Genomic DNA, 57,671 nt, shown 5'->3' with positions numbered 1-57,671 from the left:
AAAGTGCCTTGCGCGTACCCACCCGCATCGCTCGCCAACACCTTCGGCGAGTGGATGGCGAAGAACGATAAAACCCAGCTGCGTATCTCCGAAACCGAGAAGTATGCGCACGTGACCTTCTTCTTCAACGGTGGTATAGAAGAGCCGTTCAAAGGCGAAGATCGCATTCTGATCAACTCCCCGAAAGTGGCGACCTACGATCTGCAGCCGGAAATGAGCTCCGCTGAGCTGACCGAGAAACTGGTCGCGGCGATCAAGAGCGGTAAATACGACACCATCATCTGTAACTACCCGAACGGCGACATGGTTGGTCATACCGGCGTGATGGAAGCCGCAGTGAAAGCGATTGAAGCTCTGGATAACTGCGTTGACGAAGTCGCTAAAGCGGTGGAATCCGTCGGCGGCCAGCTGCTGATTACGGCTGACCACGGCAACGCAGAGCAGATGCGCGATCCGTCTACCGGTCAGGCTCATACAGCACACACCAACCTGCCAGTTCCGCTGATCTACGTGGGTGAGAAATCTCTGAAACCAGTAGAGGGCGGTAAGCTTTCCGACATCGCGCCGACCATGTTGACGCTGATGGGCATGGAAATCCCGCAAGAGATGACTGGCAAGCCGCTGTTCATCGTGGAATAATCCCTCCCCATGAGGGGAAAGGCGATTTTTTCAATCACATGGGTCGTGAAACCGTTACGGTTATCAGTCAGGCCTCTGCTTTACGCCAGCGCACTCAGCGCTGGCGTATTGCTGTGCGCCGCATCCGCCCACGCTGACGATCGCGATCAGCTCAAATCGATTCAGGCCGATATCGCCGCCAAAGAGCGCGCGGTACGCCAACAGCAACAACAACGCTCCTCTCTGCTCGCACAATTAAAGCAGCAGGAAGAAGCCATCTCCGCCGCTGCGCGTAAACTGCGCGAAACCCAGAACACCCTTTCTGTGCTGAATAAGCAAATCGACGAGATGAATGCGTCGATTGCCAAACTGGAAAAGCAGCGAGATGCCCAGGAGCGTAATCTTGCGGCACAGCTCGACGCCGCGTTTCGCCAGGGCGAACACACCGGCATTCAGCTGATCCTCAGCGGAGAAGAGAGCCAGCGCGGCCAGCGCCTGCAGGCTTATTTTGGCTATCTGAACCAGGCGCGTCAGGAAACTATCGCGCAGCTCAAACAGACGCGCGAAGAGGTCACCTCGCAAAAAGCCGAGCTGGAAGAGAAACAGAGCCAGCAGCAAACTCTGCTTTACGATCAGCAGGCGCAGCAGGCGAAGCTGGAACAGGCGCGGAACGAGCGTAAGAAAACCCTTTCCGGGCTGGAGTCTTCGATTCAGGAAGGCCAGACGCAGCTGGGTGAAATGCGCGCCAACGAATCCAAACTGCGCAACAGCATTGCCCGCGCTGAAGCGGCTGCCAAAGCGCGCGCCGAAAAAGAGGCGCGCGACGCGCAGGCCGTGAAAGATCGCCAGCAGGAAGCGTCTCGCAAAGGCTCAACCTACAAACCGACGGAAAGCGAGCGTTCGCTCATTTCACGTACCGGCGGACTGGGTGCACCACGCGGACAAGCTTTCTGGCCGGTTCGCGGTTCTATTCTGCATCGCTATGGCGAACAACTGCAGGGTGAGCTACGTTGGAAGGGTATCGTCATTGGCGCATCGGAAGGCAGCGAAGTCAAAGCCATCGCCGATGGCCGCGTGATCCTCGCCGACTGGCTACAGGGTTACGGACTGGTGGTAGTGGTTGAGCATGGGAAAGGCGACATGAGTCTTTACGGCTACAACCAAAGCGCGCTGGTCAGCGTCGGTACACAGGTCCGCGCAGGACAACCTATCGCCCTTGTGGGCAGTAGTGGCGGTCAGGGCCGCCCGTCACTCTATTTCGAAATTCGTCGCCAGGGTCAGGCGGTCAATCCACAGCCGTGGTTGGGAAGATAAGTTTTGCTTCAATTTCGTCGTATTGTTCTCTCCGTCGTCAGTGCACTGGCGCTGGCTTCACCGGTTTACGCAGGCAAATTAGCCATCGTCATTGACGATTTTGGCTACCGTCCGCACAATGAGAATCAGGTGCTGGCGATGCCGTCGGCCATTTCCGTTGCCGTTTTACCCAATGCACCCCACGCCCGTGAAATGGCGACTAAAGCCCACAACAGCGGGCATGAGGTCCTCATCCACCTGCCGATGGCACCGCTCAGCAAACAGCCGCTGGAAAAAGACACCCTGCGCCCGGACATGAGCAGCGACGAGATCGAGCGCATTATCCGTGACGCCTATGGCAAAGTGCCGTTTGCGGTTGGGTTGAACAACCATATGGGCAGCGCGATGACCTCCAGCCTGTTCGGGATGCAGAAAGTGATGCAGGCGCTGGAGCGCTACAATCTCTATTTTCTCGACAGCATGACCATCGGTAATAGCCAGTCGATGCGCGCCGCCCAGGGTACGGGCGTGAAGGTGATTAAGCGCAAAGTGTTCCTCGATGACACGCAGAATGAAGCTGATATTCGTTTCCAGTTCAATCGCGCCGTGAAACTTGCTCAGCGCACCGGCTCGGCGATCGCCATTGGGCATCCGCATCCATCGACGGTGCGCGTGTTGCAGCAAATGCTGCCGACACTCCCTTCGGACATCACACTGGTGCGCCCGAGCGATCTGCTCAACGAACCGCAGGTGGATACCTCACGGCCTGATAACTCCACGCCACCAGGTAACAACCCGCGCACAGAGCCGAAAAACCCGTTCCGCGGCGTGAAGATTTGCAAACCGAAACAGCCGCCTGAACCGGTCTACGCCACCCGATTCTTCACGGTGATTGGTGAGAGCGTCAGCCAAAGTTCGCTGGTGACTTACTTCCAGCACCAGTGGCAAGGCTGGGGTAAGAAAGCGTAAGGGTTATTCTGTGAGATGAGAGTCCGCTGGCTTTTTCGCCACGGACTCTTTTTCATCCTGATGCTGATACCAGGCTTTGAAATACTTCAGGAAGCTATACGAAGCCGCGTACAGGCCCGTCACGATCCCCACTTTCCCCTGCCGCCAGGCACCGCTGAACAGATACCATTTGAAGAACGCACCGATACCGCTAACCACGCCACGACCAATAGAAGGCCGCACGTTCTGGTATTTAACCAGTCGCGAGGTGTAACTGTTCAGCTTATTAAAGACTTCATGAAGATTATAAAAGGTGTCGTGGCGAACTCGTCCTGGCATTTTGATTGCCTGAAGTGTGCCTTCCACTTTGTCATCCACCGGGCGGTGATTGAAACGGGCTTGAGCGCGATTAAACAGACGCACCGGAAAATCCGGCGATGAGACGGGATAAATTGTCCGGACTTCTTCCCCCAAAACATGCCAGTAGCGCGGGATGCGCCAGGCCTGGTTTACGGCAGGTTCGTCGCCCGCTTTGAGCGCCAGAATAAAATCGACCAGTTCGCCATCGAGGATCTCATCGCTGTCCATGCACAGCACCCAATCGTTGCTGGCTAAATCAATCGCATGATTCATCTGCGCGCCGTGCATCGCATAGGGGTGATAGTGAGTGGAAAGCCCGTATTCACGACAGATATCCAGTGTGGCATCCGTACTCCCGGAATCCACCACGACAAATTCATCCGCTACGGTGAGCAGCGGTGGCAGGACTTCACGCAGCAGACGCGCTGAGTTACAGGTCAATAAACAAACGGTAAGCTTGAACATAGGCGCTGTAAAAGTAAACGAAACTTAAACAAACTTTATAAGCGTGTGGGTAAAAAAGCGAAGTAAAAATCGAAATAATCCGATTGCGTATGCGAGAAGTGTGAAAGGGTCGAAAAAAAAGCGCCCGCAGGCGCTTTCAAAATTAATCCCAGCTCAGAATCACTTTTCCGGACTGGCCCGAGCGCATGGCGTCGAAGCCTTTCTGGAAATCATCAATACCGAAGTGGTGAGTGATGATCGGCGTCAGGTCCAGACCAGACTGGATCAGCGCTGCCATTTTGTACCAGGTTTCAAACATCTCACGGCCATAAATGCCTTTGATGAACAAGCCCTTAAAGATGACTTTGTTCCAGTCGATGGACATATCAGACGGCGGAATACCCAGCATGGCGATACGGCCACCGTGGTTCATGGTGTCGAGCATGGTACGAAACGCTGGCGGCGCGCCGGACATCTCCAGGCCCACATCGAAGCCTTCGGTCATGCCGAGTTCGGTCATCACGTCGCTCAGGTTCTCTTTCGAGACGTCCACCGCCCGGGTCACGCCCATTTTGCGCGCCAGAGACAAACGGTATTCGTTCACATCGGTAATTACCACGTTACGCGCACCGACGTGTTTCGCCACCGCTGCCGCCATGATGCCAATTGGGCCCGCGCCGGATACCAGCACGTCTTCGCCAACCAGGTCGAACGACAACGCCGTATGAACCGCGTTGCCAAACGGGTCGAAGATAGACGCCAGATCGTCGGAGATATTATCCGGGATTTTGAACGCGTTGAACGCCGGGATCACCAGATACTCGGCGAAACAGCCCGGACGGTTTACGCCCACGCCCACGGTGTTGCGACACAGATGCGTGCGACCACCGCGACAGTTACGGCAGTGACCGCAGGTGATATGCCCTTCACCGGAGACGCGATCGCCGATTTTAAAGCCTTTCACTTCCTGGCCGATACCGACCACTTCGCCGACGTATTCGTGTCCCACAACCATCGGAACCGGAATGGTTTTTTGCGACCACTGATCCCAGTTGTAGATGTGAACGTCCGTGCCGCAAATCGCGGTTTTACGGATTTTGATCAGCAGATCGTTATGACCGACTTCCGGCTCCGGCACGTCGGTCATCCAAATCCCTTCTTCCGCTTTCAGTTTGGATAACGCTTTCATCACACGTCCTCAGGCAATCACGCCCAGTTGTTTGCCGATGCGGGTAAAGGCTGCCACCGCACGCTCAATTTGTTCAGGCGAATGCGCCGCAGACATCTGGGTGCGGATACGCGCCTGACCTTTTGGCACCACCGGGAAGAAGAACCCGGTGACATAAATCCCCTCTTTTTGCAGCGCGCGGGCAAAGTTTTGCGCCACCACCGCGTCGCCCAGCATCACCGGGATAATCGCGTGATCGGCACCGGCCAGCGTAAAGCCTGCAGCAGTCATTTGTTCGCGAAACAGACGGGCGTTGGACCACAGGCGATCGCGCAGCTCAGCGCCGGACTCCACCATCTCCAGCACTTTAATGGAGGCAGAGACAATCGCCGGGGCCAGAGAGTTAGAGAACAGATACGGACGGGAGCGCTGGCGCAGCCATTCGACCACTTCCTTGCGCGCCGCGGTATAGCCGCCGGATGCGCCGCCGAGCGCTTTGCCCAGCGTGCCGGTGATGATGTCCACGCGGCCCATCACGTCGCAATATTCGTGGGAACCGCGACCGTTCTCACCGACAAAACCGACTGCGTGAGAGTCATCGACCATCACCAGCGCATCGTATTTGTCTGCCAGATCGCACACGCCCTTCAGGTTGGCGATCACGCCGTCCATCGAGAACACGCCGTCGGTGGCGATTAAGACGTGGCGAGCACCGGCTTCACGCGCCTCTTTTAGGCGCGCTTCCAGCTCCTGCATGTCGTTGTTGGCGTAGCGGAAACGCTTCGCTTTACACAGACGCACGCCGTCGATGATCGAGGCATGGTTGAGGGCGTCAGAGATAATTGCGTCTTCCGCGCCCAGCAAGGTCTCGAACAGGCCGCCGTTGGCGTCGAAGCAGGAAGAGTAGAGAATCGCATCTTCCATCCCGAGGAACGCCGCCAGCTTGCTCTCAAGCTGTTTGTGGCTGTCCTGGGTGCCGCAGATAAAACGCACGGAGGCCATACCAAAACCGTGGGTGTCCATGCCGTTTTTGGCAGCGGCAATCAGCTCAGGGTGATTCGCAAGACCTAAGTAGTTGTTCGCGCAAAAGTTAATCACTTTGCTGCCGTCAGCGACGGTGATGTCCGCCTGCTGTGCAGATGTGATAATACGTTCTTCTTTGAACAACCCTTCCGCGCGTGCGGTCTCGAGGTCGTTGTTTAACTGTTTGTAAAAATCACCACGCATTGCAATTCTCCAGACTCGGCAAATTTCGGCACATATTACCCAAACCTATACGTCGATACGAGATGACGCATCATCAGTTATCGTTTTTGCAGCATAAATCACGTGTACCCCTGCTGCATATCGGTGAATGGCTGAAGGGTCGCCATACTAATGATATGATATGAGTATTAGTGTTCGGGATTGCCCCGAACTCCACACTACAAAGGTTACCGTTATGATCATCGTTACCGGCGGCGCGGGCTTTATCGGCAGCAATATTATCAAAGCCCTGAATGACAAAGGCATCACCGACATTCTGGTTGTCGACAACCTGAAAGACGGCACCAAGTTTGTGAACCTGGTCGATCTGAACATTGCTGACTACATGGATAAAGAAGACTTCCTTATCCAGATTATGGCAGGTGAAGAGTTCGGCGAGATCGAAGCTATCTTCCACGAAGGCGCCTGCTCTTCCACCACCGAGTGGGACGGCAAGTACATGATGGATAACAACTATCAGTACTCTAAAGAGGTTCTGCACTACTGCCTGGAGCGTGACATTCCGTTCCTGTACGCCTCTTCTGCCGCAACCTACGGCGGCCGTACCTCTGACTTTATTGAATCGCGCGAATACGAGCAGCCGCTGAACGTGTACGGTTACTCCAAATTCCTGTTCGACGAATACGTACGTCAGGTTCTGCCAGAAGCGAATTCCCAGATCGTCGGCTTCCGCTACTTCAACGTCTACGGACCGCGCGAAGGCCACAAAGGCAGCATGGCGAGCGTAGCATTCCACCTGAACACCCAGTTGAACAACGGCGAAAGCCCGAAATTGTTTGAAGGTAGCGATGGCTTCAAACGCGATTTCGTCTACGTGGGCGACGTGGCGGCAGTGAACCTGTGGTTCTGGGAAAACGGTGTCTCCGGCATCTTCAATCTGGGCACTGGTCGCGCGGAATCTTTCCAGGCCGTGGCCGACGCGGCGCTGGCTTACCATCAAAAAGGCAGCCTCGAATACATTCCGTTCCCGGAAAAACTGAAAGGTCGCTACCAGGCGTTCACCCAGGCGGATCTGACTAACCTGCGTGCTGCGGGCTACGACAAGCCGTTCAAGACCGTTGCCGAAGGCGTGACGGAATATATGGCCTGGCTGAACCGCGATTCATAATCATGAGAATTCTGGTGATTGGCCCGTCCTGGGTGGGCGACATGATGATGTCGCAAAGTCTCTATCGCACGCTCAAGGCGCGCTATCCCCAGGCGATAATCGACGTGATGGCACCCGCGTGGTGCCGTCCGCTATTGTCGCGCATGCCGGAAGTCAACGAAGCGATCCCAATGCCGCTTGGCCACGGGGCGCTGGAAATTGGCGAACGCCGCAAGCTCGGGCATAGCCTGCGCGAGAAACGCTATGATCGCGCGTATGTCCTGCCGAACTCCTTTAAATCTGCCTTAGTGCCGTTCTTTGCTGGCGTGCCGCACCGCACCGGTTGGCGTGGCGAGATGCGCTACGGTCTGCTCAACGATGCGCGCGTGCTGGATAAAGCCGCCTGGCCGTTAATGGTCGAGCGTTACGTGGCACTGGCGTACGACAAAGGCGTGATGCTCTCGGCGAAAGATCTGCCGCAGCCGCTGCTGTGGCCGCAGCTGCAGGTGCATGACGGCGAAAAATCGCAGACCTGTAATGCATTTGGCCTGTCGGCAGAGCGCCCGATGATCGGCTTCTGCCCTGGTGCAGAATTCGGTCCGGCAAAGCGCTGGCCGCACTATCACTACGCCGAGCTGGCAAAACAGCTGATCGACGAAGGCTATCAGGTTGTACTGTTCGGTTCGGCGAAAGACCACGAAGCGGGCAACGAAATTCTCGCCACGCTGAGCAACGAACAGCAGGCCTGGTGCCGCAATCTGGCGGGCGAAACCCAGCTGGAACAGGCGGTTATTTTGTTGGCGGCTTGTAAAGCGGTCGTCACTAACGATTCCGGCCTGATGCACGTCGCCGCTGCGCTGAACCGCCCGCTGGTCGCGCTCTATGGCCCAAGCAGCCCGGACTTCACGCCGCCGCTGTCACATAAAGCGCGGGTGATTCGTTTGATCACCGGCTATCACAAAGTGCGCAAAGGCGATGCGGCAGAAGGTTATCACCAGAGTCTGATCGACATTACGCCGCAGCGTGTCCTCGATGAACTCAACGATCTGCTGTTGAACGATGAAGGATAACGAATGCGGGTCTTGATCGTAAAAACCTCTTCGATGGGCGATGTCCTGCACACGTTGCCGTCCCTGACGGATGCGATGCGCGCCATCCCCGGCATTCGTTTTGACTGGGTGGTGGAAGAGGGCTTCGCGCAAATCCCCACCTGGCATGAATCGGTAGACCGCGTGATCCCGGTGGCGATTCGCCGCTGGCGTAAAGCGTGGTTTTCCGCGCCGATTAAAGCCGAGCGCACAGCCTTTCGCGAAGCAATCCAGGCTCAGCACTACGATGCGATTATTGACGCCCAGGGGCTGGTCAAAAGCGCCGCGCTGGTCACACGCCTGGCGCACGGCGTCAAGCACGGTATGGACTGGCATAGCGCCCGCGAACCGCTGGCGAGCCTGTTCTATAACCGTCGTCACGCCATTGCTAAACAGCAGCACGCTGTTGAGCGCACCCGCGAGCTGTTTGCGAAAAGCCTCGGTTACGCGAAACCTGAAACGCAGGGCGATTACGCCATATCACAGCATTTCTTGCATGAAACGTCACCTGATGCCCAGCCGTACCTGATCTTCCTGCATGCCACGACGCGCGACGACAAGCACTGGCCAGAATCTCACTGGCGGGAATTGATCGAGATGCTTCGCAACTCAGGCCTGCGGATAAAACTCCCGTGGGGCGCACCGCACGAAGAGGCGCGAGCCAAACGTCTGGCCGAAGGATTTGATCACGTCGAGGTTCTGCCTCGCATGAAGCTCGATGGCGTTGCACAGCAACTGGCAGGTGCTACCGCCGTGGTTTCCGTCGATACGGGACTGAGCCACCTGACGGCAGCCCTCGATCGACCTAATATTACGCTTTACGGCCCAACCGATCCGGGCCTTATCGGCGGCTACGGAAAAAATCAAATTATCTGCCGCCCGAAAGATTCATCGCAGCTCAGCGACCTCAACGCCGCTGCGGTTTTTGCGCAATTAGAGCCTTTGCTGGCAGCAGAGAGAGCCTATGTCTGATTTTTTCTCAGCGGAGCGTCCGCCAAAACGCGTGCTGATCATCAAGCTGCGTCACCACGGTGACGTCCTGCTGACCTCGCCGGTCTTTACCGTGTTGAAAAAAAACTGGCCGGACGTGGAAGTTGACGTCCTGGTGTATGACGACACCCAGGCAATGCTCACCAGCCACCCGCACATTGACCAGGTGCATACCATTGGCCGCAACTGGCGTAAGCAAGGCTGGTTTGCTCAACTCCGCTTGTATCGCGCCCTGCTCAATACGCTGAAAGCGCGTCATTACGACGTGCTGATTAATTTGACCGAACACTGGCACGGCGCGCGTCTGGCGCGTCGTCTGAAACCGCGCGTGTCCGTGGGCTTTAAGCCGGACAAACGCGGCGGCCTGGCGCGGCGTCGCTGGGTGAAGTCTTTCACCACGCTGTACCCAGCCATTCAGGATAACAGCCGCCATATGGTGGAAGTGAACCTCGACGCCCTGCGCCGGATCGGGATTCATCCGCAAACCGAAGAAGATAAACATACGTTGTTTGTACCCGGCGACGCGGCCGAAGCCTCGATCGCAGAGAAACTGGCCGGATTCGGTGTTGCCAGCAAATCCTACATTCTGGTGCACCCAACCTCACGCTGGATGTTCAAAGCCTGGGACATCAAAAAGCTCGCGGCGACCATCGACAACCTCGCCTCGCGCGGGCTACCGATTATCCTTTCCGCTGCACCGTCGAAAGAAGAGACGGCGTATATGGACGAGCTGCGCGCTGCGCTCAGGCAGCCGGTATTTGATTTAAGCGGTCAACTCAACCTGAAAGAGCTGGGTGCGCTGATGAAACACGCACGGATCTACTTCGGCGTAGACTCCATGCCGATGCACCTCGCCAGCGCCGTCGGAACGCCAACCGTGGCCATCTTCGGCCCGACGGGTGCCATCAAATGGGCGCCGTGGGGCGTGAACTATCGCGTCATCACCGCAGGATTCACCTGTCAGCCGTGCGGCAAAGCGGGCTGCGGCGATGGTGGCGTGTCGGACTGCATCACGGCGATTACGCCTCAGCAGGTCCTGAGCGCCATTGATACGCTGCTGCTGGAATATCCTGCATGAAGCTGGCGATCGTCCGACAAACCTATAATCCCAACGGCGGCGCGGAGCGCTTTGTCTCGCGCGCGCTGAACGTGCTGGCGCAGGATACCGCGCTGGATGTGACGCTGATTGCCCGCCAGTGGGAAGATGCTTCAGGCTGGCAGACGCTGACTGTGAATCCGCCGTTTCGTAACCGCCTGAGCCGCGAATCGGGCTTCGCCGAAGCCGCCGCTGCACAGTTTGACCAATTCGACATTGTTCAGAGCCACGAACGGATTCCGGGTGCGACCATTTTTCGGGCAGGTGATGGTGTTCATGCCACCTGGCTTGAACAGTACAATCGCATTTTGTCGCCGCTGGCGCGCTGGGCGCAGTCCCTCAGCCGCTACCATCGCTATATTTTGCAGGCCGAAGCGCAGATGTTTACCCATCCACAGCTGCGCAAAGTGATCTGCAATTCGCGGATGGTGCGCGACGACATCGCTCGCCGGTTTGCCCTGCCGGACGATAAATTGACGGTGATTTATAACGGCGTTGATACCCAACATTTCAGCCCTGACGTGCATGCACTGTCGCAGCGCGACGCGTGGGGAATCCCGCTCAATGCGCCGGTGCTGGCGTATGTCGGTTCCGGTTTTAGCCGCAAAGGGGTGGCGACGGCGCTGCGTGCGATTGTGCCGCATCCGGATGTCTGGCTACTGATCGCCGGGCGTGATAAACACGCACGCAAATTCGAAAAACTGGCTCAGACGCTCGGCGTGGCGTCTCGCGTACGTTTCCTTGGGCCGGTCGCCGATGTGCGCCAGGTGTATGGCAGTGCCGATGCGCTGGTCCTGCCTACGCTTTACGATCCCTTCCCGAATGTCTGCGTCGAAGCGCTGGCCTGCGGTCTGCCGCTGCTGACCAGCCACGGCTGCGGTGCGGCGGAGTGGATCGAAGAAGGCGTTAACGGCTGGGTGCGCGATGCGCTGGACAGCAACGGCTACCAGCAGGTGGTCGGCGAATGGCTTAAAGGCCGGGAACTGGGTCGGGATTATTCAGCAGCGGCACGCGCCACTGCTGAACCTTATACCCTGGAGAGAATGGCGAAAGAGTTACAGTCGCTCTATCAGGATCTGCTGCGCTGAGCGGCGTTAGAGAAAACCTTCTCCATCGCATCGAGCATACATTCGCGGGTGAAATGGGCGCACAGGTAGTCGTATCCCTGCTGCGCCAACGTCTCGCGAAGATTTGCATCGTCATACAGTTTCACAATCGCTTCTTCCAGCGCAGATTCATCGCGCTGCGCAATCAATAACCCGGTTTTACCGTCGATCACCGCATCCGCTGTTCCACCGGCATCGGTAGCAATGGTTGCAATGCGCGAAGCCAGCGACTGTAAGACGCCCTGAGGCACGCCTTCCATATCGTGCGAAGGGCTGAGGGCAATATCAAACGCCGGGAACCAACGCTCCGGATCGCTGCGATGCCCGGCCAACAGCACCCGCTGCTGTAAACCTAAACCGGTGATTTCCTGTTCCAGCGTCGCTTTATGCGGCCCTTCGCCGACAATGGCCAGCTTAATGCGTGGGTTGTCGATCTTTGCCAACGCACGCAGCAGCACGCTGTGGCCTTTGTTTGGGCGCAGATGCGATACCACGCCGAGCCAGAAATCATCCTGCGTTAATCCGCAATGCTCACGGGCCTGTTGTTTATCGGCGGGATGAAAACGTTGCGTGTCCACGCCGCTTGGGACTGAGGTGCTTTGCGCCATTGGCACACCGATATCCGCAACCTGATGGCGCAGCGCTTCGCCCGTAGTTACGATATGGGCGCAGGCGGTGCGAAACAGCCAGCGGGTTGTCCAGTTTTTGCGCGGCACGCCTGAGGCATGGCGAGTACGCACCAGCGGCACCGGATTTGAGAGCGTCAGATTGGCGAGTGCCACCAGCCAGGTATCAGCAGAATTGTGACTATTGATGACATCAATAGAATGCCGATTGTTTTTTAACCAGGTGCGCAGCAATTGCAGGTTTTTAAGGTTTTTGCGCTTTAGCGGCATCGTCACCACCGTTAGTCCCGCTTCACGGGCTAAAGCGTGCAGCGGCGCGGTATCCGGGCAAAGAATCGTCACCTGATGACCACGCTGAATCAGCCCTAACGATTCGTTAATAATGCGCAGAGGCTGCCCGCCTTTGCCACCGTCTGCTTCAGTGTGAACAATATGCATACATTTCCTGTCAATGGGCTGTAACCGGCTTATTCTGGGCATTATATACATTGCAGGCACTGGAATGCACAAAGTCAATATTCAGCACGAAGTCGCAGATTATTCTTGCTTACAAACATTGTCCTTCTGTCGTTAAAGCTTCTGTGGTACTTTTCTCTCGCTTTTATTCCCATCGGGAATCCGTGGAATTATCGTATCGCATTGTTAACTAACCGGTATAAAAGCCTAAATTCTTAACCAGTACCATAAATATGACAAATATTCGCAACATCCTGACGGGCCTTTTAGTACCGGCTGTACTGGCTTTATGTTTTATCTGGCCAATTCCGAATGACCAGCTACCTTTCCACCGCAATGGCCTGATCTATCCCATCATCGCAGTGGCATTGGGTCTCTTTTTTAGCTCAGCCTCAGCCAAAAAAAATCTTGAGTTCAAAAAAATCAAGTTCGTTCTTATTACGGTATGGGTTTTAACTTTCTATATCCTGATAAACGGCTTTTTTGTTGCACCTGATATTAAAGAGATGGTCTCTACCTGGGACGGCCAATGGTTGCGCCCGGTGCTGCTTTTCTGCGCAGGCCTGGTGTTATTACCTGCCATTCAACGCCAGTATCCTTCTATTTCAGCCGCCCGATATTTCACGCTGATTGTCCTCTTTTTCTGGGGCGTCGTGTGCATCCATTTGCTGGATACAGTCTGGCTCTACTGGCGCGATGGCGTGATTCACTGGGGCGAAACGCGGATTGTTTATAACCGCACGCGCATGAGCTTCCAGGTGAACATGATCACCGGATTCCTGATAGCGGAACTCCTCGCTCGCGGCTTGATGCACCAGCGTTTTTTACGTCTGAAAACGCCGTTCCTGGCCTTCATGCTGCTCTGTAACCTGATTTGTACTGCCTTAGTGGATACTCGTTGGGGCACCATCGGCCTGGTCGGAAGCTTATTCTCGACGTTTATTCTGTTAAGCCTGCACAGCATGAGACGCAGCCGGGTCATTTTCACAGCTGGGATGTTATTCATCATTCTCATCGCCTCAGCATTACTCGGTTATGCATCCTGGAAAACCGATCCCCGCTGGCAGAGTCTGGAAAGCGATGCGGTGACTGGCTGGAATGCGCCTTTCACCAGTTTTTGCTATAACAAAACCAATGGGACCTTACCGCGTAACGACGAAGGTCGCCCAATGAACCATTCCAATGGCTGCCGCGCCAGCTACTTCCATCAGGGCTGGAAACTGGTCGCTGAACATCCTGCTGGCATGGGCCCACGCAAAGAAGCGTTTCGTTACGTACTGCGCCGCGATACTCAGGATAACCGGATCAATATTCCCCACAGCCACTATGGCTTAATTGAGTTTGGTATTCAGAACGGGTTTGCCGGCATTGCTGGCTGGCTGATTCTGCTGGCGGGCTGCTGGTACGTTGGCTGGCGTGAGTTCCGCCATGGCAATACCATGTTGGGGATGTTCTTGCTGCTGTTCACGATTGGTTTCTTCTCCAGAACCATGGTCGACCACAACCTGAAAGACCACTATCTGGAGCAATATATGCTTTTGACCGGGCTACTGATCGGGATGTGCGCACTGCGTACTGAAAAAACAAAAGAACCGAATTCCTGAGCATAATTTCCTTGCGCCGATGCTAATGGCATCGGCGCACTCATTTCCATCCGAACTCTTTAGCCAGCCGGCTGTCGAAATGCCATCGCACGCTACGGTTGAACACGTTGATCGCGGCTATACTGCGGAATAATACGGAGCAAGCATGTCTGGAACGCCTCAATTAAGCCTCATCGTCGCTGTTTATAACGGCGAACCCTTCCTGAGTGCTTTTTTTGACAGCATTAAGAAACAGAACCTGGAAAGCCTCGAACTGATCGTGGTGAATGACGGTTCCACTGATGGTTCTGCGGAAATTATCGCGCGCTACGCCAGTGAATTCAGCGACTTTCAGGTGATTGACCAGCCCAACGGCGGTGTTTCTGCTGCGCGTAATACGGGTCTGGCAGTCGCGAAAGGGGAATATGTCGCGTTCCCTGACATCGACGATGTTATCTATCCGGGAATGTATCCGCGTTTGCTGGAGATCGCCTATGCGGGCGATCTGGACGTCGCCACCTGCAACGGAACCTATATATACGATGACGGTCGTCCGTCGAAAAAGATTTTTCCGTCTGACAAGCTGGCGTCCACGGGTGTTCTGGATGGCCCAACGTGGCTGCAAATGGCGCTGGAATCACGCAAGTTCCTGCATGTGACCTGGCTGAATATTTATCGCCATGCCTTTATCAAAGAGCAGGGTTTTACCTTCGAACACGGTCTACGCCACCAGGATATCCCGTGGACGACAGAGGTACTGCTGACCGCCAAACGCGTGCAGTATGTGGATGAAGTTTTTTATGATTATCTGATCCACTCGGCCTCGGTTTCCCATACACCGGGTACTGACGATACGCGGATGCGCTCATCTCGCCACTATATGAAAATACTGGAAATGCTGGAGGCCATTAATCAGCGCCATCCGGAACAGGTGAAGCGCGTCCCAGCCTGCCACTGGCAAATTGCCAAAGAGGGCCTCGGCATCCTGCACAGCATCAACAATATCGAAGACATCGCGAAAAAGCGTGAAATCACGCAAGAGCTTTTTGATCGCGGTATCTGGACGATGATCTGGCAAAATGCACGCGGGCTACGTCAACGCTGGCGTCTGGGACGTCGCTATTTTCGTCTTAAAAAAATTCTCGGCTAACGGATATTATGAGCAAACTCAAACTACACGCAGTTTCACGCGCCGATTTTATTGCTAAAAACTACGCAGATTTTCAAACGTTGCTGGATAACCGCGTAAACCCGGACAGCATTCCTGAGCGTTTTTACTGCGGTGGCCGTGGTGGATGGACTTTCCAGACCACGCTGGCACTGAAGCATTATTATGGCGATGACATTGAGTGTTCATTCGGCTCAGAGTGCCGGGCTGATGCCATCAATCTGATGCACAACGATGACTTTGGCTCACGCGTTAAGCCGTGGCGTGGAGTGACCGTAGTCGCTCGCGCTGACCGTCCACCTGTCGTTGGCGCAGATGTCGTGGTCGATCAAAACCCAGAAGTCGACGGCCACAGCAACCGAATTTTTGTGCCTTACTGGCCGCAGCCCGGCGTTAAGCCGCGCGAGCGTACCGATGAAACCGTGAAAACCGTCGCTTTCTTTGGTCGCGTCGACAGTTTCCCGTCAGAGTATCGTGAAGGTAATTTCAAGCAACGCCTGGCAGAGCAGGGCATTGAACTGCGAATTTCGTTCGATAACTGGACGAACTATCAGGACGTCGATGTGTGTATCAGCTTCCGTAAATCGCACGACCACAAACTCGCCCGTAAACCTGCCAGCAAGCTGATTAATAGCTGGCTGGGAAAAACGGTGATGGTCTGTGACGACGAACCCTCTTACCGCGCCATTCGCGAAAGCGAGCTGGATTACCTGATTGCCAAAAACCCTGACGAAGCGTTTGAGGCGATTATGCGCTTAAAAAATTCTCCTGAGCTGTATCGTCAGATGCGTGAGCAGGGTGATAAACGTCTGCAGGTCTATTCCCGTGAAGCGGTTGCCGCACGCTGGTATGCCCTGTTTGAGGATATCTGGCGTAAAGGATTGCACAATCGCCCCACACTGGTTCGCGCACTGCGCTTCGGATTGGGTAAAGCCATTCGTCCGCTGACTAAAAAGTTCTGAGTTGGATTGAGTCTGAACATGTTCAAAACATCTACATCATCATCACTCACACCGCGCCGCAATGTGATGCGCACGCTGGTGTTGACGCTGGCTTTCCTGGTGCTGTTTTCGCTTTCCGAAATCATCATTTTATTAAAAGACCACGTTTACCAACCGAAGGCTGGAGACATCTCGCTTTATCTGATCATTTCGCTGTTAGCGGCCGTGAGCGCACGTTTCTTCCTCACGCGGCTTCTGCTGGCAGTCACATTTATTGTGCAGATCTCAGAAGCGGTCTATTACCAGTTTTACGGTCAATTCTACGGCCCGAGCGAAGTCTGGCTGGCTTTTGTTGAAACCAAAGACATCGCCAGTGGGATCACCGACAGCCTCGGTTCGCTGGGCATCTACTTTGCGATCATGATCGTTGCAGTGGTATTTGCACTGGTCTTTACCCGCCGAATGGCCCCGCAGTGGCACAAATGGCTCGCGATGCCGTGTCTACTGGCTATTATGGTCATGTTCGCGGGTCAGTTTTACAAAGCGGTCGACGGGCAGATGTATAAATTCAACCCCGATCTGCGTCATTCTCTGCTGCGTAACGGTTTGTCTGCGATGAGCTTTAGCGCCATGCGCCTGATCCCGGAAGCCCTTTCTGGCGAAAACCAGAGCGTCACGCATTACGAACCTTATCAGGTCACGCCAGTAGAAGGCACGCACGCAGGAAAGTACTCAATAATCCTGGCGATTGGCGAAAGTCTGAACCCGCATCACGTCAGTGCTCTGGGCTACGAGCGTGATACCACGCCTGAACTGAAAGCGCTGATGCAACAGTATCAGGGCACCGGTCGCCTGATTGTCTCTAACGCCGTGTCAACGCGCGTTGCCATTCCGATGCTGGTGAATAACCTGCGCGAACCGGATAACTACGGCGCGTATAAATCGAAATCGACCAATATCTTTGCCAATGCGAAAAAACAGGGCTATCAGACCGCATTCATCTCGGCGCAAGGTCTGGAAGGGCTGAGTAACTGGATTGGCATACACGATATTGATCTGTGGGAGGATACGCAGATTCGCCCGGCTCCAGATGTCGGTGCAGATGTGGTCCTGACGCCTTCCGTCGAAAAAGCCACGCTGGACTGGGACAAGCCGTTCCTGATGGTGCTCAACAGCCGCGCACCGCATATCCCTTACGAGCGCAACATTCCGCAGGGCTTTGCGAAATTCTCCACGCCACGCCTGAGCGATGACGTCGCACAGAAGAAAAATGAGTACGACGATGCCGTTCGCCTTTACGACAAAGAGTTAGCCTCCGCCATCCGTACGACGATGGCTAAGTCCAAATTGCCGGTACTGGTCTTTATCACCTCAGATCACGGCGAACGTGTGGGTGACGGTGGGCTGTTCGGCCACTCCGTTGTCGAAATGCCGATTGCGCAGGTGCCATTCCTCTATTTCAGTAACGATCCGGCGTATTCGATGAATGCGATTAGCCCGCAAATGCCGTTAAACCACTTCCAGGTGGCGACGCTTATCAACAAAATGCTGGGCTATTCGGTCAACAACCCGAATCAAAAAGACGACAGCTTCTTCATCACCGGCGGTGATATTCGCGGCCTGTCGGAGCGTGTGACCTATCATCTGAATGCGCTTCCTGAAGCGGAGCGTTAATCCGCAAGAGATAAAACGGGCAAGCAATTGCCCGTTTTTTTTGCCCTAAATGAACGTAACACAGTCAACCGGGCGAGCAAAAACGCCAAAGAGATAGCTTTAACCCGCCTAAATGCTTAGAATTTGCCCGCCGAAACTAAAAAACGGATAATCGCTTGGAATTGTTGTATACCGCCCTGCTCTACATTATTCAGCCACTGGTGTGGCTGCGACTGCTGCTTCGTAGCCGTAAAGCGCCTGCGTATCGAAAACGCTGGGCTGAACGCTATGGCTACTGCCGCAATAAAGTCGCCCCGGACGGTATTTTGCTGCATTCCGTTTCTGTCGGCGAAACGCTGGCGGCGATCCCACTGGTCCGCGCATTGCGCCACCGCTATCCTTCATTGCCGATTACCGTCACAACAATGACCCCAACCGGCTCAGAACGTGCCATGTCGGCCTTCGGTAAAGACGTGCATCACGTCTACCTGCCCTACGATTTACCCTGCGCCATGAACCGTTTCCTTAACACCGTGCGCCCGAAGCTGGTGATCGTGATGGAAACCGAACTGTGGCCGAATATGATTTCCGCTCTGCATGCCCGTAAAATTCCGCTGGTTGTCGCCAACGCGCGCCTGTCGGAACGTTCGGCTAAAGGGTATGGCAAGCTGGGCAGTTTTATGCGTCGCTTGTTGTCTAAAATTACGTTGATTGCCGCCCAGAACGAAGAAGACGGCGCGCGATTCATCTCGCTGGGACTGAAGCGCAACCAGCTCGCCGTCACCGGCAGTCTGAAATTTGATATTTCCGTCACGCCAGAACTCGCTGCCCGCGCCGTCACGCTGCGCCGCCAGTGGGCTCCACGCCGCCAGGTCTGGATTGCCACCAGTACTCACGACGGCGAAGAAGAGATTATCCTGCAGGCGCATCGTAAGCTGCTGGAGAAATTCCCCGATTTGCTGCTGATTCTGGTTCCTCGCCATCCGGAGCGCTTCAAAGACGCGCGTGAAATGGTGCAGAAAGCCGGTTTTAGCTTCATCCTGCGCAGCAGCGGTGAGATCCCGACCGGCAGCACTCAGGTGGTGATTGGCGATACGATGGGCGAACTGATGCTGTTGTACGGAATTGCCGATCTGGCCTTCGTGGGTGGAAGCCTGGTTGAGCGCGGTGGTCACAACCCGCTGGAGCCGGCCGCACACGCCATTCCAGTGCTGATGGGGCCACACACATTTAACTTCAAAGATATCTGCGCTAAATTGCAGCAAGCCGATGGCTTAATTACCGTAACTGACGCGGATTCGGTGGTGAAAGAAGTGTCGACTCTGCTCACCGACGAAGATTACCGCCTGTGGTACGGCCGCCATGCCGTCGAAGTACTGCATCAGAATCAGGGCGCACTGACCCGTCTGCTGCAACTTCTGCAACCTTATCTGCCTCAGCGGAGCCATTAATGTCAAAGCGTCTGTCGGTCGTGATGATCGCCAAAAACGCCGCTGACCTGCTTCCGGAGTGCCTGGCCTCTGTTGCCTGGGCCGACGAAATCGTCCTCCTCGATTCAGGAAGCCGCGACCACACCGTTGACGTCGCACGCACCGCAGGTGCAAAGGTTTTTGTCGATACGGACTGGCAAGGCTATGGCATTCAGCGCCAGCGCGCGCAATCTTTTGCCACCGGTGACTATGTGCTGATGATCGATACCGACGAGCGCGTGACACCGGAATTACAGCAATCCCTTCAGTCCGTTCTGACGTCACCACAGCCCGGAGCGGTTTACAGCATCGCTCGTCGTAACTATTTCCTCGGGCGCTTTATGCGCCACAGCGGCTGGTATCCCGATCGGGTAATGCGTCTTTATGAGCGTGAACGTTATCAGTACAACAGCAATCTGGTGCATGAATCGCTGGACTGCGCGCACGCCGAGGTGATTAACCTGCAAGGCGATTTGCGCCACCTCACCTGCCGGGACTTTGCCAGCTTCCAGCGCAAACAGCTCAGCTATGCAACCGCATGGGCACAAGAACGCCACCAGCGCGGCAAGAAGGCGTCGCTGGCAGGAATCTTCGCTCACACACTGGGGGCATTTCTGAAGACGCTGGTACTGCGCGCAGGCATTCTGGATGGCAAACAGGGCTGGTTACTGGCGGTGGTGAATGCACAGTATACTTTCAATAAATACACCGAGCTGTGGGCATTGAACCGCGGCTACTCAGAGAAAGCGTGAGCCATGAGCACAAAAGCGATTTATCCGGGTACCTTCGATCCGATTACCAATGGTCATCTTGATATCGTCACCCGCGCGGCCAGTATGTTCGACCGGGTGATTCTGGCCATTGCCGCCAGCCCAAGTAAAAAACCGATGTTTGATTTGGATGAACGCGTCGCGCTGGCAACCGCTGCCATTGCACATCTGCCGAATGTAGAAGTGATGGGATTTAGCGATCTGATGGCCAACTTCGCCCGCGCACAGCAGGCCAATATCTTGATTCGCGGGCTGCGTGCCGTCGCTGATTTTGAATATGAAATGCAGCTGGCGCACATGAACCGTCATCTGATGCCGGAACTCGAAAGTGTGTTCCTGATGCCGTCGAAAGAGTGGTCGTTTATTTCATCGTCACTGGTGAAAGAGGTGGCGCGCCACGAGGGGGATGTGACGCACTTCCTGCCTGCAAACGTCCATCAGGCGTTGATGGATAAGCTCAAGTAACTTACTTCTGGCACTGGCGGCAGTAAAATGTCGCCCGCTGCGCATGTTTCGACGCCACAATCGGCGTACCACACACCCGGCACGGCTCCCCTTTTCGACCATACACCTGCAATTCCTGGGCAAAATAGCCCGGTTTCCCGTCGCTTTGCAGGAAATCCTTCAGCGTGGTTCCCCCTTGCTCAATTGAGCGCAACAGGACCGCTTTAATCACTTTTACCAGCAGCTCACACTCGATGTCAGAGAGCGAAGAGGCAAGCCTGTCAGGGTGGATCCCGGCGGCAAAAAGTGATTCGCTGGCATAAATGTTACCGACGCCCACCACCAGTTTGTTATCCATCAGCCAGGGCTTGATTGGCGTTTTCTTCTTAGCGCACTTCGCCTTAAGGTATTCAGCGTTAAACGCCGGACTGAGCGGCTCAGGACCCAGATGAGCCAGAACGCTGTGCCCTTCGAGTTCTTTAGTCCACAGCCATGCGCCAAAGCGTCGCGGATCGGTGTAACGCAACACTTTACCGTTGCTCATCACCAAATCGACGTGGTCGTGTTTCTCAGCGGGTAGCTCTTGCGTGAGGATACGCAGGCTTCCGGACATTCCCAGGTGGATGATAATCCAGCCGTCGGGCAATTCCAGCAGCAGGTACTTGGCGCGACGCTGCACGCTGAGCACAGGCTTATCACTGAGAGCGTGGATCTCATCGGAAACAGGCCAGCGCAGGCGACCATTGCGAACGATAGCATGAAGAATGGTTGCGCCTACCAGATGCGGCTCTATCCCGCGACGGCTGGTTTCTACCTCAGGTAATTCAGGCATGTTTCCTCCATTGAGATACACAGAATGCAAAAAACCCCGCGATTGCGGGGTTTTTCTTCAAAGAACTCTAAAATTATTTAATTTTAGCTTCTTTGTACAGTACGTGCTGACGGACAACTGGATCGAACTTTTTCAGTTCCAGTTTTTCCGGTTTAGTACGCTTGTTCTTCGTGGTGGTGTAGAAGTGACCTGTACCAGCAGAAGAAACCAGCTTGATTTTCTCACGAATACCTTTAGCCATGATTTATTTCCTCGTTAAGTACTTAGTACTTTTCGCCACGGGCACGCAGTTCGGACAGAACTGTATCGATGCCTTTCTTATCAATAACACGCATACCTTTAGCAGATACACGCAGGGTGACAAAACGCTTCTCGCTCTCAACCCAGAAACGGTGAGAGTGCAGGTTCGGCAGGAAACGGCGTTTAGTCGCGTTCAGTGCGTGGGAACGGTTGTTACCGGTCACCGGACGCTTGCCAGTAACTTGGCAGACTCGGGACATGTCTATTCTCCAAAAATCAAATTAGCTCGAGCTTCGTATGGGGTATCGGCGCCTCGTCAGGCTTTACAGCCCGGTCATCGCGGTTCTAAGCGAACTCTCGATTGCCAGGCCCAAATGCCAAACCCGAGATTCTCAAAGGTGGCGTAGTATACGCTGACTCGACGATGTGCTCAAGTCCCGAACAGACAAAGATCCCGATGGATCGCGCGAAATGGTTTAAATCCAACCATGTTCGGCAAAAGAAACATACTCTCCACGACCGATAACTAAATGGTCAAGCACACGAATGTCCATGAATTGACAGCATTTGATGATACGTTCAGTGATCTCTTTGTCAGCTTGACTCGGTTTAGCGCAACCCGAGGGGTGATTATGCGCGAGGATCACGGCGGCTGCATTCACTTTTATCGCTTCACGCACAATTTCTCGCGGATGAACCTCTACGTGACTCAATGTGCCGGAAAACAGACGGCTGTGTTTTAGCACCCGATTTTGGTTATCAAGAAAGATCACCATAAAGATCTCACGCTCCGCATCAGAGAGCTGGCTTTGCAAGAAATCCCTCGTCATTTCAGGGCTTAACAGGGGATTATCATCCAGCATACGCACGCTGTGGTAGCGCCTTGCCAGCTCGGCTATCCCTTTAAGCTGAGCATACTTGGCGACACCAATTCCTTCGACATGCTTAAATTCTGGCAGTTCGGCAGTCAGCAAACCGTACAGCGAGCCAAAATGCTGCAAAAGCTCTTGTGACAATACAAACACACTTTTCCCAGGCGTACCGGTACGTAGAAAAAGCGCCAGCAGTTCGGCATCGGTCAGTGATGTAATGCCGTATTGCAGCATTTTTTCTCGCGGTAGTAATAGCGGCAACGTGAAATCCATATCCCTTCTCCCTGCTTTTCGATCATGCTGACACAGGAATCCTTGTCGTTCGACAGGCACCTTTCGTTCTTGCGTAACGCCTCGCAAAGTGAAGCACGCACAAAATCACGCCACTTTTTGGATTGTGATAAAATGCCCGCTCTCTGGTGAAACCCAACAGGAAAGAATCATGATGAGCCTGGCCGGTAAAAAAATCGTCCTCGGCGTGAGCGGCGGCATTGCTGCCTACAAAGCGCCGGATCTGGTGCGCCGTTTGCGCGAACGCGGGGCCGACGTGCGGGTCGCAATAACCGAAGGCGGCAAAGCCTTTATCACGCCACTGAGCCTGCAGGCCGTTTCGGGATATCCGGTATCTGACAGCCTGCTTGACCCTGCTGCCGAAGCCGCGATGGGCCATATTGAGTTAGGGAAATGGGCCGACCTGGTTATCCTTGCCCCCGCAACGGCGGATTTAATCGCGCGCGTCGCGGCTGGAATGGCGAACGACCTGGTCTCCACCATTTGCCTGGCTACACCTGCCCCGGTCGCGGTTGTCCCGGCGATGAATCAGCAGATGTACCGCAACGCAGCTACTCAGCATAATCTTGAGATTCTTTCCTCTCGCGGTCTGCTGATCTGGGGCCCGGATAGCGGCAGCCAGGCCTGTGGCGACATTGGCCCCGGCCGTATGCTGGACCCCCTTGCCATCGTCGATATGGCCGCCGCCCATTTCGCCCCTGTCAACGACCTGCAACATCTCAACATCATGATTACGGCGGGGCCAACGCGCGAACCGCTGGATCCCGTGCGTTACATCACCAACCACAGCTCCGGTAAAATGGGCTTTGCCATTGCTGCGGCAGCGGCGAAACGCGGGGCAACGGTCACGCTGGTAAGCGGGCCGGTCTCGTTACCGACACCAGCGTTGGTGCAGCGTATTGATGTGACGACGGCGCTGGAAATGGAAGCCGCTGTTCAGGCTCACGCTCAGAAACAGCAAATATTTATCGGCTGTGCGGCCGTTGCTGATTACCGTGCAGAAACCATTGCCGATGCGAAAATCAAAAAGCAAGGCGATGAATTAACAATAAAAATGGTGAAAAACCCCGATGTTGTTGCCGGTGTTGCCTCACTAAAAAGCCATCGACCTTACGTCGTTGGATTTGCCGCTGAAACGAATAATGTGGAAGAATACGCCCGTCAAAAACGCATCAGCAAAAATCTCGATTTGATTTGCGCGAACGATGTTTCGCTGGCGACGCAAGGATTTAACAGCGACAGCAATGCTCTGCACCTTTTCTGGCAGGATGGAGATAAAGTCTTACCGCTTGAGCGCAAGGAACTCCTGGGCCAACAATTACTGGACGAGATCGTTACCCGTTATGATGAAAAAAATCGACGTTAAGATTCTGGACCCGCGTGTTGGTCAGCAATTCCCGCTACCAACTTATGCCACAACCGGTTCTGCGGGTCTTGACCTGCGCGCCTGTCTCGACGATGCCGTAGAATTGGCTCCTGGCGCTACCACGCTTATCCCGACTGGTCTTGCGATTCACATTGCCGACTCGTCACTGGCCGCTGTCATCCTGCCGCGCTCAGGTCTGGGCCATAAGCATGGCGTGGTGCTGGGAAATTTGGTTGGACTTATCGATTCTGATTACCAGGGCCAACTGATGGTTTCTGTCTGGAACCGTGGTCAAGATAGCTTCACCATTGAGCCAGGCGAACGTATCGCACAGATGGTCTTTGTGCCGGTAGTTCAGGCTGAATTTAATCTGGTGGAAGATTTTGACGCCACCGATCGCGGCGAAGGCGGCTTCGGCCATTCAGGGCGCAAATAAGCCCACGATACGCATCTCACAGCGTCATAACGCGATAACATACCGCAAACGACAGTTTGCGGTCGCTGCGTGGATGCCAGCCGTAAAGCGCTTATTTTCAGGGGTATTTTGTAACATGGCAGAAAAACAAACCGCGAAAAGGAATCGTCGCGAAGAAATACTTCAGTCTCTGGCTCTGATGCTTGAATCCAGTGATGGTAGTCAACGCATCACCACCGCAAAACTGGCGGCCTCTGTGGGCGTGTCAGAAGCGGCGCTGTATCGTCATTTCCCCAGCAAAACGCGGATGTTTGATAGCCTGATCGAATTTATCGAAGACAGTCTGATCACCCGTATCAATCTGATTTTAAAAGACGAGAAAGACACCACCTCGCGCTTACGTCTGATTGTGCTGTTGATTCTGGGCTTTGGTGAGCGTAATCCGGGTTTGACCCGCATTTTGACGGGTCACGCGCTGATGTTTGAGCAGGACAAGCTTCAGGGGCGCATCAATCAGCTTTTTGAACGCATCGAAGCCCAGCTGCGCCAGGTTCTGCGTGAAAAGAAAATGCGTGAAGGCGAAGGATATGTCACTGACGAAACCTTACTGGCCGGGCAGCTTCTGGCTTTTTGCGAAGGTATGCTCTCGCGCTTTGTACGCAGCGAGTTTAAATATCGCCCAACGGATGATTTTGACACCCGCTGGCCGTTAGTTGCCGCTCAGTTACAGTAATATTTTTGCCGGATGGCGGCGACGCCTTATCCGGCCTACGTGAATCGTAGGCCCGGTAAGCGCAGCGCCACCGGGCAATTCAGTCAAACGCCAAACTCTTCCCGATACGCCCGCACTGACGCCAGGTGATCCGCCATCTCAGGTTTTTCTTCCAGATAAGCAATCAAGTCTTTCAGGGTGATAATCGATGTCACTGTGCAGCTGTAATCACGTTCAACTTCCTGAATCGCTGAAATTTCGCCGCGACCACGTTCCTGACGGTCCAGAGAGATTAATACTCCCGCAAGCGTCGCGCCATTAGCCTGAATAATCTCCATGGATTCACGGATTGCGGTTCCGGCGGTGATCACATCGTCCACCAGCATTACTCGCCCTTGCAGCTCGCTACCAACCAGATTGCCACCTTCGCCGTGCGTTTTAGCTTCTTTGCGGTTAAAGCAGTACGGCACATCGCGATCGTGGTGCTCAGCTAACGCTACCGCAGTGGTTGTCGCAATCGGAATACCCTTGTAAGCCGGGCCAAACAACAAATCGAAATCAATCCCGGAATCCACCAACGCTTCGGCGTAGAAGCGGCCTAACAAGGCCAGATCGCGCCCGGTATTAAACAGGCCGGCATTGAAGAAATAGGGGCTTTTGCGCCCGGATTTCAGCGTAAATTCGCCGAACTTAAGTACCTGCTTGTTAAGCGCAAACTCAATAAACTGGCGCTGATAGGGTTTCATGGATTTGCTCCTCATTAACTTTTCTACGGACAAAAAAAAGGGCGACAACGTCGCCCTTAAATCAATTTTCTAACGCCGCTTTCTGCGCCGCGACAATGGATTCGATTCCCCCTCGGGCTAACGCCAGCAAGGTAAGAAGTTCTTCGTGGGTGAACGGCTCGCCTTCTGCCGTGCCCTGCACTTCAATAATACGACCGTCTTCGGTCATCACCACGTTCATGTCGGTTTCTGCTGCTGAGTCTTCAACGTACTCGAGATCGCAAAGGGCTTCACCCTTCACAATCCCAACGGAGACTGCGGCAACCATCCCTTTCATTGGGTTGGTTTTGAGCTTTCCTGCGGCAACCAGTTTGTTCAACGCATCGGCTAACGCCACACACGCGCCGGTAATAGACGCGGTACGCGTACCGCCATCGGCCTGAATCACGTCGCAGTCCAGTGTAATGGTAAATTCGCCAAGAGTTTTGAGGTCAACGGCTGCGCGCAGTGCGCGAGCAATCAGACGCTGAATTTCCATCGTACGACCACCCTGTTTCCCTTTTGCCGCTTCGCGAGCGTTACGGGTGTGGGTTGCACGAGGAAGCATGCCATATTCAGCAGTGATCCAGCCTTGCCCCTGGCCTTTCAGAAAACGCGGAACGCCTTCGTCGATAGAGGCGGTGCACAGCACTTTGGTGTCACCGAATTCAACAAGTACGGAGCCTTCAGCGTGAATTGTATAGTTACGGGTCAGGGTGACGGGGCGCACCTGATTGGCGCTACGGCCTGCTGGACGCATGATGATATCTCCGGCTTGAAACGAATGTGGCTGCGCATTATACGGATTAAACGCGCTTATTCCTATCCTGACAAAGCCCCGAAAGCTATAATCCCCCCATCTCACCTCCAAAAACGGACATGTCTATGATACGCAGTATGACCGCCTACGCCCGGCGTGAAATCAAGGGTAGCTGGGGTAGCGCTACCTGGGAAATGCGCTCGGTAAACCAGCGCTATCTGGAAACCTATTTCCGTATGCCGGAGCAATTCCGTAGCCTTGAGCCGGTCGTCCGCGAACGCATTCGTGCTCGCCTGACGCGCGGTAAAGTGGAATGTAACCTGCGTTTTGAACCCGATGCGAGCGCGCAAGGGGAGCTGATCCTCAATGAAAAACTGGCTAAGCAGCTGGTAAATGCCGCGAACTGGGTCAAGATGCAGAGTGACGAAGGTGAAGTTAACCCTGTTGATATCCTGCGCTGGCCGGGTGTGATGGCTGCGGGAGAGCAAGATCTGGATGCCATCACCACAGAAATTATGGGTGCGCTGGATGGCGCTCTGGATGACTTCATTATCGCCCGTGAAACTGAAGGTCAGGCGCTTAAAGCGATGATTGAACAGCGTCTTGAAGGCGTTAGCGCAGAAGTCCTGAAAGTCCGTGCTCATATGCCTGAAGTTCTGCAGTGGCAGCGCGAACGCCTGCTCGCCAGACTGGAAGACGCCGAAGTCCAGCTTGAAAATACCCGCCTGGAGCAAGAACTGGTCCTGATGGCGCAGCGCGTTGACGTGGCTGAAGAGCTGGACCGTCTGGAAGCTCACGTGAAAGAGACCTACAACATTCTGAAGAAAAAAGAAGCTGTGGGCCGTCGCCTCGATTTTATGATGCAGGAATTTAACCGCGAATCGAACACGCTGGCCTCTAAATCAATCAATGCTGAAGTCACGACTTCCGCGATTGAACTGAAAGTGCTGATTGAGCAGATGCGCGAGCAGATTCAGAATATCGAGTAATCGTATGGGTAGCTCGCCGCGAGCTACCCATTATTTTTTCTCATGGATGAAAACCACCTTCACTCATAACAATCCTTATTTAGTGCAACAAAAACCCAATCAATAAATTAGTTTAACTAAGCCAAATAGCTTCGCCTTAGAAAATCTCAATCGTGATCTCCCCCACAAAAGGCTACTCTGCCGCCAGTTTTTCTGGAGGCGATAATGCTGTTACATATTCTTTATCTGGTTGGTATCACAGCCGAGGCGATGACTGGCGCCCTGGCTGCCGGACGTCGACGTATGGACACTTTCGGAGTGATCATTATCGCAACCGCAACGGCACTGGGCGGCGGATCTGTTCGCGATATCTTATTGGGGCACTACCCACTCGGCTGGGTCAAACATCCTGAATATGTGGTGATCGTTGCCGTCGCTGCTGTGCTGACCACCGTTGCAGCCCCTGTCATGCCTCATCTACGACGTCTGTTTCTGGTACTGGACGCATTAGGTCTAATTGTGTTTTCCATTATTGGCGCACAAATCGCGCTGGATATGGGAGAAGGTCCAATCATCGCCACCATCGCCGCTGTCGTAACGGGCGTATTTGGCGGCGTGTTGCGCGATATGTTCTGTAAACGCATTCCACTGGTGTTCCAGAAAGAGCTTTATGCCGGGATTTCCTTCGCATCAGCAGTGTTGTATATCGCCTTGCAGCATTATGTTTCAAGCCATGATGTCGTTGTCATCGCGACATTGCTTTTCGGTTTTACCGCGCGACTGTTGGCGCTGCGTTTAAAACTCGGGCTGCCTGTTTTTCACTACATCCACGACTCGCACTGAGTTCTTAACGTAAGGACAACGGGCAGAAAAAAAGCACTTTTCGTGGGCTTATAATATATCTAAAAACGAATACAATACCGCTCTGTAACCGCCCTGGAAATTTGCGTTAAGAACCAATGTCATTTGCCAAAGCCTCTGTTCTCACCATAGATAAAAAGCTCAGCAGCCATTTTTTAATCCTGCTGCTAATCTCCGTGCTCATACAAATATGGCCAGTGTACTTTACGCAACCTGCACGTTTTGTGGTACGCATTGCGATTTGTAATAGCCTTCTGTTGCTCGGCGCTTCGGCTATCTATCGCTACCTTCCAGGTAAAATTATTGCCTTCATTCTTACCGCCCTGCTGACGCTCAATTTTGGGATTGCATTCAGTACCTGGAACGTTTACCAGAGCGAGTTCAACACTGTTTTTGCCATGAGCATTCTGGCAACTCACGTTGCTGAAGCAAAAAGTATGTCAGGCTTATATCTCAGTAGCCTTCCGGTGATCGTTGCCTATTTTATTATCACCTTCTACGCCATTAAATCGCTAAGTGAAAACCTTTCAGATCGGACAAAAACGATAAGCATAATATTGCTGGTTGGTTACATGGGCTGGTACTCAACCGCTAACTGGCTGAAAAAGCGCAAAGACCTCGAGGTTTACTACCCACTTAGCTCGCGAATCCTGACAAACACGCCGTTTTACACTGGCTCAGAGTTCATTATTGCTCACCGGGACAGCGCGTTGGCTGACAAAATCAGTCAATACAATGTCCATTATCCTGCCCTGCAATACCATCAGACGGGTATCGAAAACTATGTGGTGATCGTCGGTGAATCAGCGCGTCGCAGCAATATGCAGCTTTACGGATTCAACCAGGATACAACGCCTGTCGAGTCGGCCTTTAAGCACAATGCGCTGATCTTTGCTCATGCTATAGCCCCTGCTTCAGCCACTGTACTGGCTGTCCCCATGATCCTTAGCAAAGCCGATCCCGATAACTTTACCGTCGATAAACTGGCAGATAACATTGTTAATATTGCGCATAAAGCGGGCTATTACACTGAATGGATCAGCGCGCAAGGGAACTCAGGAAAGAGCAATAACTATATTGTTGCTATTGCCTCAGCCAGCCAAAAAGCGCAGTGGATTAATACGCAATACGACACTGAGCTGTTGCCCGCCCTCGATGATGCGCTGAAAAAGCCCGGTAAGAAATTCATCGTGCTGCACATCAACGGCAGTCATGAAATGGCGTGTGATCGCTACCCTGAATCAGCAAACGTTATTAATACCGGCGATAAATACGAAGATTGCTATAACAATGCGATCCGCTATACCGATTACTTTATCGGCGAGGTTGCGAAACGTTTGCAAAGCAGCGCGTCTTCAATTCTCTATTTCTCCGACCACGGGCTAGAAAAAAACCCGCAGCTGGAATCGATTTATATGCATGGCTCCCGTAATCCAAGCAAAGAGGCTTACGAGGTTCCGCAGTATATTTGGTATAGTCAGCCTGCTCTCGCCAGCCAAAAACGCCAGTTAGGGTGGGTTCCAGGCTTCTGGTCCACAGCAAATAACTATGGGCTAATGCTCAGCTGGCTTGGCATCTCCACAGGCGTTGAAAACTGCAGTTCTGTGCTGGAAACCTGCTACCAGGAACCCACATTGCTCCCGGTTATGGATGGCGGCCGCCATATTTTCGATTACGACCAACTGCGTGAAACCTTTAGCTCAGCGGATAAAAACACCCCTTGGCGGAAGGCCAAAACAGGGTCGCTCTAAAATCCCTTAACCCCTTGCTCACCTAGCCATACCGCGAGGTTCACGATCACGGGATCATGAAAAAACGCGACCAGCCTTTGCGCTTTTTCCGGGCCGATACCGGGAAGCTGATGCCAGCTTCCCGCATCTTTATCGCGTAATTCTCGCCAGGAACGTTCATTAAGCGCTTTTATAGCAGTTGCCGGCAGTGGCACCCCGAACGCACTCATCCATCGCGTAAACGGCTGCTGGCGTGCGAACTCAAAGCGATGCCATAGCTGTAAACCGCGTGCAGAATTAAATCCTGGCGTACTCTGGAGCTGCTCTTTAGTTAACGCTAGCCAGGAGAAAATGTGTTCAAAATGGTGTGCTTGATGTAATAGCCGCCAGTTCGAATCGCCTAATCCCTCAATATCAAGAACCTGTCGAGAGCTCAGCCAGACGAAACGAGCAAAAAACTGCTCCAGACAATCCGGCGATGCATAAAAACAGGTCAGCGGACTAAAGTGCGATGCAGGGGGAACCGGTTTGATACGTTCAACGCCCCGCCATACAACGTTATCCACGCGCGGTATACCTTGCCCGGCAAGACTCACCAGCACCTGATCACCGGGCGCAATATCCAGCGTTCGCCAGCGTCCAACCGAACCCAAACTCACCCGCTGTACGCGCTTGTCGTCCAGTTGCACAGGTTCAAGTATGGCTACAACGGAGATCTTGCCCGTTCGCCCAACCGCAAATTGAATGGCTTTGACTTCGGCAAGCTGCGAAACAGGCAAATACTTCCAGGCAACAACCCAATCCCCTTCACCGGGTTGCCAGCGCTCGCCCGCTGGCTCAATCGCGGAACGAACAACAATGCCGTCAGTGGCAAAAGGCAGAGGCGATGTCTGCCACTGGTTTTTAATTTGTTCAACCTCGTCAGCTGTTCTAACGACTCGCGTATAGCGCTCAGTCAGAGCAAAACCCGCTTTCGTCAGCTCAGCCAGACGTTGCGCCATGCTTTGTGGACCATCAGGCCAGGCCCAGATAAACACACCGAGATTATCCAGCACCGGCTGATGGGTCTGGCGCATCATCAAACCCGCAACTTTAGCTCTGGCGTTCATTCCTCCCATTTGCTGCTGAACATGTCCGTTGCTCAGCAAGAACAGCTCCCCCTGGAGAACGCTGTCAGCCAGTGGGCCTTGCAGGGTTATGGGGATCACAGGGATTTTTTGTACCTGTGCCGTCCAGTCCTCTCCTTTGATGCCATCTCCACGGCTGATCGCCTGCACTAACTTCCCTTTTTTATAGACTAGTGTTACTGCCACACCATCGACTTTCGGCTGTGCCCACAAGTCATGGTGAACTCTCAACCACTTGCGTAACTCTTCTTTACCCACCACTTTATGTACGCCCGTATGCGCAATGGGGTGTTTTATCGTGCCGCTGGCCAAGGGAATGTCATCAGAAACCGGTTCGTCGTCAAAACAGCGTCTCCATTGCGCTAGCCGTGTGTTCAGTTGATCGTACACCTCGTCGCTAACATCGCTTTTTCCCTCTTTCCAGTAAGCCTGATTCCAGTGGGCTATCTGCGCACTTAGCCCCGTAATTTCCTGCTTTGCTTTCATGTGTGACCAGTCAGGGCATATCGCTATTCCACAACCGCTCCACAGCATTAACACTATTCCCACCCATTTCCACATCGTGACGCCTCCCTGTTTTGCGCAAGGTATAACCCTGCTGTTTTGCCCTGACCAGCAGCAAAATCACGATTTACGAGGACGCTTCAGCGTTTTGTTTTAATTGCAGCAAAGAGGTAGAAGAACCGGAAAACGGCACGCAAAAATCAACAATCCAGCGGAAAAAGCGTGACAAAGGCTACGTCACGGAGCGGCGACGTGTATAATAAGCCCGTATGTAGGACTTCATCGCTAACACATACAAAAGACTCTCATGGCTCAAGGCACGCTTTATATTGTTTCTGCCCCTAGTGGCGCGGGTAAATCCAGCCTGATTCAGGCGCTGTTAAAAACCCAACCGTTGTACGATACGCAAGTTTCGGTTTCTCACACCACGCGAGCACCGCGTCCGGGCGAGACACACGGTGAACACTATTTCTTTGTTAATCACGACGAATTTAGAACGATGATTGGCAGAGATGCGTTCCTTGAACACGCTGAAGTATTCGGTAACTACTACGGGACATCCCGTGAAACCATTGAGCAGGTTCTGGCAACCGGTGTGAATGTGTTCCTGGATATCGACTGGCAGGGTGCACAGCAGATTCGTGCGAAAATGCCGCAAGCCCGAAGCATTTTCATTTTGCCGCCATCGAAGGATGAGCTCGACCGCCGCCTGCGTGGACGTGGTCAGGATAGCGAAGACGTTATCGCAAAACGTATGGCGCAGGCAGTTGCAGAAATGAGCCATTACGCCGAATATGATTACCTTATTGTGAATGATGATTTTGATACCGCACTGGGCGATTTGAAAACCATCATTCGTGCAGAACGTCTGCGCATGAGCCGCCAGAAGCAGCGACATGACGCATTAATCACCAAACTGTTGGCAGACTGAACCCACATTCAGTATCATGCCCAGTCCTTTCTTCATCTGTGGAGCATTTTAAGTATGGCACGCGTAACTGTTCAGGACGCTGTAGAGAAAATTGGTAACCGTTTTGACCTGGTACTGGTCGCCGCGCGTCGCGCTCGTCAGTTGCAGTCCGGTGGTAAAGATCCACTGGTACCAGAAGAAAACGATAAAACCACCGTGATCGCGCTGCGCGAAATCGAAGAAGGTCTGATCAACAACCAGATCCTCGACGTACGTGATCGCCAGGAGCAGCAAGAGCAGGAAGCCGCAGAACTGCAGGCTGTAACCGCCATTGCTGAAGGTCGTCGTTAATTAATCCCGCGGGTCGCCCTTGTATCTGTTTGAAAGCCTGAATCAACTGATTCAAACCTACCTGTCTGAAGAGCAAATTAAGCGTCTTCAGCAGGCGTATCTCGTTGCACGTGACGCTCACGAGGGCCAGACACGTTCAAGCGGTGAACCCTATATCACTCACCCGGTAGCGGTGGCCTGTATTCTGGCCGAGATGAAACTCGACTATGAAACGATAATGGCTGCGCTGCTGCATGACGTGATCGAAGATACCCCCGCCACTTACCAGGATATGGAACAGCTCTTTGGCAAAAGCGTTGCCGAACTGGTGGAAGGGGTCTCTAAGCTTGATAAGCTGAAATTCCGCGATAAGAAAGAGGCGCAAGCCGAAAACTTCCGCAAGATGATTATGGCAATGGTGCAGGATATCCGTGTCATCCTCATCAAACTCGCTGACCGCACCCATAATATGCGCACGCTGGGCTCTTTACGCCCGGATAAACGTCGCCGCATTGCGCGTGAAACCCTCGAAATTTACAGCCCACTGGCGCACCGTTTAGGTATCCATCACATTAAAACCGAGCTTGAAGAGCTGGGTTTTGAAGCGTTATACCCGAACCGCTATCGCGTCATTAAAGAGGTCGTAAAAGCCGCGCGCGGCAACCGTAAAGAGATGATTCAAAAAATCCTCTCTGAAATCGAAGGGCGTTTGCAAGAAGCGGGGATTCCGTGTCGCGTCAGTGGCCGTGAAAAACATCTGTACTCTATTTATTGCAAAATGGTGCTTAAAGAGCAGCGTTTTCACTCGATCATGGATATCTACGCTTTCCGCGTGATCGTTCATGATTCTGACACCTGCTATCGTGTACTCGGTCAGATGCACAGCCTATACAAACCGCGTCCGGGGCGCGTCAAAGATTATATTGCCATTCCAAAAGCGAACGGATATCAATCTTTGCATACCTCAATGATCGGCCCGCACGGCGTACCGGTTGAAGTGCAAATCCGCACCGAAGACATGGACCAGATGGCGGAAATGGGTGTTGCGGCACACTGGGCTTATAAAGAGCACGGTGAAACCAGCACGACCGCGCAAATTCGCGCCCAGCGCTGGATGCAAAGTCTGCTTGAACTCCAGCAAAGCGCCGGTAGCTCATTTGAATTTATCGAGAGCGTTAAATCCGATCTCTTCCCGGATGAGATTTACGTTTTCACGCCAGAAGGGCGCATTGTCGAACTGCCTGCTGGCGCAACGCCGGTCGACTTCGCTTATGCAGTGCATACCGATATTGGTCATGCCTGCGTGGGCGCACGCGTCGACCGCCAGCCGTATCCGCTGTCGCAGCCACTCACCAGCGGCCAGACGGTTGAAATTATTACCGCACCGGGCGCTCGCCCGAATGCCGCATGGCTCAACTTTGTTGTCAGCTCAAAAGCACGCGCCAAAATCCGCCAGTTGCTGAAAAACCTGAAACGTGATGATTCAGTCAGCCTTGGTCGTCGTCTGCTCAACCACGCGTTGGGCGGCAGCCGTAAGTTGGCCGAGATTCCGCCAGAGAATATCCAGCGTGAGCTTGAGCGTATGAAGCTCGCCTCGCTTGACGATCTGCTGGCTGAAATTGGTCTGGGTAATGCAATGAGCGTCGTCGTGGCGAAGAATCTGCAACAGGGCGATGCTTCCGTTGCACAACCCACCACGCAAGGCCACGGCCATCTGCCTATCAAAGGTGCAGATGGAGTGCTTATCACTTTCGCCAAGTGCTGCCGACCGATTCCTGGCGACCCGATCATCGCGCACGTTAGTCCTGGTAAAGGTCTGGTTATCCATCACGAATCCTGCCGTAACATCCGTGGCTATCAGAAAGAGCCTGAGAAGTTTATGGCCGTTGAGTGGGATAAAGAGACCGAGCAAGAATTTATCACCGAAATTAAGGTCGATATGTTCAACCACCAGGGCGCGCTGGCGAATCTGACGGCGGCGATTAACACGGCCTCTTCCAACATTCAGAGCCTGAACACGGAAGAAAAAGATGGTCGTGTTTACAGTGCGTTCATTCGTCTGACCGCTCGCGACCGCGTGCATCTGGCGAATATCATGCGCAAGATTCGCGTCATGCCGGACGTTATTAAAGTCACCCGTAACCGAAACTAGCATAATGAACTCAAACCGTTATGAGCGTATCTGTGAAATGCTCGCCAGACGTCAACCCGATCTGACCGTCTGCATGGAGCAAGTCCATAAACCTCATAACGTCTCTGCGATAGTGCGTACGGCGGACGCCGTTGGCGTGCATGAAGTCCACGCCGTTTGGCCGAGCAACCGCATGCACACTATGGTTTCGAGCGCCGCGGGTAGCAATAGCTGGGTGACGGTTAAAACACATCGCACCATTGCCGACGCGGTCTCACAACTGAAAGAAAGCGGCATGCAGATCCTGGCGACGCACCTTTCCGATAAAGCAGTCGATTTTCGCGAAATTGATTATACCCGCCCGACCTGCATTCTGATGGGTCAGGAGAAAACCGGGATCACGCAAGAAGCGTTAGATCTGGCGGATCAAGACATCATCATCCCGATGATCGGCATGGTGCAGTCGCTGAATGTCTCCGTGGCCTCTGCGTTAATTCTGTATGAAGCACAGCGTCAGCGTCAGAACGCAGGCATGTACGAACGCGAAAACAGCATGCTTCCTGAAGATGAACAGCAGCGTCTGTTGTTTGAAGGTGGCTATCCGGTGCTGGCTCGCGTGGCTAAGCAGAAGAAATTGCCTTATCCCCACGTCAATGCGCAGGGCGAAATCGAAGCCGATGCCGCATGGTGGTCCACAATGCAGTTTGCAGGGTAATCCATGAACGGCCATCTGCTTGATGCCATTCCGCTAAGCTCGTTAACGGGCGTGGGCGCGGCGCAAAGCAGCAAACTGGCAAAAATCGGTCTGCACACTGTACAAGATTTACTCCTGCACCTTCCCCTGCGTTACGAAGATCGCACTCAGCTTTACGCTATTGGCGATCTGCTTCCAGGCATTTATGCCACTGTGGAAGGTGAAGTCCTGAACTCCACCATCACCTTCGGCGGTCGTCGCATGATGACATGCCAGATCAGCGATGGTTCCGGAATTCTCACGATGCGGTTTTTCAATTTCAGCGCCGCGATGAAAAATAGCCTTGCCGCCGGACGGCGTGTGTTGGCGTATGGAGAAGCCAAACGCGGGAAGTACGGTGCGGAGATGATCCACCCGGAATACCGTGTTCAGGGCGATCTCAGTACCCCTGAATTACAGGAAACGCTGACACCGGTTTATCCCACGACGGAAGGCATCAAGCAGGCGACGCTGCGCAAGTTGACCGACCAGGCGCTTGAACTGCTCGAGACCTGCGCCATCGCCGAACTGCTGCCACCTGAACTGGCGCAAGGTATGATGAGCCTGCCGGAAGCGATTCGCACACTGCATCGCCCACCGCCATCCTTACAGCTGAGCGATTTAGAGAGCGGCCAACATCCGGCGCAGCGGCGGCTTATCCTTGAAGAATTACTGGCACATAACTTGAGCATGCTGGCGCTTCGCGCTGGTGCACAACGTTTTCATGCACAACCTCTTCCCGCCCGTGATGATTTAAAAGATAAGCTGCTGGCCTCCCTGCCGTTCAAACCCACTAACGCTCAGGCGCGAGTGACTGCGGAGATCGAACGCGATATGGCGCTCGACGTGCCAATGATGCGCCTGGTTCAGGGTGACGTGGGTTCAGGTAAGACACTGGTCGCCGCCCTGGCTGCGTTGCGCGCCATTGCGCATGGTAAGCAGGTCGCGTTAATGGCTCCGACCGAACTGCTGGCCGAACAGCATGCGAATAACTTCCGCAACTGGTTTGCACCGCTTGGTATTGAAGTCGGCTGGCTTGCCGGGAAGCAGAAAGGCAAAGCGCGTGTGGCACAGCAAGAAGCCATCGCCAGCGGTCAGGTACAGATGATTGTCGGCACTCACGCCATTTTCCAGGAGCAGGTACAGTTTAACGGCCTTGCACTGGTGATCATCGATGAGCAGCACCGTTTTGGCGTGCATCAACGCCTGGCATTGTGGGAGAAAGGACTTCAACAGGGTTTTCACCCGCATCAGCTGATCATGACCGCCACGCCTATCCCACGCACCCTGGCGATGACTGCCTATGCCGATCTGGACACCTCAACTATCGACGAATTGCCGCCTGGCCGTACGCCGGTCACCACCGTAGCCATTCCGGATACCCGTCGCCACGAAATCATCGAGCGTGTCCGCAACGCCTGCACTCAAGAGGGCCGTCAGGCTTATTGGGTGTGTACTTTGATTGAAGAGTCCGATCTGCTTGAAGCTCAGGCCGCAGAAGCGACGTGGGAAGAGCTCAAGCTAGCGCTTCCCGAGCTGAATGTCGGGCTGGTTCATGGCCGAATGAAACCTGCTGAAAAGCAGGCCGTGATGCAGGCATTCAAACAGGGCGAGCTGCATTTGCTGATCGCCACTACAGTTATCGAAGTCGGCGTGGATGTACCCAATGCCAGTCTGATGATCATCGAAAACCCGGAACGTCTGGGTCTTGCGCAGCTCCACCAGCTGCGTGGCCGCGTCGGACGTGGCGCGGTGGCCTCCCATTGCGTCCTACTCTTCAAATCACCGCTTTCCAAAACGGCACAAATGCGCTTGCAGGTGCTTCGCGACAGCAACGATGGATTTGTCATTGCGCAAAAGGATCTTGAGATCCGTGGTCCTGGCGAATTATTAGGAACGCGTCAGACAGGTAACGCTGAATTCAAAGTTGCGGATTTATTGCGCGATCAGGCCATGATCCCAGAGGTTCAGCGCCTCGCACGTCACATTCATGAACGTTATCCCGCTCAGGCCGTCGCATTAATTGAGCGCTGGATGCCGGAAACCGAGCGTTATTCCAACGCCTAATAAACACTGACAGAAACAGTTTGTATAATTTATAAATGCAATCGTTTGCTTTTACCATCCGGTCAGATAAAATGCCCGCTTTTCCACCGTGGGATTGCCGCCGATGTCCGTTAACGCCGTAGAGTCTCCTGATGCGCAACCGATTGCGAAGACTCATCATAATAGTGAATTAATCTACCGTCTCGAAGATCGCCCCCCGCTGGCGCAAACGCTGTTTGCCGCGAGCCAGCATTTGCTGGCGATGTTCGTGGCCGTTATCACGCCTGCACTGTTGATCTGTCAGGCGCTCGGTTTACCGGCACAAGACACGCAGCACATCATCAGCATGTCGCTCTTCGCTTCCGGCGTGGCATCCATTATTCAGATTAAAGCCTGGGGTCCGGTAGGGTCGGGGTTACTGTCGATTCAGGGCACCAGCTTTAACTTCGTTGCGCCACTGATCATGGGCGGAACTGCACTGAAAACTGGCGGTGCGGATGTCCCGACAATGATGGCTGCTCTGTTCGGTACATTGATGCTGGCAAGCTGCACGGAGATGGCGATCTCCCGCGTTCTGCATCTGGCGCGTCGCGTGATTACGCCGCTGGTATCCGGCGTAGTGGTGATGATTATCGGTCTGTCGCTGATTCAGGTCGGCCTGACGTCTATCGGTGGCGGCTATGCGGCGATGAGCGACCATACCTTTGGCGCACCGAAAAACCTGCTGCTGGCGGGTGTCGTGCTGGCAATTATTATCCTGCTCAACCGCCAGCGTAACCCGTACCTGCGCGTTGCGTCGCTGGTGATTGCTATGGCGGCCGGTTACCTGATGGCGTGGGCGCTGGGCATGCTGCCGGAAAACACCGCACAGACCGACAGCCCGCTGATCATGGTCCCCACGCCGTTGTACTACGGCTTAGGCATTGACTGGAACCTACTGCTGCCGCTGATGCTGGTGTTCATGATTACTTCGCTGGAAACCATCGGCGATATCACCGCGACGTCTGACGTATCCGAACAGCCAGTCTCAGGCCCGCTGTATATGAAACGTCTGAAAGGCGGTGTGCTGGCGAATGGTCTGAACTCGTTTGTCTCCGGCGTATTTAATACGTTCCCGAACTCCTGCTTTGGTCAGAACAACGGCGTGATTCAGCTCACCGGTGTCGCCAGCCGCTATGTTGGCTTTGTCGTCGCACTGATGCTGATTGTGCTCGGCCTGTTCCCGGCGGTAAGTGGCTTCGTGCAGCACATTCCGGAACCGGTTCTGGGCGGTGCGACGCTGGTGATGTTCGGTACAATTGCGGCATCTGGCGTGCGCATTGTGTCACGCGAACCACTGAACCGTCGGGCGATCATGATTATTGCGCTGTCTCTGGCCGTCGGTCTGGGCGTGTCTCAGCAGCCTCTGATCCTGCAGTTTGCGCCTGACTGGGTGAAAAACCTGCTCTCCTCTGGCATCGCCGCAGGTGGTATCACGGCAATTGTTCTGAACCTCGTCTTCCCGCCTGAAAAGAACTGATCCCCATCACGGCAGGCCTCAGCGCCTGCCGTGAAACCGAATTACACCATTCCTGCCTTGAGGATTGCGCATAAATCGTGCATAACTCCTTTATGTGCGTTTGACGGGATGGAAGACCATGAAATTTATTGGAAAGCTGCTGATCTGGATTTTGATTGCGGTACTGATCGCAATCCTGGCACTTTATGTCCTCGTGCAGACCCGATGGGGCGCGGCTCAGGTAAGCAGTTGGGTTACGGTGAATACCGATTACGAACTCAATTTCGACCAGATGGATCATCGTTTTTCCTCTCCTTCACACATCATTCTGGAAAACGTCACTTTTGGTCGGGATGGCAAACCCGCCACGCTGGTGGCAAAGAAAGTCGATATTGGCTTGAGCAGCCGACAAATCACCGATCCGCTGCATATGGATACCATCACCCTGCACGACGGTACCTTGAATCTCTCCCCGCAGACTGCGCCGCTCCCCTTCCAGGCTGACCGCCTGCAGTTGAATAACATGGCGTTTAACAGCCCGAATACACAGTGGGATCTCAGTGCACAAAAGGTCACCGGCGGCGTCAGCCCCTGGCAACCTGAAGCGGGCAACGTGCTGGGCAAAAAGGCCCAAATCCAGATGAGCGCCGGATCGCTGACGCTTAATGGCGTTCCCGCCAGCAACGTGCTGATTCAGGGCGAGCTGAACGGCGATGAAGTGGTGTTGAGCACCGTCGGCGCAGACATGGCGCGCGGTTCGCTGACCGGAACCGCACGGCGCAACGCCGACGGCGGCTGGGTTATCGACACGATGCGTCTGAACGACATTCGTCTGCAAAGCGAAAAATCACTGATGGATTTCTTTGCACCGATTACCACGTTGCCGTCATTGCAAATTGGTCGTCTGGAAGTGACCGACGCGCGCCTCCAGGGGCCGGACTGGGCAGTGACCGACCTCGACCTGAGTTTGCGCAACCTGACCCTCAGCAAGGGTGACTGGCAGAGCCGGGACGGGCGTTTATCCATGAACGCCAGCGAGTTTATCTACGGTTCGCTGCATCTTTTTGACCCGATTCTGAATGCCGAATTTGCGCCGCAAGGCGTGGCGCTGCGCCAGTTCACCTCCCGCTGGGAAGGCGGCATGGTGCGCACCTCCGGCAACTGGCTACGCAACAGCAAAGCGTTAGTGCTCGACGATGTTGCCGTTGCCGGGCTGGAATACACCCTGCCGCAGAACTGGAAAAACCTGTGGATGGACCCGCTTCCGGAATGGCTCAACGGCGTTACCTTGAAAAAATTTGGCCTGAGCCGAAATCTGGTTATCGATATCGACCCCGCCTTCCCGTGGCAAGTCACGTCACTTGACGGCTACGGCGCAAATCTCCAGCTGGCGAAAGACCGCCAGTGGGGTGTATGGGGCGGCAATGCGACATTCAACGGTGCAGCCGCCACCTTTAACCGCGTGGACGTGCGCCGTCCGTCGCTCGCACTGGCGGCCAACGCGTCGACGGTCAATATCACTGAACTGAGCGCATTTACTGAGAAAGGTATTCTGGAAGCCACGGCGGCGGTTTCGCAACTGCCGCAACGCCAGACAACGATCAGCCTGAACGGACGCGGTGTGCCGCTGAATATATTGCAGCAATGGGGCTGGCCTGTGCTGCCGATCAGTGGTGATGGCAACATCCAGCTAACCGCCAGCGGAAGCGTGCAGGATAAAGCGCCGCTGAAACCGACGGTGAACGGGAAGCTGAAGGTGGTGAATATGGATAAACAGCAGATTCAGCAAACGATGGCGGGCGGGGTGGTTTCGACGGTTGCGGCGGCGGAGCCAGCTGTTACCCCCTCACCCTAGCCCTCAAGGGACTGTGCGGTCTTTACCCCCAAACCGTAGGCCCGGTAAGCGCAGCGCCGCCGGGCAATTTCAGGCTCAGATGCCAACAACAAAGCCGGGTGGCGGCTCCGCCTTACCGGGCCTACAAAACCATATCCCCAAACTGTAGGCCCGGTAAGCACAGCGCCACCGGGCAATTTCAGGCTCAGATGCCAACAACAAAGCCGCGTGGCGGCTCCGCCTTACCCGGCCTACAAAACCATATCCCCGAACCGTAGGCCCGGAAAACGCAGCGCCACCGGGCACTTTCAGGCGCAGATGCCAACAAAAAAGCCGGGTGGCGGCTCCGCCTTACCCGGCCTACAAAACCAAATCTACCACCGTACAAATCCCCTCGCCCCTTTGGGGAGAGGGTTAGGGTGAGGGGAAAGCATCACAGATGAATAATCACCTCACTCCCCTGCGCTTTCACCACCACGCCCCATTCGCTGCCCGCATGTGACCCGCCTTTGACGCCCGAGATCTGCTGCACGTTGCGCAAACAGATTGACCAGTCCTGCGCGTTGCCTTCACCTCTGACCGTCACCGTATCCCCCTGGCGAGACACTGTCAGCGTAAACACCACCGAGCCGTCTGCCGCAGGGATTTCACTCACCGCCGTGCACCCGTCAGTCAGGTTAAACAACTGGAATGCCGTGCCTTCATGCCAGGCGTAATCTGGCTTCTGACTGTTGTTGCCGAGCGCCAGCAGGGTATTTTCGCGCACATACACCGGCAGGCTCTGGAAGTCGTGCTGCTGCTTATGCCAGCGGTTACCCTGCACTTCGTCGTTATGCCACAGGTGCGTCCAGCGCCCTTCTGGCAGATAGAACTGCACGTCGCCCGCCTCGCTAAACACCGGAGCCACCATCATCGCGTCGCCGAGCATGTACTGCCGGTCCAGATAATCGCACGCCGGATCGTTCGGGAATTCGAGCATCATCGCACGCAGCATCGGCGTACCCACTTCGCGGGCCAGCGCCGCCTGGCGATACAGGTACGGCATCATCCGGCATTTCAGCTGGGTGAAGTGGCGCACCACGTCGCAGGACTCATCATCGTACGCCCACGGCACACGGTAGGATTTGCTGCCGTGCAAGCGGCTATGGCTGGAGAACAGCCCGAAGGCGCACCAGCGTTTATACACATGCGCAGGCGCGGTGTTCTCGAACCCGCCGATATCGTGGCTCCAGAAGCCAAAGCCCGACAGACCAATCGACAGCCCGCCACGCAGACTTTCGGCCATCGACTCGTAGTTGGCGTAGCAGTCTCCACCCCAGTGCACTGGGAATTTCTGCGCGCCAACTGACGCGGAGCGCGCAAACAGTACCGCTTCCTCTTCGCCGACAGTCTCTTTCATCACATCCCACACCAGCTCGTTATAGATATAGGCGTAGTGGTTGTGCATTTTCTGCGGATCGGAACCGTCGTGCCACAGCACGTCGGTCGGGATACGCTCACCGAAGTCAGTTTTGAAGCAATCCACGCCAATATCGACCAGCCCTTTCAGCTTGTCGGCGTACCACTGACATGCTTCCGGATTAGTAAAATCATAGATCGCCAGACCCGGCTGCCATTTATCCCACTGCCACACGGAGCCATCCGGGCGTTTAAGCAGATAGCCTTTCTCTTTTAACTCTTTGAATACCGGAGATTTCTGGCCAATATACGGGTTGATCCATACGCAAACTTTCAGCCCCTTTTCCTTCAGGCGGCGGATCATCCCTTCCGGGTCCGGGAAGGTCACCGGATCCCACTCGAAGTCGCACCACTGGAAGGCTTTCATCCAGAAACAGTCGAAGTGGAAGACGTGCAGCGGCAGATTGCGTTCCGCCATGCCGTCGATAAAACTGTTCACCGTCGCTTCATCGTAGTTGGTGGTAAACGAGGTAGTGAGCCACAGGCCAAACGACCACGCAGGCGGCAGCGCCGGGCGGCCGGTGAACTGCGTATAGCGATTCAAAACGTCTTTCGGCGTCGGGCCGTCGATCACAAAATATTCCAGAAACTCGCCTTCCACGCTGAACTGCACTTTGGAGACTTTCTCCGAGCCGACTTCAAACGAGACGTTTTCGGGATGGTTTACCAGCACGCCGTAGCCACGGTTGGTCAGGTAGAACGGAATGTTTTTGTACGACTGTTCGGTGCTGGTACCGCCATCGCGGTTCCAGGTTTCAACCGTCTGGCCGTTGCGCACCAGGGCGGTAAAGCGCTCGCCGAGGCCATACACCGCTTCACCGACGCCCAGATCCAGGCGCTCGAACATATAGTTGCTGTCAGTATTTCCGTCCTGCACGTAGCCGTTGTTTTTCAGTTGGCTGCCAGTGATACGTTGCCCATCGCGCAGGAAATCCAGCGCCCAGAACTCCCCTTTAGTGACGCGCACGCTGATGTTGCCGCTTTTCAGTTCGGCAAATTCCGCCGTGTTTTCAATCTGCACGTTGACGTCTTTAAGGACATTGAGCGGATAGTGTGGGCCGTTGTCCAGCGCGCCCTGGAAATGCTCGATGCGCACCCCGACGATGCCTTCTTGCGGCGAGAACAGGCGAACCGTAAACATCAATGTGTCGAGCTGCCAGGTGCGTTCGCGTACATCGCGCGGCGCAACGTATACCACGAGGTCATTGCCCTGCTGCTCCACATCGAACACCTGCACCGGGTAAGTCACATTCAGACCCGGTTGGATTAGCCAGTTTCCGTCACTGATTTTCATACTTTCATCCTCTTAGTTCTGCAATTCTTTGCTGACCGGCAGAGTCTCGAACTCATGCTGGTTGCGACGCGCACCTTGCGCCAGCTCGCCCATAATTTTGGTCAGGAACGGGGTTTTCAGCGTGTAATAGCGTTTGGCGATAATTGCGCTCAGCACGTAACAGATCGCCGGGGCCAGGGTGAACAGACCAATGATGATGCTGATGGTGGTGCTGTTCTGGGTTTTGGCTGCGGCATCGTAGCCACCGCCGGCCAGCATCCAGCCAATCAACGCGCCGCCCAGCGCCAGGCCGAGTTTCAGGACAAACAGCGTGCCAGCAAAACTAATCCCGGTCAGGCGTTTGCCGTTGGTCCATTCGCCGTAATCGACGGTGTCGGACATCATCACCCACTGGATTGGCGTCACCAGCTGGTGCAGCACACCGATCACGAAGATAAAGCTGAACATCATGAACGTGGCATGCATCGGCACGAAGAACATCGCCACACTCGCCACCGCCAGCAGGGCGTTGGTCCACCAGAAGATGCTGACTTTGCATTTCCAGTCGGTGAGCGGTTTAGCGAGCGCAGAGCCGATCAGGTTGCCGACGCAGTAGGTGGTGAGGAACGAGACGAAGATTTCTGGCGAGCCGATAATCCAGGTGCAGTAGTACATCATTGCGCCGCCACGCACGCAGACTGCGAGAATGTTGAGGATGGTGAGCACGCCGACGACACGCCACTGGTCGTTGTGCCAGATGTCGCGCAAGTCTTCACGCATGGAAGTGGTGCTCGGCGGCACCTGGATGCGTTCTTTGGTGGTGAAGAAGCAGAACGCCAGCATCAGGAATGCGACGACCGACAGCACGGCGATCCCGCCCTGGAAGCCAAAAGCTTTGTCTTCGCCGCCAATCAGTTTCACCAGCGGCATCATCAGCACTGTAGAGAGCATGCCGCCTGCCGTCGCCAGCACAAAGCGCCAGGATTGCAGGGAGATGCGCTGCGTCGGATCGTTGGTAATCACGCCGCCGAGGGCGCAGTAAGGGATGTTCACCACGGTGTACAGCAGGGTCAGCAACGTGTAGGTAATGGCGGCATAGATCATTTTGCCGTGCAGGCTGAGGTCCGGCGTGGTGTACGCCAACACGCAGACGATGCCAAACGGGATGGCACCGAACAGAATCCACGGACGGAATTTCCCCCAACGACTACGAGTACGGTCAGCGAGCAGCCCCATGCACGGATCGGAAATCGCATCTAGCGCACGCGCCAGCAGGAACATGGTGCCGACAAATCCGGCGGGGATACCGAAAATATCGGTATAAAAAAACATCATATACAACATGACGTTATCAAAGATGATATGGCTTGCGGCATCACCCATGCCGTAGCCAATCTTCTCCTTAACAGACAATATTTCGCTCATTATTTTTTATCCTTGGACGCTGTAGGGGCGCTGAGACCGGTTTCAGATGTTGTAAACGATCCCCGGTGGGGCGGATATTCTGTTTTCTGGTTAGCTGCTTACGTTTCTTCTCTTTTGTGATCGCCGTAGAAGTTGCAGAAAAAATCTAACCTGAGGATTTTCTTAGGATTTAAGTGAAAGGGGATAATTCAGGTCAAGGAAGGATGAAAAAACTGTGCGAAATGATGTGGTAAATGCCTGAAAGTAGCTATAATGCGCACCGCCTCCATGTAGCAATCGAGGCGCGGAAGATCGTCATCTCCGGTGAGGTGGCTGGATTTCAAATCCAGTTGGGGACGCCAGCGTTCCCGGGCAGGTTCGACTCCTGTGATCTTCCGCCAAATATCGTCTCGCCATGTCCGACAAAGTCATTTAAACCCATTATTTACAGCAAGTTATCTAATGGCGTCATCCGTATCAGTCCGAGGGGATCTCCCTAAATCCACGAAAAATATGTATAGTAGTGTGTATAATTTTTTTATACACAGATTTCACTTATACACATGCCACTTACAGACATACAAATCCGACGCGCTAAGGCACAAGACAAGCCCTACACCCTCAATGATGGACAAGGCTTATCCTTGCTCATAAATCCCGACGGGAGCAAAGGATGGAGGTTCCGCTACCGGTTTGCAGGAAAAGCCCGGTTAATGTCATTTGGTTCCTACAGTCTCGTCTCGCTTGCAGAGGCACGCGACAAACGCGAGACAGCACGCAAGCAGGTGGCAAATGGCATTGATCCAGTCGAAGAACGCAAAGCTCAAAAGCTCGCACAGCAGCTCTCAACAGAAAACTCATTCGAAGTTATATGCCGGGAGTGGCACACAAATAAAGCAGATCGTTGGACGGTGGCTTACCGCGAAGAAATCATTAAGACATTTGAGCAAGATGTTTTTCCGTACATTGGTAAGCGCCCCATTAGTGAGATAAAACCACTGGAACTGCTTGAAGTGCTGCGACGAATAGAGAAGCGTGGAGCACTAGAGAAAACACGTAAGGTGCGTCAGAGGTGCGGTGAGGTTTATCGCTACGCAATCATAACTGGCCGTGCTGAGTACAATCCTGCTCCTGATTTAGCTATCGCTCTGGCCGTTCCTAAGCAAAAGCACCATCCATTTTTATCCGCCGAAGAGTTACCTCATTTTGTTAGAGATCTTGAAGCGTATACCGGCAGCATCATCACAAAAAATGCGACTAAGATTGTTATGCTAACTGGCGTAAGAACTCAGGAGATGCGCTTTGCTACGTGGGAAGAAGTAGACCTTGAAAAGGGGATATGGGAAATACCGGCAGAACGAATGAAAATGCGCAGACCGCACATTGTGCCTTTAACAACTCAGGTAATCGAACTCTTCAAACAACTCAAGCCTATTACTGGCCATTATCCTTATATTTTTATTGGTAGAAACAATCGCAGCAAACCAATTTCGAAAGAAAGCGTATCACAAGTAATTGAATTGCTTGGTTACAAAGGTCGTGCTACAGGTCACGGATTTAGACATACAATGTCGACAATTTTACATGAAAAAGGTTTTGATACTCAGTGGATTGAATTACAATTAGCCCATATAGATAAAAACTCGATACGAGGGATCTATAATCATGCTCTTCATATAGAAAACAGAAGAAAAATGTCACAGTGGTATGCAGATTATTTATATTCTGAGGTGAATTATGGATAATAGAAAAATAGAAAAAATACTAAGAAAAAACAGAATTATTAATGCACGATTTGCAGGTTATTTTGCAAGCTTCACAAGTTTGTGGAACGCATTATTTGCTCCTATTATCATTGGTCTTGGTGTGTCGTATGTTTTTCAAAAAAAAGATATCACCAATGGAATAAGTGATTTCTTTTTTATAGCATGCATAATGTTTTTCATTCTCCATTTGATCCTTGCATGGGGTGCTAAATATTTGGACAAAAAAGATGACTCTACAATCGAGCTTGGTGAATTAACAAAAGAATATAATGATAGAGTAAGTGAGATTGAGATAATTCGTGAGAGAATGGTACATGAAGACAAATTATCTACCACTCAAAAACTTGTTATTTATTTAACAACATTGCAAGTTAATAGTCACATTCGTAAGATTCTTATTGCGAATAAAGAGAAAAAATTGACTCTTGCAGATTTCCCTATTGATACTGCAAGTTTTTTTTCGACCGTTCTAGGCTATTTATCCAGAAACAGAGAAACACTATTTAGTTACAAGAGTGAGTCAAAGTTTAATATTGCCCTTTACATCTACAACAAAGAAACAAATCATTTAGAAGTCATATCTAGAATATGTGATGATAGAATTACCAAGAAAAACAGGGCTTGGAAACCTGGATTTGGCCACGTTGGTTTGACTTATTTACATAAAGAATTAAAGATATGCCCTGACATTACTAAAAGTAATGAGTTAAAAATATCTAATCCTGCTGATAGGAAGAATTATTGTTCATTTCTTTCAGTTCCTATTCTTGCCTATCAGCAAAATTCCAATGAAGAAGAATGCCTTGGGGTTCTTGTTCTAACAAGCGCCCTGCCTGACCAATTCTCGCTTGAGAGGGACCGCGATTTCCTTTTGAATCTTAGTTCATTAATAGCAATATATTCAGAAGTCATTTACAAAATGTATGTAGATACACCAACAAATTAACGTCAAACTTCAGTGGCAATCGCTCAAGTTTTGTGCTATAAGTTATTGTATATCGAATGCTGTTGTCGATATTTAGATAGGAGGGCTAATGATGGAAAAGCTCAGATACGCAAAGTTGTCAAATCCAAAGGGTAACGAAGCCGATGGTTACTCAGTTAATAATGACTTTGAAAAAGTTTATTTAAAATATGAAGCCCAAGGATTATTTAATCAAGTTGATGCAATGATGGATGACTGGATAGATAATCGAGTACAAACTAAAGAGGCTCATATTTTTAAAGATATAAAAAAGCATCATTTAATAAACAAATGACTTTATAACGGGGAGCCGAAGGCTCCCTTTTTTTTAAAAAAAAATAAATATTAGATATTACTCCACTACGACATCAAAGATTATTAGATAAAAATTCACTCAACCGTTGAACTAAATATTATCTACACACTAATATTTAATTGAATGGCATTCGTTATGTGTGTTAAACCTTTTGAGTCGCTGAAGATTTAAATATCTAGTAATGCTTTCTCAGCGCGCAATGCTCTCCCCGCCACGCCTGCCCGCTTAAGAGGTCGCTTTTAATGCAGGTGCAATAACGGTCTCAGGGCTCGCCAGTGCTGACGCTGGCGGGGCATTAGGTTTCGGTAAAACGCATGCAAAACCATGCACCTTACGCATGCATGGCTTTTTTAGATAAAAATGACGGGATTTTCGGGGATTTTTTGACGGGCTACTGCGCGACCAGTTCTGTCCGCTTGCGGGTGAGATTAAGGTTCTGTGCAGGTGTGAATTTTTCGCGATTATCATCCCGTGAAGCCGCGTCAGGCCTGAATCCGATGGACGTTAAAATGTCATTATCCTGTGCGGAATAATTAATTTTTTCACCGGCGGCCAGCCAAACATTTAGTGCCTCGCGCAAATAGTCGACCGAGTGCTGCATGGCGCAGTACTGAACGGCGGGATGTTGCCCGGAATAATTCATCAGCTCAGGTGCAAGGGCTGCGGCCAGCTCCGCCCCATGCGCCTGCATAAAATCATTCAGCCGGTTATGGATGCTGATACGCTGCACCTCCTCATGCGACCGGATATAGCGACCGGCAGCCTGATTAATTTCCCATTTCTTTACCCCAATAATATCGCGCAGCGTTTGCAGGCTCCGCCCGCTGTGACTGTCACCGTCAAGCTGTTCGCGGTATGCCTGTTCGGCCTGCGTCAGTTCTTCCCTGCGTTGCAGCCAGGCGGATTTGTTTGCCTGACAGGCCTCAAAGGCTTTCTGTAGCGTCAGTGTGGTCACGTAAGTTTCTCCTGATGACTGGTCATGCTTAAGCGCCAGCACGGTTAACGATGGCCGCCGGAGCGGGTGCAGGAATGACCGGCTCTGTCGCCGGTGAACGGATAACCCCGTCAACGGATTCAAGCGTGCGGAAGGTTGCCGAGCACTCGATATTCACGCACTGGTGATAGCGCTGTTTGACGTTCTCAGACAGATAGCGACTGGTACGGGCGTGCGCACCGGTTTTGCAGAACGGACAGTGAAACATACTTATGCCCCCGCCTTAGTTTTGTCATGTTCAGCCAGCTTTTGGGCGAGCATGTTTCGCTTAAGTGGACTGCGTAACAGTTCCATATCCACGCCGGTAATCTCTGGCCGCTGCATACCCGTCACGGATAAAACCGGCTCCTGTTTCATATCGAAGTGATACAGACTGCCCTGACGGTTGAGGGCATCACGCAGTTCACCGATGGCGACAGATTGCGGTGCGCTTTCCCCCTTCATTTCCAGGGCACGAATGCGCAGCAGGAAAGCGCGAATGAGCGCGACGGGAACAGCGTTGATAGCCTTAACCCATTCCGCCCCGGCGTAAGCGGTAAACGCTTCGCCATGCGCAGATCGATAATTATTGCCGGTGGAGCAGGCATTCAGCATGGCACGACTCCGGTCAGTCTCCAGCTCCACAATCAGGCCGGTGAACTCGTCGGCCAGCTCCCGACTGGCGATACGCTTGCTGTGCTCCGCTTTCATTTCAGGAGTGAGATTACCGCGCAGGGTACGAAAGCGACTGCGCCAGTCCTGTTCCGCCTCTGCGCTCTCATCGAGAGCTGTCTGTCGCTCCTGCTTACAGCGTTCAATTGATGTATCAATCTCTTTCAGCTTTTCCATGCTGGCTGTATGGGTGTCTCTGGCCGCAGTGAATACGGTCAGTTTAGCGGTGATGTGCTTCTCGCTTTCCGCGTTCTGTTTAGCGACAACGTTCTGCAGGGCAGAAATGACTGTTTCGGGTTTCATGTTCAGGCTCTCCGTATGTTCAACCTGAAATGATTCTGCCCTTCATCACACAACATCTCGATTCATTGCGGTTGTGGCAGTTCTGGCACAAGCAAGGGGGTAAAACCCGGCTGGCCAGAAAAAGGTCGAAGGAAAACCCTCTCTCTGTTTGTTTTTTTACTGATAACTATTCACCACTGTTCACCTTTAATAAAAATATAAGTAATACAGTATGTTAAAGGGTGAACAGTTGAGGGACTGACTGTTCACCGTCTGTTCACCACTGTTCACCGGCTTCCTGTTCAGCTGAATTTTTGACTTAGACTTTTTTTGTATTAATAAATTAAAAACAACCACAAAAATGAATAATAGATAGTGCAATCAGGTGCAACCAAATGCCAGCATATACAATAGCTTTGCCAGTGTTTGCCATTCACCTGTTAACAATTTGTTGTGCATTGAGTCGGTGCAAAATGACTTGTTGCCCTGAGAGAAAATATTCACAAAATAGAGAGCTACCCGAGGCCGGACGGACACGACCGGCACTGTATGGACTTTATGAGGTAGCCCGATGCACACCGCTTTTTCTTCCCCGTCTTCTGCGCCAGTCGCCCCACCAGTGCCGTTTCCTGACGCCGTTCAGGAGCGCTTTATTCGCCTGCCCGAAGTGATGCACCTGTGCGGTTTGTCCCGTTCGACGATTTATGACCTCATCAGCCGGGAGGCTTTCCCGAAACAGATCTCACTGGGCGGTAAAAATGTGGCGTGGGCGCAGTCAGAAATTACCGCATGGATGGCCGAGCGGATCGCCGACCGTAACCGGGGCTGTGACGCATGATGATGGCCGTTCTTCTGAAAGCCCCTTTTTCTGGCTTGCTTCCGTTCGCCGTTTCCAGGTATAGTTTTCCCGCTGTCGCAAAATCGATAGCCGGGATTTGCAGCCCGTGTAACTTATTGGCGACACAACACGCGCCAAGCGTGTTTTTTTATGTCGTTGCTCAGACACACCTATTTTTCGGGCTGTGGTGTTTTCACCGTTGCTCCTGTCAGATAATGGTGGTCCGGGCGGGGCAGCCTTCGGGCTGGCCGGTTTCCAATAAGGCCGGTACTGCAAACCCCGTCCGGGCTACCACCCATGAGATTTGCAGCTCTGGTGGTGGCGATAACCGCTACTTATTGGAGGTTGCCCTTATGGCTACGATCCTCACCCCGTCACACCCGCAATTTGTCTTCGTGTTTGCCGCTGTTCGCCGCGCAGACCGTAAACCCCGTATCTGTATGCTCCGCATCGTGGCTGGTGATGAACACGCCGCACGTCTTTCCCTTGTTCGTGATTACGTCCTCTCGTTTGCTGGCCGTCTGCCGGTTGCGGAGGTGCACGCATGAAACACACCACCCTCAGCATTAAAGAACTCGAATGCCTTGAGCACCTGCGCAACGTCGGCCACTTTGTCAGTGCCATGATGCAGGAGCAGGACTGCACTACCCTCCGTCGCGACCCCGCGCAGCAGTCGCAGCTTAACTCCGTGATTTACCTGATGACCGCCCAGCTCGACGGCGTGGTCGAACGCTGCAATCAGCGCTGGCTGGCCGGGGAGGGTAGCCTATGAAAAAGCCGTTACCGCCGGTATTACGCGCCGCCCTGTATCGTCGTGCCGTGGCCTGTGCCTGGCTGACCCTGTGCGAACGTCAGCACCGCTACCCGCAGCTCACCCTCGATACGCTGGAAAGTGCTATTGCCGCCGAGCTGGAAGGGTTTTATCTGCGCCAGCACGGCGAGGAAAAAGGCCGTCAGATTGCCTGTGCGCTGCTCGAAGATTTAATGGAAGCCGGGCCATTGAAAGCCGCGCCGTCGCTGTCCTTTCTGGGGATGGCCGTAATGGATGAACTTTGCGCCCGTCATATCGCCGCATCGGTTGTGCACTGAGGGAGAAAATAACCATGAAAATGAACGTAACCGAAACTGTAAAACAGGCGTGCGGCCACTGGCCGCGCATTCTCCCGGCGCTGGGTGTGAAAGTGATTAAAAACCAGCATCAGGCCTGCCCGGTATGCGGCGGCTCTGACCGCTTTCGTTTTGACGATAAAGAGGGGCGCGGGACGTGGTTCTGCAACCAGTGCGGCGCGGGTGACGGGCTTAAGCTGGTCGAAAAGGTGTTCGGTGTGTCGGCTTCCGAAGCCGCCGGGAAGGTGAGCGCCCTGACCGGCAGTTTGCCGCCGGTTGCTGAGGAAATTATCGCCGCTGCTGAGGCCGAAACCGACGCCAGCCGCAAAGCCGCTGCCACGCTTGCCGCCTCACTGATGGCGAAAACCCGCCCGGCCACCGGCAACCCCTACCTGACCCGGAAGGGCTTTCCGGCGCTCGACTGCCTGACGCTGACCACCACGCACAAAACCGGCGGCGTGACCTACCGCGCCGGTGATGTGGTCGTGCCGCTGCAGGACGAGTCCGGCGCACTGGTTAACGTTCAGCTTATTAACGCTGACGGTCTCAAACGCACCCTGAAAGGTGGTCAGGTGAAAGGGGCATGGCACCTTATCGACGGGAAAAAAGAGGCAGGAAAACGGCTGTGGATAGCGGAGGGCTATGCGACCGCGCTCACCGTGCATCACCTGACCGGTGAAACGGTTATGGTGGCGCTCTCGTCCGTGAACCTCCTTTCTCTGGCGAGCCTTGCCCGAAGTCAGCACCCGGCCTGTCAGATTGTTCTCGCTGCTGACCGTGACCTCAGCGGGAACGGCCAGATCAAGGCCGCAGCGGCCGCACAGGCCTGTGAGGGCACGGTTGCCCTCCCGCCGGTATTCGGTGACTGGAATGATGCCTTTATGCAGCAGGGTGAGGACGCCACGCGTAAAGCGATTTACGGTGCCATCCGGCCACCGGCACAAAGCCCGTTCGACACCATGAGCGAGGCGGAATTTACCGCCATGAGTACCAGTGAAAAGGCGATGCGGGTGCATGAGCATTATGGCGAAGCGCTGGCCGTGGACGCCAACGGCCAGCTCCTGTCCCGCTATGAAGCCGGGACGTGGAAAATTATCCCGCCGTCGGACTTTGCACGCGACGTGGCCGGGCTGTTCCAGCGCCTGCGCGCCCCGTTCTCGTCGGGGAGAATTGCCTCCTTGGTCGATACCCTGAAACTCATTATTCCCCAGCAGGCTGCACCGGCGCGTCGTCTGATTGGCTTTCGCAATGGCGTGCTTGATACCCTCACCAGTGTGTTCAGCCCACACAGCAAATCCCACTGGCTGCGCACCCTGTGCGACGTGGACTTTACCCCGCCGGTGGAGCGTGAAACGCTGGAAACCCACGCGCCGAACTTCTGGCGCTGGCTCGACCGTGCGGCCAGCGGCAACGCTGAAAAACGCGATGTGATTCTGGCAGCCCTGTTTATGGTTCTGGCGAACCGCTACGACTGGCAGCTCTTTCTCGAAGTCACCGGACCCGGTGGGAGCGGAAAAAGTATTCTGGCCGAAATTGCGACCCTTCTCGCCGGGGAGGACAACGCCACGTCAGCGACCATCGAGACGCTGGAATCACCTCGCGAGCGCGCGGCGCTGATTGGCTTCTCGCTGATACGCCTGCCTGACCAGGAGAAATGGAGCGGTGACGGCGCAGGACTTAAGGCCATCACCGGCGGCGATGCCGTGTCAGTCGACCCGAAATACCGCGACGCCTATTCGGCTTATATCCCGGCGGTGATTCTGGCCGTGAACAATAACCCGATGCGCTTCACCGACCGCAGCGGCGGCGTGTCCCGTCGCCGTGTCATCATCCACTTCCCCGAGCAAATCGCCCCGGAGGAGCGTGACCCGCAGCTTAAGGACAAAATCGCACGTGAACTGGCCGTGATCGTGCGCCAGCTTATGCAGCAGTTCAGCGACCCGATGACGGCACGTGCATTGCTCCAGTCGCAGCAGAACTCCGACGAGGCACTCAGTATCAAGCGCGACGCTGATCCGACCTTCGATTTTTGCGGCTATCTTGAGGCGCTGCCCGAGCCAGAGGGAATGTATATGGGGAATGCGAATATTGTCCCGCGACAGCCGCGCCTGTACCTGTATCACGCCTATCTGGTCTATATGGAGGCGCACGGCTACAAGAACACGCTCAGCCTCACCATGTTTGGCAAAGGCCTGTCATCAATGCTGAAAGAGTACGGCCTGAATTACGGCAAGCGGCGAACGAATCAGGGGATGCAGACTAATCTCGCGCTCAGGGACGAAAGCAACGCCGACTGGCTGCCAAAATGTGACGATCCGACAGCGAAATAACCTACCTCAGACCGGCATTGCCGGTCTTTTTGCATATGATAAAATTAAAATAATTCCATAGCATTGGTATAACCTCCATTAGCTTAATGGATTCTGCTTATTGAAAAATGTAATGACTTAGAGTTAAATATTGTTAATACTTAACCAATTAAAGAACGCATACCATGCAACCAGCAAGATGTTTTTTTCATAGTTTGTGTTTTGTTCCTCCAGATCCATTATCCTCAGGGATAAAAATATTCGGGTTTTCTGAGTTCCTAGCTTCGCTTGCACTTCTAGTTGTTATATTTACAGTAACGGATACTAGATACAAATTTCGTATTTCCATCGCCCCACTCCCACTTTACGTCATCACTTTTGCAATAATTGCACTAACTGGCATCATAAGTTTATTATCGGATGTTTGGAGCGCAAGTAAATGGTGGGTTCTTGACTCGAACTTTGATATAAAGATATTAACCCAAGCGACACTTGGATTCTGTTTTTTATTTTGTTTTATGCTATGGATATATTACGCCTTTCTTAAACCGCCTGTATTCAGCAAAAGAAACCAAATGAAATATATAAATGCATTGTACAAATACATTGCAAAAGGCGTTGAGCAGGAATTAGCCATAATAACTGACGAATTAGGTCGCTCGGCCAACTCATTAATAAAACATTCTGGCAAAGGAGATAGAGTAACTACGCAAATCGCCAATGATATTTTATACTTAATAGGAAATAAAAACTTTTGCAAAGTGCTTGTTGCTACATCACCACGTACTGCTACATATTTTTTCGTTAGCACAAATACTTTTAAAAACTATGATATTCCGCTCCATCAGTTTTCCGCAAACGTATCACAAGAAGTCATAAAAAATAAAAACTCTATAATTTACCACGAGGATAACGGATATTACTCTGGCTTAATGGGGGAGATCCAAGAATGGTCAAAAAGTTTTTATGGCAACTACCTACTAATCGACTCGCTTCAAATAGGGCATCTTTCTCCATTTGATTTCAATTACAAAACATTCCTAAGCTTTGATAATGAACAGTGGGATGCTTATTTTAGAGTTAGCCTTATATATTTAGAGGAAAGATTAAAAAGAGAAAACTTTATTGATACAAACCTAGTCCTAAATTCTGTGCTAGAAAGCATAAAGTACTGCACTCAAAATATGCACATGGTAGATAAAACAGATGATGAGATTAAGAAGAGCGAAGAGATAGAAAAATTACACTCATCAATAGATTTTATCGGCAAACTCTTTGACACCACAACAAAATTAAAAGCGAAAACCATTTATCAATATAGTGTTAGGAAAAGAAGAAAATATGTTTTTGATATACATTACTATATCTCAAGCGCTTTAATTGAGTTGTTATTTAAAGCTTCACTATGTCAAGCAGATAACTTCACTACTTGGCACATTCAAAATAATATTGTTTGGGATGGTATATTTTCAACCCATGAAGAATTTCCAGGCGAGTTTCATAAAATTACAATAAAAAGGACAATAAGAAGAATGTATGAAGAGCTTAAAAGCATTGAAAAATTTGCAAATTTCAAAAACACAAGAATCGCAGGGATTATATTAAATGTATTGGGATTATCCCCCGGCCCTTGTTTTGCGACAAGAAACGATAAAAGGCTTGCTCTGATCAAAAGCCTAACTCAGAAAATAATAAAAGAAAGATTTATAACTCTTCTAGAGCAACAACCTCAAGTTGCAGAAAGCATGTTCCCAAAGTGCATATCCTACGAACCGGAGAGAAAATGCCTAGTTAAGACTTACGCTGTCGGCATAAACAAAGAGGCCCCAAAGCATTATCTTTACCTTGATTAGATTAATACAGTGAACAGTAAAGTGTTCACTGTTCACCTACCATTCACCACATATCATTTTGAAAATTATAACAAAAATCACCTAGTGAACAGCGTGAACAGTTTTTCTAAAAAAAAGTTTTTTCTGTGTCTTAATGATGTTCATAAAACGAACGCTTTAGTCTATATGTATAGCTATGTGTATAAACCCGTTCTTGTGATTTGTTTTTTTACAATAAAATCAACGAATTGCAGAGGCTTTAGGACTCCTGTGATCTCCGCCAATAGTTTTCATTTTTTCTACATTTTCGCTAGACAAATATACTTATGCTCATATCATAAAATTGCCTGTTATTAAATTTTAGGGTTGAACATGGAAAGTCAAATAAGTATTAAAATTGATTATAATTCTGATCGAAAAAATCCAGAAGACATTTTCTCGGCAATGGCATTATATATTTCCGCACAAAAAAAATATGGTAATTTACTAGCTGACAGTTTAGATCTTGATGTTAAATATGAATTGATATTATCAGACATTGAAAAAGGCTCAATTAAATCTGTTCTAAATTCCATTGCAAATGGATTAGGTCAATTCATTAACGTTCAGTCAATGAGATTAATAAATGATCTTATCGATATAAATGAACTTGATTCTACTGAAAAAATAGAAGAACTAATCGAATTTCAGGAATCAAAAATAAAAGAAGAGTGTAATAAAATTTCACCTCACTTAGATAGAGTGAGATTTACAGAGGTAATTTCAGATATATCATCAGCAAATAAACTATTAGAGAAAGGGGAGAAGGTTGTAATAAATCATAAGACTGATTCAGATGATAATATTTACTATCTTAATACTGGAATGAGAGTTTCGGTTGATCCTGAAGAAATGCTAATAAAAGGCGATCATATAATAAACACCACAAAAGATTTTTTAGATATTATTAAACCAGTTAATTTTGGTGATTCACAATGGC

At 52.7% G+C, this 57,671-nt stretch carries 54 protein-coding genes and 1 tRNA gene (2 of these 55 only partly in view); 39 read left to right on the top strand and 16 right to left on the bottom strand.

All coding sequences use genetic code 11. From position 1 onward, the window contains the following. The 3 genes in view from gpmM to C3708_RS14835 are tightly spaced (at most 33 nt apart) and all read left to right on the top strand, a layout consistent with a single transcriptional unit that may run on beyond the window. Nucleotides 1-639, top strand: partial view of a 2,3-bisphosphoglycerate-independent phosphoglycerate mutase gene (gene gpmM / locus C3708_RS14845; protein WP_103950290.1) — the 3' end only. Its footprint begins 906 nt before the window's first position; 639 of the gene's 1,545 nt are visible here — the last part of the coding sequence; the start codon falls outside the window, past its left edge; its stop codon occupies nucleotides 637-639. Nucleotides 640-672: 33 nt separating this feature from the next. Then, the gene (envC, locus tag C3708_RS14840) at nucleotides 673-1,932 is read left to right on the top strand and encodes a murein hydrolase activator EnvC (RefSeq protein ID WP_233210420.1); all 1,260 of its coding nucleotides are present in this window, start codon (nucleotides 673-675) and stop codon (nucleotides 1,930-1,932) included. 3 nt (nucleotides 1,933-1,935) lie between these two features. Beyond that, the gene (locus C3708_RS14835) at nucleotides 1,936-2,880 is read left to right on the top strand and encodes a divergent polysaccharide deacetylase family protein (protein WP_095280182.1); all 945 of its coding nucleotides are present in this window, start codon (nucleotides 1,936-1,938) and stop codon (nucleotides 2,878-2,880) included. A 3-nt stretch (nucleotides 2,881-2,883) separates the two neighbouring features. Here the strand turns inward: C3708_RS14835 and C3708_RS14830 are convergent, their stop codons facing one another. From C3708_RS14830 to kbl, 3 genes are all read right to left on the bottom strand, one after another. Next, complete coding sequence (locus C3708_RS14830) at nucleotides 2,884-3,684, bottom strand: glycosyltransferase family 2 protein (RefSeq protein WP_103947721.1); 801 nt, start codon at nucleotides 3,682-3,684, stop codon at nucleotides 2,884-2,886. Between the two features lie 142 nt (nucleotides 3,685-3,826). Then, nucleotides 3,827-4,852, bottom strand: coding sequence for an L-threonine 3-dehydrogenase (gene tdh, locus C3708_RS14825; RefSeq protein WP_095280179.1), 1,026 nt, complete (start codon nucleotides 4,850-4,852; stop codon nucleotides 3,827-3,829). 9 nt (nucleotides 4,853-4,861) lie between these two features. Then, nucleotides 4,862-6,058, bottom strand: a complete 1,197-nt coding sequence (gene kbl / locus C3708_RS14820) for a glycine C-acetyltransferase (RefSeq protein WP_103950289.1) — start codon at nucleotides 6,056-6,058, stop codon at nucleotides 4,862-4,864. 214 nt (nucleotides 6,059-6,272) lie between these two features. Here kbl and rfaD point away from each other — a divergent pair, with 214 nt between their 5' ends. Genes rfaD through C3708_RS14795 form a run of 5 tightly spaced genes read left to right on the top strand, consistent with a single transcriptional unit; the run spans nucleotide 6,273 to nucleotide 11,446 of the window. After that, entirely contained in the window at nucleotides 6,273-7,205 is a 933-nt protein-coding gene (gene rfaD, locus C3708_RS14815; protein ID WP_103947720.1) for an ADP-glyceromanno-heptose 6-epimerase, read from the top strand. Between the two features lie 2 nt (nucleotides 7,206-7,207). Continuing rightward, entirely contained in the window at nucleotides 7,208-8,254 is a 1,047-nt protein-coding gene (gene rfaF / locus C3708_RS14810) for an ADP-heptose--LPS heptosyltransferase RfaF (protein WP_095280174.1), read from the top strand. A 3-nt stretch (nucleotides 8,255-8,257) separates the two neighbouring features. Continuing rightward, on the top strand, nucleotides 8,258-9,244 hold the full coding sequence (gene rfaC / locus C3708_RS14805) for a lipopolysaccharide heptosyltransferase RfaC (protein WP_103950288.1): 987 nt from the start codon (nucleotides 8,258-8,260) through the stop codon (nucleotides 9,242-9,244). Then, entirely contained in the window at nucleotides 9,237-10,340 is a 1,104-nt protein-coding gene (gene rfaQ, locus C3708_RS14800) for a putative lipopolysaccharide heptosyltransferase III (protein WP_103950287.1), read from the top strand. The genes rfaC and rfaQ overlap by 8 nt, the downstream gene beginning before the upstream one ends. Then, complete coding sequence (locus C3708_RS14795) at nucleotides 10,337-11,446, top strand: glycosyltransferase family 4 protein (RefSeq protein ID WP_103950286.1); 1,110 nt, start codon at nucleotides 10,337-10,339, stop codon at nucleotides 11,444-11,446. The genes rfaQ and C3708_RS14795 overlap by 4 nt, the downstream gene beginning before the upstream one ends. Here the strand turns inward: C3708_RS14795 and C3708_RS14790 are convergent. Continuing rightward, nucleotides 11,428-12,528, bottom strand: a complete 1,101-nt coding sequence (locus C3708_RS14790) for a glycosyltransferase family 4 protein (protein WP_103950285.1) — start codon at nucleotides 12,526-12,528, stop codon at nucleotides 11,428-11,430. The two genes, C3708_RS14795 and C3708_RS14790, sit on opposite strands and share 19 nt — an antisense overlap. A gap of 251 nt (nucleotides 12,529-12,779) precedes the next feature. Here C3708_RS14790 and C3708_RS14785 point away from each other — a divergent pair, with 251 nt between their 5' ends. The 7 genes from C3708_RS14785 to coaD all read left to right on the top strand — a co-directional run bounded on the left by C3708_RS14785 (nucleotide 12,780) and on the right by coaD (nucleotide 20,595). Then, nucleotides 12,780-14,150, top strand: coding sequence for an O-antigen ligase (locus C3708_RS14785; protein WP_103947714.1), 1,371 nt, complete (start codon nucleotides 12,780-12,782; stop codon nucleotides 14,148-14,150). A gap of 145 nt (nucleotides 14,151-14,295) precedes the next feature. Next, nucleotides 14,296-15,279, top strand: a complete 984-nt coding sequence (locus C3708_RS14780; RefSeq protein WP_103947713.1) for a glycosyltransferase — start codon at nucleotides 14,296-14,298, stop codon at nucleotides 15,277-15,279. Nucleotides 15,280-15,287: 8 nt separating this feature from the next. Continuing rightward, a complete protein-coding gene (locus C3708_RS14775; RefSeq protein WP_095280162.1) occupies nucleotides 15,288-16,259 on the top strand; it encodes a hypothetical protein in 972 nt (323 codons plus the stop codon). 18 nt (nucleotides 16,260-16,277) lie between these two features. Then, nucleotides 16,278-17,912 (top strand): sulfatase-like hydrolase/transferase, encoded by a 1,635-nt coding sequence (locus C3708_RS14770; protein ID WP_103950284.1) that lies wholly within the window; start codon nucleotides 16,278-16,280, stop codon nucleotides 17,910-17,912. Between the two features lie 155 nt (nucleotides 17,913-18,067). After that, nucleotides 18,068-19,342: a lipid IV(A) 3-deoxy-D-manno-octulosonic acid transferase gene (gene waaA, locus C3708_RS14765; protein ID WP_103950283.1), complete on the top strand. Its 1,275-nt coding sequence runs from the start codon at nucleotides 18,068-18,070 to the stop codon at nucleotides 19,340-19,342. Beyond that, nucleotides 19,342-20,112, top strand: coding sequence for a glycosyltransferase family 2 protein (locus C3708_RS14760; protein ID WP_103950282.1), 771 nt, complete (start codon nucleotides 19,342-19,344; stop codon nucleotides 20,110-20,112). Before waaA ends, C3708_RS14760 begins: the two co-directional genes overlap by 1 nt. 3 nt (nucleotides 20,113-20,115) lie before the next feature. Next, nucleotides 20,116-20,595, top strand: a complete 480-nt coding sequence (coaD, locus tag C3708_RS14755; RefSeq protein WP_103950281.1) for a pantetheine-phosphate adenylyltransferase — start codon at nucleotides 20,116-20,118, stop codon at nucleotides 20,593-20,595. Between the two features lies 1 nt (nucleotide 20,596). On the opposite strand, the gene mutM is transcribed toward coaD, so the two are convergent. The 4 genes from mutM to radC form a co-directional block, all read right to left on the bottom strand. Further along, nucleotides 20,597-21,406 (bottom strand): bifunctional DNA-formamidopyrimidine glycosylase/DNA-(apurinic or apyrimidinic site) lyase, encoded by an 810-nt coding sequence (gene mutM, locus C3708_RS14750; protein WP_095280154.1) that lies wholly within the window; start codon nucleotides 21,404-21,406, stop codon nucleotides 20,597-20,599. Between the two features lie 73 nt (nucleotides 21,407-21,479). Next, entirely contained in the window at nucleotides 21,480-21,647 is a 168-nt protein-coding gene (gene rpmG / locus C3708_RS14745) for a 50S ribosomal protein L33 (protein WP_003024094.1), read from the bottom strand. A gap of 22 nt (nucleotides 21,648-21,669) precedes the next feature. Then, complete coding sequence (gene rpmB, locus C3708_RS14740; RefSeq protein ID WP_002436699.1) at nucleotides 21,670-21,906, bottom strand: 50S ribosomal protein L28; 237 nt, start codon at nucleotides 21,904-21,906, stop codon at nucleotides 21,670-21,672. Between the two features lie 216 nt (nucleotides 21,907-22,122). Then, nucleotides 22,123-22,791 carry a DNA repair protein RadC gene (gene radC, locus C3708_RS14735; protein WP_103950280.1) on the bottom strand — a complete coding sequence of 223 codons (669 nt, stop codon included), beginning with the start codon at nucleotides 22,789-22,791 and terminating at the stop codon, nucleotides 22,123-22,125. A gap of 172 nt (nucleotides 22,792-22,963) precedes the next feature. Here radC and coaBC point away from each other — a divergent pair, with 172 nt between their 5' ends. The 3 genes from coaBC (at nucleotide 22,964) to slmA (ending at nucleotide 25,323) form a co-directional block, all read left to right on the top strand. Next, nucleotides 22,964-24,175, top strand: a complete 1,212-nt coding sequence (coaBC, locus tag C3708_RS14730) for a bifunctional phosphopantothenoylcysteine decarboxylase/phosphopantothenate--cysteine ligase CoaBC (RefSeq protein ID WP_103947758.1) — start codon at nucleotides 22,964-22,966, stop codon at nucleotides 24,173-24,175. Beyond that, complete coding sequence (gene dut / locus C3708_RS14725) at nucleotides 24,153-24,611, top strand: dUTP diphosphatase (protein WP_165790643.1); 459 nt, start codon at nucleotides 24,153-24,155, stop codon at nucleotides 24,609-24,611. The genes coaBC and dut overlap by 23 nt, the downstream gene beginning before the upstream one ends. Before the next feature lie 115 nt (nucleotides 24,612-24,726). Next, complete coding sequence (slmA, locus tag C3708_RS14720) at nucleotides 24,727-25,323, top strand: nucleoid occlusion factor SlmA (protein WP_095280150.1); 597 nt, start codon at nucleotides 24,727-24,729, stop codon at nucleotides 25,321-25,323. 83 nt (nucleotides 25,324-25,406) lie between these two features. Here the strand turns inward: slmA and pyrE are convergent, their stop codons facing one another. Both pyrE and rph read right to left on the bottom strand, forming a co-directional pair. After that, the gene (gene pyrE, locus C3708_RS14710; protein WP_095280148.1) at nucleotides 25,407-26,048 is read right to left on the bottom strand and encodes an orotate phosphoribosyltransferase; all 642 of its coding nucleotides are present in this window, start codon (nucleotides 26,046-26,048) and stop codon (nucleotides 25,407-25,409) included. Between the two features lie 61 nt (nucleotides 26,049-26,109). After that, a complete protein-coding gene (gene rph, locus C3708_RS14705; RefSeq protein WP_095280146.1) occupies nucleotides 26,110-26,826 on the bottom strand; it encodes a ribonuclease PH in 717 nt (238 codons plus the stop codon). 125 nt (nucleotides 26,827-26,951) lie between these two features. Here rph and C3708_RS14695 point away from each other — a divergent pair, with 125 nt between their 5' ends. From C3708_RS14695 to C3708_RS14685, 3 genes are all read left to right on the top strand, one after another. Beyond that, nucleotides 26,952-27,815 carry a YicC/YloC family endoribonuclease gene (locus C3708_RS14695; protein ID WP_103947706.1) on the top strand — a complete coding sequence of 288 codons (864 nt, stop codon included), beginning with the start codon at nucleotides 26,952-26,954 and terminating at the stop codon, nucleotides 27,813-27,815. Nucleotides 27,816-28,019: 204 nt separating this feature from the next. Next, nucleotides 28,020-28,637 (top strand): trimeric intracellular cation channel family protein, encoded by a 618-nt coding sequence (locus tag C3708_RS14690; RefSeq protein WP_103950279.1) that lies wholly within the window; start codon nucleotides 28,020-28,022, stop codon nucleotides 28,635-28,637. 116 nt (nucleotides 28,638-28,753) lie between these two features. Next, complete coding sequence (locus C3708_RS14685) at nucleotides 28,754-30,406, top strand: phosphoethanolamine transferase (protein WP_103950278.1); 1,653 nt, start codon at nucleotides 28,754-28,756, stop codon at nucleotides 30,404-30,406. On the opposite strand, the gene ligB is transcribed toward C3708_RS14685, so the two are convergent. After that, the gene (ligB, locus tag C3708_RS14680) at nucleotides 30,403-32,073 is read right to left on the bottom strand and encodes an NAD-dependent DNA ligase LigB (RefSeq protein ID WP_103950277.1); all 1,671 of its coding nucleotides are present in this window, start codon (nucleotides 32,071-32,073) and stop codon (nucleotides 30,403-30,405) included. The two genes, C3708_RS14685 and ligB, sit on opposite strands and share 4 nt — an antisense overlap. 250 nt (nucleotides 32,074-32,323) lie before the next feature. Between ligB and gmk the strand changes: the two genes are divergently transcribed. The 7 genes from gmk to C3708_RS14645 all read left to right on the top strand — a co-directional run bounded on the left by gmk (nucleotide 32,324) and on the right by C3708_RS14645 (nucleotide 41,519). Next, the gene (gmk, locus tag C3708_RS14675) at nucleotides 32,324-32,947 is read left to right on the top strand and encodes a guanylate kinase (RefSeq protein WP_095280135.1); all 624 of its coding nucleotides are present in this window, start codon (nucleotides 32,324-32,326) and stop codon (nucleotides 32,945-32,947) included. A 54-nt stretch (nucleotides 32,948-33,001) separates the two neighbouring features. After that, a complete protein-coding gene (gene rpoZ, locus C3708_RS14670; RefSeq protein WP_095280132.1) occupies nucleotides 33,002-33,277 on the top strand; it encodes a DNA-directed RNA polymerase subunit omega in 276 nt (91 codons plus the stop codon). A 19-nt stretch (nucleotides 33,278-33,296) separates the two neighbouring features. Next, nucleotides 33,297-35,408 (top strand): bifunctional GTP diphosphokinase/guanosine-3',5'-bis pyrophosphate 3'-pyrophosphohydrolase, encoded by a 2,112-nt coding sequence (gene spoT / locus C3708_RS14665; RefSeq protein WP_103950276.1) that lies wholly within the window; start codon nucleotides 33,297-33,299, stop codon nucleotides 35,406-35,408. Nucleotides 35,409-35,412: 4 nt separating this feature from the next. Continuing rightward, nucleotides 35,413-36,102, top strand: a complete 690-nt coding sequence (trmH, locus tag C3708_RS14660; RefSeq protein ID WP_095280125.1) for a tRNA (guanosine(18)-2'-O)-methyltransferase TrmH — start codon at nucleotides 35,413-35,415, stop codon at nucleotides 36,100-36,102. Nucleotides 36,103-36,105: 3 nt separating this feature from the next. Continuing rightward, nucleotides 36,106-38,187, top strand: coding sequence for an ATP-dependent DNA helicase RecG (recG, locus tag C3708_RS14655; RefSeq protein ID WP_103950275.1), 2,082 nt, complete (start codon nucleotides 36,106-36,108; stop codon nucleotides 38,185-38,187). Nucleotides 38,188-38,290: 103 nt separating this feature from the next. Continuing rightward, nucleotides 38,291-39,685, top strand: a complete 1,395-nt coding sequence (locus C3708_RS14650; RefSeq protein ID WP_103947701.1) for an NCS2 family protein — start codon at nucleotides 38,291-38,293, stop codon at nucleotides 39,683-39,685. Nucleotides 39,686-39,803: 118 nt separating this feature from the next. Continuing rightward, nucleotides 39,804-41,519 (top strand): AsmA family protein, encoded by a 1,716-nt coding sequence (locus C3708_RS14645; RefSeq protein ID WP_103950274.1) that lies wholly within the window; start codon nucleotides 39,804-39,806, stop codon nucleotides 41,517-41,519. 412 nt (nucleotides 41,520-41,931) lie between these two features. On the opposite strand, the gene yicI is transcribed toward C3708_RS14645, so the two are convergent. Beyond that, on the bottom strand, nucleotides 41,932-44,250 hold the full coding sequence (gene yicI, locus C3708_RS14635) for an alpha-xylosidase (RefSeq protein ID WP_103950272.1): 2,319 nt from the start codon (nucleotides 44,248-44,250) through the stop codon (nucleotides 41,932-41,934). A 12-nt stretch (nucleotides 44,251-44,262) separates the two neighbouring features. After that, entirely contained in the window at nucleotides 44,263-45,657 is a 1,395-nt protein-coding gene (locus tag C3708_RS14630) for a glycoside-pentoside-hexuronide family transporter (RefSeq protein ID WP_103950271.1), read from the bottom strand. A 282-nt stretch (nucleotides 45,658-45,939) separates the two neighbouring features. Here C3708_RS14630 and C3708_RS14625 point away from each other — a divergent pair. The 4 genes from C3708_RS14625 (at nucleotide 45,940) to C3708_RS14610 (ending at nucleotide 48,658) form a co-directional block, all read left to right on the top strand. Then, a tRNA-Sec gene (locus tag C3708_RS14625) sits at nucleotides 45,940-46,034 on the top strand. A gap of 162 nt (nucleotides 46,035-46,196) precedes the next feature. Continuing rightward, complete coding sequence (locus tag C3708_RS14620; protein WP_103950270.1) at nucleotides 46,197-47,378, top strand: integrase arm-type DNA-binding domain-containing protein; 1,182 nt, start codon at nucleotides 46,197-46,199, stop codon at nucleotides 47,376-47,378. After that, a complete protein-coding gene (locus C3708_RS14615; RefSeq protein WP_047737313.1) occupies nucleotides 47,371-48,345 on the top strand; it encodes a GAF domain-containing protein in 975 nt (324 codons plus the stop codon). Before C3708_RS14620 ends, C3708_RS14615 begins: the two co-directional genes overlap by 8 nt. A gap of 88 nt (nucleotides 48,346-48,433) precedes the next feature. After that, on the top strand, nucleotides 48,434-48,658 hold the full coding sequence (locus C3708_RS14610; RefSeq protein WP_103950269.1) for a hypothetical protein: 225 nt from the start codon (nucleotides 48,434-48,436) through the stop codon (nucleotides 48,656-48,658). 412 nt (nucleotides 48,659-49,070) lie between these two features. On the opposite strand, the gene C3708_RS14600 is transcribed toward C3708_RS14610, so the two are convergent. The 3 genes from C3708_RS14600 to C3708_RS14590 are packed head-to-tail and all read right to left on the bottom strand — an operon-like array spanning nucleotide 49,071 to nucleotide 50,627. Continuing rightward, nucleotides 49,071-49,634, bottom strand: a complete 564-nt coding sequence (locus C3708_RS14600) for a phage polarity suppression protein (protein ID WP_103950268.1) — start codon at nucleotides 49,632-49,634, stop codon at nucleotides 49,071-49,073. A 28-nt stretch (nucleotides 49,635-49,662) separates the two neighbouring features. Then, complete coding sequence (locus tag C3708_RS14595; RefSeq protein ID WP_103950267.1) at nucleotides 49,663-49,881, bottom strand: ogr/Delta-like zinc finger family protein; 219 nt, start codon at nucleotides 49,879-49,881, stop codon at nucleotides 49,663-49,665. Nucleotides 49,882-49,883: 2 nt separating this feature from the next. Next, entirely contained in the window at nucleotides 49,884-50,627 is a 744-nt protein-coding gene (locus C3708_RS14590) for a capsid protein (protein ID WP_103950266.1), read from the bottom strand. A gap of 550 nt (nucleotides 50,628-51,177) precedes the next feature. On the opposite strand from C3708_RS14590, the gene C3708_RS14575 reads away from it, so the two are divergent. The 7 genes from C3708_RS14575 to C3708_RS14540 form a co-directional block, all read left to right on the top strand. After that, entirely contained in the window at nucleotides 51,178-51,444 is a 267-nt protein-coding gene (locus tag C3708_RS14575; RefSeq protein WP_103950263.1) for an AlpA family transcriptional regulator, read from the top strand. Then, complete coding sequence (locus C3708_RS14570; RefSeq protein WP_103950262.1) at nucleotides 51,441-51,992, top strand: host cell division inhibitor Icd-like protein; 552 nt, start codon at nucleotides 51,441-51,443, stop codon at nucleotides 51,990-51,992. The genes C3708_RS14575 and C3708_RS14570 overlap by 4 nt, the downstream gene beginning before the upstream one ends. Then, on the top strand, nucleotides 51,989-52,216 hold the full coding sequence (locus C3708_RS14565; protein WP_103950261.1) for a hypothetical protein: 228 nt from the start codon (nucleotides 51,989-51,991) through the stop codon (nucleotides 52,214-52,216). Before C3708_RS14570 ends, C3708_RS14565 begins: the two co-directional genes overlap by 4 nt. After that, nucleotides 52,213-52,533 (top strand): DUF5375 domain-containing protein, encoded by a 321-nt coding sequence (locus C3708_RS14560; RefSeq protein ID WP_103950260.1) that lies wholly within the window; start codon nucleotides 52,213-52,215, stop codon nucleotides 52,531-52,533. Before C3708_RS14565 ends, C3708_RS14560 begins: the two co-directional genes overlap by 4 nt. 14 nt (nucleotides 52,534-52,547) lie before the next feature. Further along, on the top strand, nucleotides 52,548-54,881 hold the full coding sequence (locus C3708_RS14555; protein ID WP_103950259.1) for a primase-helicase zinc-binding domain-containing protein: 2,334 nt from the start codon (nucleotides 52,548-52,550) through the stop codon (nucleotides 54,879-54,881). A 164-nt stretch (nucleotides 54,882-55,045) separates the two neighbouring features. After that, nucleotides 55,046-56,713, top strand: coding sequence for a hypothetical protein (locus C3708_RS14550; protein WP_133159917.1), 1,668 nt, complete (start codon nucleotides 55,046-55,048; stop codon nucleotides 56,711-56,713). A 351-nt stretch (nucleotides 56,714-57,064) separates the two neighbouring features. Further along, nucleotides 57,065-57,671, top strand: the 5' portion of a protein-coding gene (locus C3708_RS14540; protein ID WP_133159916.1) for a hypothetical protein. It continues 233 nt past the right edge of the window; the window shows 607 of its 840 coding nt (coding positions 1-607); its start codon is at nucleotides 57,065-57,067; its stop codon lies off the right edge, out of view.

The sequence above is a fragment of the Lelliottia sp. 7254-16 genome, assembly GCF_002922995.1.
Lineage (GTDB): Bacteria > Pseudomonadota > Gammaproteobacteria > Enterobacterales > Enterobacteriaceae > Enterobacter > Enterobacter jeotgali.
This window is presented reverse-complemented; position numbering and strand designations above follow the sequence as displayed.

Excerpts from the sequence above, each read along its gene's own strand:
- C3708_RS14830 (WP_103947721.1), bottom strand. The coding sequence starts at position 3,684 with ATGTTCAAGCTTACCGTTTGTTTATTGACCTGTAACTCAGCGCGTCTG.
- tdh (WP_095280179.1), bottom strand. The coding sequence starts at position 4,852 with ATGAAAGCGTTATCCAAACTGAAAGCGGAAGAAGGGATTTGGATGACC.
- kbl (WP_103950289.1), bottom strand. The coding sequence starts at position 6,058 with ATGCGTGGTGATTTTTACAAACAGTTAAACAACGACCTCGAGACCGCA.
- rfaD (WP_103947720.1), top strand. The coding sequence starts at position 6,273 with ATGATCATCGTTACCGGCGGCGCGGGCTTTATCGGCAGCAATATTATC.
- rfaF (WP_095280174.1), top strand. The coding sequence starts at position 7,208 with ATGAGAATTCTGGTGATTGGCCCGTCCTGGGTGGGCGACATGATGATG.
- rfaC (WP_103950288.1), top strand. The coding sequence starts at position 8,258 with ATGCGGGTCTTGATCGTAAAAACCTCTTCGATGGGCGATGTCCTGCAC.
- rfaQ (WP_103950287.1), top strand. The coding sequence starts at position 9,237 with ATGTCTGATTTTTTCTCAGCGGAGCGTCCGCCAAAACGCGTGCTGATC.
- C3708_RS14795 (WP_103950286.1), top strand. The coding sequence starts at position 10,337 with ATGAAGCTGGCGATCGTCCGACAAACCTATAATCCCAACGGCGGCGCG.
- C3708_RS14790 (WP_103950285.1), bottom strand. The coding sequence starts at position 12,528 with ATGCATATTGTTCACACTGAAGCAGACGGTGGCAAAGGCGGGCAGCCT.
- C3708_RS14785 (WP_103947714.1), top strand. The coding sequence starts at position 12,780 with ATGACAAATATTCGCAACATCCTGACGGGCCTTTTAGTACCGGCTGTA.
- C3708_RS14780 (WP_103947713.1), top strand. The coding sequence starts at position 14,296 with ATGTCTGGAACGCCTCAATTAAGCCTCATCGTCGCTGTTTATAACGGC.
- C3708_RS14775 (WP_095280162.1), top strand. The coding sequence starts at position 15,288 with ATGAGCAAACTCAAACTACACGCAGTTTCACGCGCCGATTTTATTGCT.
- C3708_RS14770 (WP_103950284.1), top strand. The coding sequence starts at position 16,278 with ATGTTCAAAACATCTACATCATCATCACTCACACCGCGCCGCAATGTG.
- C3708_RS14760 (WP_103950282.1), top strand. The coding sequence starts at position 19,342 with ATGTCAAAGCGTCTGTCGGTCGTGATGATCGCCAAAAACGCCGCTGAC.
- coaD (WP_103950281.1), top strand. The coding sequence starts at position 20,116 with ATGAGCACAAAAGCGATTTATCCGGGTACCTTCGATCCGATTACCAAT.
- mutM (WP_095280154.1), bottom strand. The coding sequence starts at position 21,406 with ATGCCTGAATTACCTGAGGTAGAAACCAGCCGTCGCGGGATAGAGCCG.
- rpmG (WP_003024094.1), bottom strand. The coding sequence starts at position 21,647 with ATGGCTAAAGGTATTCGTGAGAAAATCAAGCTGGTTTCTTCTGCTGGT.
- rpmB (WP_002436699.1), bottom strand. The coding sequence starts at position 21,906 with ATGTCCCGAGTCTGCCAAGTTACTGGCAAGCGTCCGGTGACCGGTAAC.
- radC (WP_103950280.1), bottom strand. The coding sequence starts at position 22,791 with ATGGATTTCACGTTGCCGCTATTACTACCGCGAGAAAAAATGCTGCAA.
- coaBC (WP_103947758.1), top strand. The coding sequence starts at position 22,964 with ATGAGCCTGGCCGGTAAAAAAATCGTCCTCGGCGTGAGCGGCGGCATT.
- dut (WP_165790643.1), top strand. The coding sequence starts at position 24,153 with ATGATGAAAAAAATCGACGTTAAGATTCTGGACCCGCGTGTTGGTCAG.
- slmA (WP_095280150.1), top strand. The coding sequence starts at position 24,727 with ATGGCAGAAAAACAAACCGCGAAAAGGAATCGTCGCGAAGAAATACTT.
- pyrE (WP_095280148.1), bottom strand. The coding sequence starts at position 26,048 with ATGAAACCCTATCAGCGCCAGTTTATTGAGTTTGCGCTTAACAAGCAG.
- rph (WP_095280146.1), bottom strand. The coding sequence starts at position 26,826 with ATGCGTCCAGCAGGCCGTAGCGCCAATCAGGTGCGCCCCGTCACCCTG.
- C3708_RS14695 (WP_103947706.1), top strand. The coding sequence starts at position 26,952 with ATGATACGCAGTATGACCGCCTACGCCCGGCGTGAAATCAAGGGTAGC.
- C3708_RS14690 (WP_103950279.1), top strand. The coding sequence starts at position 28,020 with ATGCTGTTACATATTCTTTATCTGGTTGGTATCACAGCCGAGGCGATG.
- C3708_RS14685 (WP_103950278.1), top strand. The coding sequence starts at position 28,754 with ATGTCATTTGCCAAAGCCTCTGTTCTCACCATAGATAAAAAGCTCAGC.
- ligB (WP_103950277.1), bottom strand. The coding sequence starts at position 32,073 with ATGTGGAAATGGGTGGGAATAGTGTTAATGCTGTGGAGCGGTTGTGGA.
- gmk (WP_095280135.1), top strand. The coding sequence starts at position 32,324 with ATGGCTCAAGGCACGCTTTATATTGTTTCTGCCCCTAGTGGCGCGGGT.
- rpoZ (WP_095280132.1), top strand. The coding sequence starts at position 33,002 with ATGGCACGCGTAACTGTTCAGGACGCTGTAGAGAAAATTGGTAACCGT.
- trmH (WP_095280125.1), top strand. The coding sequence starts at position 35,413 with ATGAACTCAAACCGTTATGAGCGTATCTGTGAAATGCTCGCCAGACGT.
- recG (WP_103950275.1), top strand. The coding sequence starts at position 36,106 with ATGAACGGCCATCTGCTTGATGCCATTCCGCTAAGCTCGTTAACGGGC.
- C3708_RS14650 (WP_103947701.1), top strand. The coding sequence starts at position 38,291 with ATGTCCGTTAACGCCGTAGAGTCTCCTGATGCGCAACCGATTGCGAAG.
- C3708_RS14645 (WP_103950274.1), top strand. The coding sequence starts at position 39,804 with ATGAAATTTATTGGAAAGCTGCTGATCTGGATTTTGATTGCGGTACTG.
- yicI (WP_103950272.1), bottom strand. The coding sequence starts at position 44,250 with ATGAAAATCAGTGACGGAAACTGGCTAATCCAACCGGGTCTGAATGTG.
- C3708_RS14620 (WP_103950270.1), top strand. The coding sequence starts at position 46,197 with ATGCCACTTACAGACATACAAATCCGACGCGCTAAGGCACAAGACAAG.
- C3708_RS14615 (WP_047737313.1), top strand. The coding sequence starts at position 47,371 with ATGGATAATAGAAAAATAGAAAAAATACTAAGAAAAAACAGAATTATT.
- C3708_RS14610 (WP_103950269.1), top strand. The coding sequence starts at position 48,434 with ATGATGGAAAAGCTCAGATACGCAAAGTTGTCAAATCCAAAGGGTAAC.
- C3708_RS14595 (WP_103950267.1), bottom strand. The coding sequence starts at position 49,881 with ATGTTTCACTGTCCGTTCTGCAAAACCGGTGCGCACGCCCGTACCAGT.
- C3708_RS14590 (WP_103950266.1), bottom strand. The coding sequence starts at position 50,627 with ATGAAACCCGAAACAGTCATTTCTGCCCTGCAGAACGTTGTCGCTAAA.
- C3708_RS14575 (WP_103950263.1), top strand. The coding sequence starts at position 51,178 with ATGCACACCGCTTTTTCTTCCCCGTCTTCTGCGCCAGTCGCCCCACCA.
- C3708_RS14570 (WP_103950262.1), top strand. The coding sequence starts at position 51,441 with ATGATGATGGCCGTTCTTCTGAAAGCCCCTTTTTCTGGCTTGCTTCCG.
- C3708_RS14565 (WP_103950261.1), top strand. The coding sequence starts at position 51,989 with ATGAAACACACCACCCTCAGCATTAAAGAACTCGAATGCCTTGAGCAC.
- C3708_RS14560 (WP_103950260.1), top strand. The coding sequence starts at position 52,213 with ATGAAAAAGCCGTTACCGCCGGTATTACGCGCCGCCCTGTATCGTCGT.
- C3708_RS14555 (WP_103950259.1), top strand. The coding sequence starts at position 52,548 with ATGAAAATGAACGTAACCGAAACTGTAAAACAGGCGTGCGGCCACTGG.
- C3708_RS14550 (WP_133159917.1), top strand. The coding sequence starts at position 55,046 with ATGCAACCAGCAAGATGTTTTTTTCATAGTTTGTGTTTTGTTCCTCCA.